The following is a 57,671-nucleotide window of genomic DNA, read 5'->3' as shown; positions in this document are numbered from 1 at the left end:
CCCACATTGGCGTCGTTATCCATCGCTGGGATACCTCCATTATATACGCAAACCCGACGTCATTACGTCTATTAAGGTTGAGCTATAAACAAATAATTGGTAAGTGTTCCATCGATCCTCAGTGGCGATTTTTAGATGAGTCAGGCAAAAAACTGCTGATAGAAGACTATCCTGTTAATAAAGTAAAACGAACCCGTGAACGCCTCAAAAACGAGGTGCTTGGTGTATTAGACAGCTCTGTTGATACTATTAGTTGGTTTTTCATTAACGCCTATTTTGAGGGGGAGCCTGGTAGCCCTGAAGCCTTCATTGTGGTGACCTTCACTGACATTTCAGATTCTAAACAATTATTTTCCTTTAAAGCCATTGTTGAAAACACCCAGGACATGGTCATCGTTACAGATGCGACAGATATTAACTACCCACTCAGTCCCAAAATTATTTACGTCAATAAAGCCTTCGAGAAAATAACCGGTTACAGTAAGGACAATGTAATTGGTGAAACACCGAGAATTTTACAAGGCCCTTTAACAGATAAACAAACTACTAATCGTATTCATCGTGCCCTGGAAAATTGTCAGGAGGTCAGTGAAACTTTATTAAACTATGATGCCAATGGCAGACCCTACTGGGTTGATATGAACATCATTCCCCTCAAAAACAAATATGATGAAGTAACGCATTTTGCTGCCATCGAGCGTGATATTTCAGAGCGTAAATTTTATCTCGAGCAATTAAAAAACAAAAATAATGAATTCAAAAAGTTGAAGACAGAGCTAGAAAATTTAATTGATGAAAGAACTAAAGAGCTACGACAAGCCAATGCTAAATTAGAAAAAATAGCCTACTACGATCCTTTAACCAATATCCCTAATCGACGTTTTTTTATTGATCATGCCCACCGATTAATTAAGTCGTGTAACAGGCGAGGGGCGTTGGTCGCTTTTGGTTTATTAGATATTGATGATTTTAAGGTGTTTAATGATACCTATGGTCATGATGCTGGTGATATTGTCTTAGTTGATATCGCGAAATTCTTAAATGGTTTCTTTCGAGTAGATGACGCTTTTTGTCGATACGGCGGAGAAGAGTTCGCCTTTGTCGCAGCAATTAAAGAGGCCGATGATGCAACTAGTTTGGCGGATCGCCTGTTGGACGGAATTCGTAATCTTAAAATAGATATTAACGCTACCACCCAGATATCGGTAACTGTGAGTATGGGGGTGCAAGTGTCTTTGCCCTCAGAAGAACTCGATTTAGAAAAAGGGTTAAAAGATGCCGACGTCACACTTTATCAATCAAAAGGAGAGGGCAAGAATCAAGTTAAAATTACCTTCGACCATAGATGATGCGTGAGATATTTTGCTCCCGATCCCTTTAAATAAACTACCTTTAAAAAGTAAAATGTTAACGCTAAAAATATTTACCTGTGAGTGTGAAGCCTGAATAGGCGTATTAGCTTAAAGTGGAATATAAAAATGTTAAACATCTGTTTATAATTCAGAGTTAAAAGATTACTATTAAATTATACGCTTAATGTGTTTTAGGAAGCCTGTGGAAGAGACTATTTTATTTGCTAGACAACCTATTTTTGATAGAAATTGTAAAATGGTCGCCAGTGAGATTCTTTATCGAGGAGATATATTCAACTCTGATAGTGATGACAAAAATCTTATCGCTACTCGAGATCTTTTGGTTAATGTGTGTACCTCAGTTTTCAACAGTAATGTAAACCTAGATCTTCCCATGTTAGTTAACGTTGATATGGATTTTTTAGACTCAGATTATTTTTTCCCTCTACCGCCTCATAATCTTATTTTTGAAATATTAGAAACCGTTGAACCTAGTGAAAAAGTGTTAAAAAGAATCGCTGAATTAAGGCGTCTTGGTTACGAATTTGCTTTAGATGACTACATTCTCGAACCCTCTAAATTTCCTTTCTTCAAACATATTAAAATATTGAAAATTGATATCCTTGATATTAATTTCAATAAATTAAAAGCAGTTTTTCCGAAATTAAAAAAAATTGGTTTTCAGTTACTGGCAGAAAAAGTTGAAGACCAAGCAAGCTTCGATGAATGCATGGAATTGGGTTTCGATTTATTCCAAGGCTATTTTTTAGAAAAACCATCGTTAATTAGCGGTCAAAAAATTGATGCTAATAAAAATTCCGCGTTGCAGTTGGTTTCTCAATTAAGTCGAAATGATATTGAAGCCAATGAAGTAGCTGAATTGATTTCTCGCGATCCTGTACTCACCGTTAAAATTTTAGCTTTGATTAATTGTCCGATTTATCAATTGGTTAGAGAAGTCACCTCGGTTAAAGATGCAGTGGTAAGGCTTGGCTTACAAGTGGTAAAACAGTGGGCAATGATCTTAACCTTAGCATCAAAGTCATCTCAACCGAGCGAACTATTTAGAACCTTATTAGTAAGAGCTAAAACCTTATCTTTATTTTCTGATAATCCATTAACGGGTGGGGTAAAAACGGACTCTTCTGAAAGTTTTTTGGTTGGTTTACTATCAGGAATAGATGCCGTTTTTCAAGTTGAAATCAAAGTTCTACTAGATAGCTTAACCCTTAGTGATTCGATTAAATCAGCCTTGCTTTTTCATGACAATGACTTGGGTAAATTACTGCAAAACACCATTGGTATCGAACGCTTGGACGACAAAGTATTTGAACGCCTATCTAAACAAGAACTTGAACTGTTTAAAAAGTGCTACTCTGATGCATTAAAATGGACAGACGAAGTCATGAATTATATTGATTAAGCCTGTTTACTTGAATGGGCTTAAGGTCATTATTATTCGTTTTTCGCGACATGTCTTGAAGTTAAAATATAACAAATTTAGCAGTTGGGTTTTCTCTAACTCATAATTAAGTTCAGCTCCGAGTAGGCCTCAGATAGCGGTTTTTAAAGCTAAAAGCTTAGCTTAAAACCTTAAGGCCAATGCGTCACATAAAAACTTCTGAAAAGGTTGGGCTCTGCCATAGCGTCTAGCAACTTCTTCACATAAATCACCTCCAAACAAGAAGGCTTCAGGAAGTCGACATATGGCAATAAAATCTTTGCGTTTTATCTCTTCAATAAGTGGATGATCTGCACTGAAGCCTTTAGGCGGACGTTTTAACTTTTCCCCCGACAGTTCATATATTTCGTTAAACGGCGCGTGTTGAATTGCGTCTTCGTAACTGTCTGGTTTTAAAGTAATGTACTCGCGTATGGACTTTAAGGCTTCAGGTTCTGGCCGCCAAGTACCTACACCTAGAAATACATTCTCCGGCTCGATGTGTAAATAAAATCCCGGTGCATGGACATTTTTGCCTATTTCATGACGAAATTGAATGCCCACATTAGTTTTATAGGGAGATTTATCTTTGCTAAAACGAACATCTCGATAGGGCCGCATCATTGAACCACCTATCTTTTTGGGAATGGCTTCGTAATGGGGCGAAATCATTTTGATCCAGCTATCCATACCTTCAATAAATTTAAGGGTAGGGGTGCGAACTTTGTCTTCATATTCCTGTTTATGATCGGCAAACCAATTTTTATCATTATTACTAGCCAGTTGCCTCAGAAAAGTCATCAAGCTTGGATCAAAATGAGTAAACATACGATAACTTCCTAATATTTGCGTCTTTGTATACCGGTTTCCGCCAAAATTTTAGCTGACATTTCTTCTATGGAAAACTTAGTGCTGTTCAAAAATGGTATTTTTTCTTTGCGATAAAGGTTTTCTACTTCTCGTAATTCCATTCGACACTGCTTCATTGATGCATAACGGCTATTTGCACGCCTTTCTGAGCGGATGGAATGCAATCTTTCGGGTGCGATGGTTAAACCAAACAGCTTATCTTTGAAGCGCCGCAGTGCTGGCGGAAGTTTTAAAATATCGCCCATATCTTCTTCGGTGAAAGGGTAATTAGCTGCTTTTATACCAAACTGTAATGCCAAGTATAAACTGGTTGGGGTTTTGCCCGAACGGGACACACCACAAAGAATAATATCAGCTTCGTTGTAGTCTTTAACATTCGAACCATCATCATTTGCTAAAGCATAATTTACTGCATCAATTCTATTGTCATAGGTCTTTTCATGGATGCTATGGGTTCGATGTTTTTCCGGCATAGAGGGAACACCAAGCGCTTTTTCCAGGGGGGCGACAAATTGGTCTAGGAAGTTATAATTAATCCCCACAGACTTTGCTATCATTTTTCGAATATCAGTATTTACGATGGTGTAAAACACCAATGGACGTAAGCCTGTCTCTTTAAATTCGTCTGAAATCTTATTTAGTACTTTTTTAGCTTGTTGTTCAGTTTCTACGAATGGTTCGGTGTAATGTTTAAATTCTACGGTGAAAAGCGATAGCAAAGCATGGCCAAACACTTCTGCGGTAATGGCTGTGCCATCAGATATGTAAAAAGCTGATCTCACTACAATTCCTTAACAATGTTGTAATTTTATTACAGAAAGAAATTAAATTTTACTTTCATCTTTACACCATTCTAAAATCCCTGACGCAAAAAGCCAGAAGGTGAACAAAATAAATTCGTACGCACCAATCTGAACACTATTTTGCAACAAAACTTATTTCGTTTGCGCCTTAGCAATCGAGCCCAGGACAAAAAACTTTGAGGTGTTAGCAGTGCAAGAATATGTACTTTGGTATGAGCAGTTGGGAATGAATGATGTAAATCGCGTAGGCGGTAAAAATGCATCATTGGGTGAAATGATTTCAAACCTGTCTAATGCAGGTGTTCAGGTTCCGGGGGGCTTTGCTACAACCGCATATGCATTTAACGAATTTTTAGAACAAAGTGGACTCGAAGATCGTATCCATGAAGTGCTAAATAGTTTAGATGTTGATGATGTGGACGCGCTAGCCAAAGCCGGTGAAAATATTCGTAATTGGGTAATTGAAACCCCATTTTTACCGAAACTTGAAAGTGAAATTAAAACCGCATTTGAAAAGTTACAAGGGGATGCTGGTGAAGAGGCTTCGTTTGCAGTGCGTTCATCTGCAACCGCTGAAGATATGCCAGATGCTTCTTTTGCAGGTCAACAAGAAACCTTTCTAAATGTGAAAGGATATGAGTCAGTTCTTGTGGCGATTAAGCATGTTTTTGCTTCGCTGTTTAATGATCGTGCTATTTCTTATCGTGTTCACCAAGGTTATGACCATAAGGGTGTTGCTCTATCTGCTGGCATTCAGCGTATGGTTAGAAGTGACGTAAGCTCTTCTGGCGTTATGTTCACCATCGATACTGAGTCTGGCTTCGAAGACGTAGTATTTATTACCTCATCTTACGGCTTGGGCGAAATGGTTGTGCAAGGGGCGGTAAACCCTGATGAGTTTTATGTGCACAAACCAACCCTAGACAAAGGCTTACCTGCTATTGTTCGTCGTAACATGGGCAGTAAGTTAATTAAAATGATTTACTCACCAGATTTGTCCCATGGTAAACAAGTTGAAATTGTGGATGTCGACAAATCTCAAAGCTTAGAGTTTTCAATTAATGACCAAGAGGTTATGGAATTAGCTAAGCAAGCTCAAATCATTGAAAAACATTATAAACGTCCGATGGATATCGAATGGGCTAAAGACGGCACTGACGGTAAACTGTACATCGTACAAGCTCGCCCTGAAACAGTGCGTTCTCGTGAAGATATTCAGGTTATTGAAAACTTCCAATTGAAAGGCAAAGCAAAAGTTGTCACTGAAGGTCGTGCTATCGGCCATAAAATCGGTGCAGGCGAAGCCAAAGTATTAAGCTCAATTGATGAAATGGGTAAAATTCAGCCAGGTGATGTACTGGTGACGGATATGACGGATCCCGATTGGGAGCCTATCATGAAAAAGGCGTCAGCTATTGTAACCAATCGCGGTGGCAGAACCTGTCATGCGGCTATCATTGCCCGTGAACTTGGTATACCCGCTGTTGTTGGTTGTGGTAATGCAACTGACTCCATCGAAACGGGTGATAAAATCACAGTGTCGTGCGCCGAAGGTGATACAGGCTATGTTTATGATGCCGAACTTGAGTTCGATGTAGTGACATCGCGTATCGATGCTATGCCAGATATTCCGTTGAAAGTGATGATGAACGTAGGTAACCCAGACCGTGCCTTTGATTTCGCACGTTTACCTCATAAAGGGGTAGGTCTAGCCCGCTTAGAGTTCATTATTAACCGTATGATTGGTGTGCATCCTAAAGCTCTATTAGACTTTGAAAACCAACCTGAAGAGTTGAAAGAAGAAATTTCTGAAATGATGGCGGGTTATGAATCGCCAGTAGAGTTTTATATTCAAAAGCTTGTGGAAGGTGTTTCGACTATTGCGGCAGCATTCTCACCTGAGAAAGTTATCGTACGTATGTCAGATTTCAAATCAAACGAATATTTCAACTTGGTGGGTGGCTACCAGTACGAACCAGATGAAGAGAATCCAATGCTTGGATTCCGTGGTGCGAGTCGCTACATCTCTGAAGACTTCCGTGATTGTTTCGCATTAGAATGTGAAGCTATTAAACGTGTTCGTAACACTATGGGTCTAACCAATGTAGAAGTGATGATCCCCTTTGTACGCACCGTTGACGAAGGTAAAAAAGTGATTGAATTACTAGCCGAGCAAGGTTTAGTGCAAGGTGAAAATGGTTTACGAGTCATTATGATGTGTGAACTACCATCAAACGCATTACTTGCAGATCAATTCTTGGACATCTTTGATGGCTTCTCAATCGGTTCGAATGACTTAACCCAGTTAACGTTAGGATTGGATCGTGACTCAGGGGTAATTGCTCATTTATTTGATGAACGTGATGAAGCAGTTAAAGTCTTGTTGAGTATGGCAATTAAAGCGGCTAAAAAACGCGGTAAATACGTTGGCATATGTGGACAAGGACCTTCGGATCATGAAGATCTTGCTGCTTGGTTGGTGGAACAAGGAATCGATAGTGTTTCCTTAAATCCTGATACTGTAGTAGAAACTTGGTTGTACTTAGGCGAAAAACACGCTTAGTCCCTACAGCAAGAACGCAAATACAATAAAGGCAGGTTAACCCTGCCTTTATTTTTTTAAGATAGTTGCTGTTTGTTGTTAACGATATTTACGGTTGAGAAGGTACCTGTCTAAGCGTCGAGCATTAACAGCCAATGAGTTTTGGCACTTTTGCAAACATTTTCGTGCAAACGGGATATCATAACTTAATAATACTAGGCCGCTTATTAAAAATAGAATAGAGCCTGGTAAGATGGCAAACACAATTCCTACAGCTGATAACAATGCGCCAAGAGTAATTCGTATTGTCTTTTTCATATGCTTCCTTTTTTATTGGTTACCATTCACTAATTTGAATAATGACTTAGTTAGATACAACCTTGAAGTTGATAACACGCCTAGACTACTAAATTAGTGTAGCGTTTAATTCAGTTTAAATGTGTTTCTTCATGTAACAAGTTGTGTTGTGTGAGTTTTCACTAAGCTATTTTCTGTGTTTCCCAACGACAAACTATCAATGATTAACTCATATTGTTGACCGAAGAAGGGGCATGGTGAGTGAGATTTGATTTACCATGACGCTTAGAAATACACTTTTTTAGCACCTGCCAATAGTTGCTTTCGATACAATCAAAACCCTCGTACATTCCTCTTTGTTTAAATAATACATGAGCTTTTTTTAAATTTTGCGCCGGTATCTTTTGATGGATGTGATGTTCTAAGTGGTAGTTAACATTATTCGGGCAAATCAATAAGGAAACGAATGGATTGGTTAAGGTAGTGCGCGTATTTAAACACGGATCCAAAGCATTTATGTTGGTCACAGCGCCATGTTCGCCCATGATTCTAATTCTACTAAGGGCTGGATAGATGAAAATATAGCCTGCCCAAAATACGCTATAAATCCACAGAGCATTGAAAAATAATAAGCTGACGATAATAACGCTATGAACCAGTATGTTTGGTAGCCGTTTTTGCCAACTGGAGACGCTTATTTGGTAGGCAATTTCTTTAAATCCATTAATGCCACTGAAATCACGAGCAAATTTTCGCACCATACTACTTGGAGTTGCAGGGTAGCCAATCACAAATAGTTTATCTGGATCTTGTGTGCTACCAGCATAACGATGATGCAGTCCATGACCACTTTTAAAGGCGTGGTAATCAACTAATACCAATCCACCTAATAACCAACGACCTACAATATGGTTTAGGCGGTGACTACGGAATAAGGTACCGTGTCCAGCGTCATGGTTGAGTATGGCGATACCTAGTATCCTGCCCCCCACAATCCAACTGCAGCAAATAAATGTGTACCAATAAGGGAAAATTAGTAAAATTATGCCGGCAGCAGAAATCAATGCATAGTTAACTAAAACACGATACCATCCCACCAAATCAGAAGATTGACACAGGGCTCTTAATTCGTCAGAAGAAATATGATCTGAAAGTTTTAGCAAGGTCGTATATCCAAATAGAAACACCTAAGTATAGGTATAACAAAAAATAGGGAAGTTGCAAATAATTTGTTATGAAGTTAAATTATCAAATTGCTATTGATCGACTCGACGCGGACAGCGCCGATAAAAAAGTGCTTGAATTACTCAGTGCTATCAAAGGGTTTCAAATATCTGAATTGACAGGTCTTTCTGCAAAACAATTATTGGTGATTGCGGATAAATTGGGGATCAGTGAAGCGTCTATGCGGATGGCATTATCGCGTCAGACAAAACAAGGAAAATTAATTCGAGATAATGGAAAATATGCTTTGGCAAAGGGTAAGAATCCTTTTGTGCTGCCGCGTTTCTGGTTAGACATAAAACCACGTAGCATAAAGTGGAATGGGCAATGGTTGTTGGTGAATCAACTGCAGCACAAGTTTACTCCTACTATTATGCGAAGGTTACATAGTAAGGCAGAGTTACTTGGTTTTAAGTTTTTTCAGAATCTAGGTTGGGTAAGGCCTAATAACTTAAACGACTTAGCTGAAGAGACCATTTTTCATTTTCATTCGATTATCGATAAACCAAAAATTTTAATTGGCAATTTAACCGATATTGACCCTGAAACCGCTAAGTTGTTTAAGCATAGTTGGCCCACAGACGAATTAAACCAATTTTATGTTGATGCCAATGAGTTGATTGCCAATGAATGCAATTCAATGGAAAGTCAATCAGAACAAGATATTTTGGTACGCAGTTTCGCCCTTGGTCGTTTAGTAGTTGAATATTTGTCGAAAGATCCATGGTTACCTAGGGAGTTGATTGACTTACCGGCGCGCAATAGATTGTTCGATAAAACCGTTGAGTATTATCAGAAAATTACGCCTTTATGGCTAAATGTAATGAACCAACCCTAACGGCAATGTATTTTTAGTTTCATATAAATCAATTAGATAGTTGATCTTGTATGATGAAATCAACTTATAAATTATATCGAATGTATTTAGGTAAAGCACAAAGCAACAGGTTATAATATGCCTATCTTTTTTGGACGTTTAAAACAGTGACAATGTTACCGAGTATTGATCCACAATCTGCGTTAGAAAATCATTACCAAATGTATTTAGAAGCGTTATCTGCTTCTGGTTTCTCTGGTGATATTGAATACAGTTACGCAAGCCGTTTAGCGGTAGCCACGGATAATTCGATTTATCAAAAATTACCACAGGCAGTGATATTTCCTAAATCTACTGCTGATCTGACTTTAATTGGTCGCACTTCAAATCAATATGAGCAAGTCAAATTTAGTGCTAGGGGAGGCGGTACTGGTACCAACGGACAGTCTCTTACAAGTGGTATTATTGTTGACGTATCTCGTCATATGAATGCAATCCTTGAGATTAACGCAGAAGAGTCTTGGGTGAGAGTGCAAGCTGGCGTTGTAAAAGATCAATTAAACGATGCCTTACGTCCACTTGGATTTTTCTTTGCTCCGGATTTGTCCACAAGTAATCGCGCCACTATTGGCGGCATGATCAATACCGATGCATCAGGGCAGGGCTCTCTAGTTTACGGTAAAACTAGTGATCACGTTTTGGCACTAACCTCTGTTTTAGTGGATGGAACTATTTTAGAAACTGCTCCTATCGCCATTGAGCGCGCACAAAATGCAGAATCACAAAATCGCCGTTTAACTGATATTGCCGCACAGCTAATTGCAACCTGTGTGGATAAACGACAACAAATCTTAGCTAAATTTCCGCGCATGAATCGTTTTCTGACAGGCTACGATTTAGAGCACACTGTATCCGATGATTTAACCCAGCTGGATATTAGTCGAGTTATTACTGGCTCAGAAGGCTCACTGGTTTTTGTTTCTGAGGCAAAACTGAATATTACCCCAATTGCCAAATGCAAAGCCCTTGTGAATATCAAATATGATTCGTTTGAATCAGCCCTGCGACATGCCCCTCATATGGTTGCCGCTAATGCGACTTCTGTCGAAACTGTTGATAGCAAAGTCCTTAATTTGGCCAAACAAGATATTATTTGGCATTCAGTGAAAGACCTTATTCAAGACGTACCCGGTAAAGAGGTTCTCGGCTTGAATATGGTTGAATACAATAGTGAAGACAAAACAGAAATAGAAAGCAAAATAGCGCAGCTATGTGAAAGGTTAGAGGACGCTCAAAAGCAAGGCATAGATGGCATAATTGGTTATCAGCTAACCTATGATGTGGCTGATATTAATCGTATTTACGCAATGCGTAAAAAGTCTGTTGGCTTATTAGGTAAAGCAGATGGCTGGAAAAAACCCATTGCCTTTACTGAAGATACCGCTGTACCTCCTGAAAATCTAGCCGATTTCATCATGGAATTTCGCGCCCTTTTAGATAGCAAAGGCCTTTTTTATGGCATGTTTGGTCACGTTGATGCGGGTGTATTGCATGTTCGGCCAGCCTTAGATATGAGTGATCCAAATCAGCAAAAAATCATGCAAGAGGTTTCCGATCAAGTGGTTGCCCTCGTTTCCAAGTATGGTGGTTTGATGTGGGGGGAGCATGGTAAAGGTTTTCGCAGTGAGTATGGGCCAGAGTTTTTCGGTGAAGAATTATTCCTTGAATTGCGAAAAATTAAGAGTGTCTTTGATCCACTAAATAAAATGAATCCGGGAAAAATATGCACTCCCATTGAGTCAACAGAACAGTTGGTTAAAGTCTCCGATTTAAAACGTGGTGATCTTGATAGACAAATCCCCATTGCCGTTCGCGATTCGTTTGAGGCTGCAATGAGCTGTAATGGTAATGCACTTTGTTATAATTACGACACTACATCAACCATGTGTCCGTCTAGTAAAATTACCCGTGATCGTCGTCATACACCTAAAGGTCGGGCAGGGATGATCAGAGAATGGTTACGTCTACTTAGTCAAAATAAGGTGGATATAATTGAACTGGAAAAAGGCGAAGATCGCCCATCTTGGTTTGAACGTCTGCAAAACACTCGATATAAATCGAAAAAACCGGATTTCTCTCACGAAGTGCTAGAAGTTATGGAAGGGTGTTTAGCTTGTAAGGCCTGTGCAAGCCAATGTCCAGTGAACGTAGATGTACCGTCTTTCCGTTCGCGATTTTTAGCAATTTATTATCAACGTTACTTGCGTCCGGCTAAGGACGTATTAACTGCCAATATTGAGTCAATGGCGCCTTGGATGGCCAAAGCACCCGCGATGGTTAATTTCTTTCAACGCCAATCTTGGATCAAAAATGGAATAAAGCGCTATATAGGTTATGTAGATGCCCCGTTATTGTCTGAACCGTCACTGGATAAGCGGCTTCAACAAAAACAAATCATGCCTTTTAACTTGCAGACTTTATCTGGCTTAAGTGAAAGGGAAAAGGCTGCAACAGTGTTGATAGTGCAAGACCCTTTCACAAGCTTTTACGAAGCTGAGGTAGTGGAAGCGTTAGTTCAATTATTGCAAAAACTTAATTTTAATCCGGTGATTCTGCCATTTAAGCCCAACGGCAAACCTCAACATGTTAAAGGCTTTTTAGGGAAATTTGCTAAAACAGCGAAAAACACAGCTGATTTCTTAAATCAGATAGCAAGACTAAACTTACCTATGATAGGCATCGATGGTTCTTTAGTATTATGTTATCGAGATGAATATAGTCGTATTCTAGGTAGTCAGCGTGGTAATTTTAATGTTCAGTTGGTGAATGAGTGGCTTGCTAGTCAAACTCTTGAAAGAGAGCTGTTAGACAAAATGCAAGTTCATGGTACACCTGATGTCGATTTTAAACTCATTTCACATTGCACAGAAAAAACCAGCATTGCTGGAAATGATAACCATTGGAAAGCAATTTTTTCTTGGTTTGGTTTAAACTTGACACCTATCGCAACTGGATGTTGCGGCATGGCAGGCTCCTTTGGTCATGAGCTAATTCATCAACAAGAATCAAAAGGAATTTATGACTTAAGTTGGAAGCAAGTGGTGGACTCAACCCCTCAGCAAACACTTTTGGCAACAGGATATTCATGCCGTACTCAAGTGAACAGATACGAAGGTTTCAAACCTAAGCATCCAGTACAGGCACTGTTAGCAGTATTACAGAAATAGAAATCGATAAGGATAGTTATGACAGAACCTCAAAAAATGAGTCAGGAGCAAATGACTCAATGGGTACGTTCACAGTTTCAACGAGCAAATAAACATTTGGCAGAAAATGGCGTTATTTTCGATTCAGTGGTGACTGAAGAATGTCGATATTTAGCTCCTTATGTAGCCGTTTGGAAAATAAAAGCATTAGATAACAAGTATTATTGGGTGATAAGTGGCGACTTACCTTGCGATTTTATGCCCTATGAAAGTGAGAAAAGTGCTAGGGATGTACTTCGTCGATTTTCTTTCCAATGGCAGTTAAAGGCACAGGATATTGAAGAGAGTGGCAACATTGACGCCACGCAAAAACAGTTTGCTGAAATGTTAGTTATGCGAGCTGAAGGACTTTATGCACTTTATAATCAAGAAGAGCTGTGGAAAGAAATAAAGGGCGGTAAAGCCTAAAGTTAGAAATGAATGTGATGAAAAAATACAGCACCTAAGGTGCTGTATTAGTGAGTCAATTCCACTCGGTTGAGTGAAAATTCTGCGGTAGAACATGCCATTTTTTGTCTGGCTATTCCTGCATCCATATAAACTGGACCGACTGGGTTGAATCCTTGGTTTTTATAGTATTCTACCCCTTCCAAGTCACACTGGACGTATACTTGTTGCAAGCCTAATCGATTAGCGTTATCAACTAGTGCCGCGAACAGTGTGCGGTAGACTTCTGGCCCACGAAATTTTGGAACAACTGCAACACGACCAATTTCCCCGCGAGTGGTTAACCTGCCTGTTGCGATTTCTTGTTTTTCTTTGTCAAGTACGAGCACATGTACAGCATGCATGTCTTGTTGATCAAATTCACATTCTCTAGGAATGCGCCATTCGTAAACAAAAACCTTTTCTCTTAACCTACTTAATGTATGTTTTGCTTTTTCCCAGTCAACGTTTTGGACTGTTAACGTCACTGAAGCAGTCTCCTTAAAGTTCGTTAAATATCAGGGTACCAACCCCCTGAATTAACGAGTCTAGCCAATAATTGATTAAAAATTAAGCCGTTAGCGTAATTATTTTTCTCTTCGCTATCCAAAATAGTAGAATTTAGCATAGCCGACAGCATATCTTCATGTTCAGGCTCAACGTTTATTCGATGTTGGTTTACCCAGGTAACCATCTGATATTTATCGTTAAATCTCATTTTTTGCTGGATTATTCTGGTGTCGAGTTTGCGCTGAAACATCACCCCATCGTCGAGCATATTAATGATTTCATTAAGGGTATAATTTTCTGTTAAATCAGCCGAATACATATCTATGTCTTTGGTTTCTGTAAAATAAGTCGCGATAAAATCATCAAAATGAACAGAGTCGATCATATCCTTAAACATGTTTCTAATTTTTTCAATCTCAGACGATTTGATTTCAAAGCGCGAGTCTCGCGACGAGATATCAGGATCGCTATAACGGTGATTAAACAAATTTTTGGCTTGTGCATAGTCAACAAATCCATCTAGCAACTCTCTTTGAGTGGGGGCTCGGAACCCTACGGAATAGTTCAAACATGGTGTTAACGCAACGCCATTATGTGGAAAGCCAGGCGGAATATAAATTAAATCACCAGGCTCAAGGATTTCGTCAATGATGGGATCGAAGCCGGTAATTTGTTTTAGATTTTTAGCTGGCTGAATGGAGTCGTAGTGTTTATTTGCGCCAACTTGCCAGCGTCTTGAACCACGGCCTTGAATAATAAATACATCATATTGGTCAATATGAGGTCCAACGCCACCATTGGTTTCAGAGTAACTGACCATCAAATCATCGACTCGCCAATTAGGAATAAAATCGAAACTGTCTAACAACATTTTAGCTTCGGGAATATAGTGATCAACAGATTGTACCAACAGCGACCAATCGCCGATGCAATGGGGCGTAAAGTCTGAAAAAGGCCCCTGTGAATTTGCCCAAACACCTTTTTTCTTGGAGATGATCCGTGAGTCGATATCTTCTTCTTGAGCAAGACCCGCAAGTTCATGTTCGTCCAAAGGATCACTGAAGTTAGCAAAAGCTTGGCGGATAACTACCGGTTTTTTCTGCCAATAATCCTCTAGAAAACGCTGTTTATTGGGAAGGTTTAAAGTATACATTTAGATTAACAATTTCCTTAATTGTAGGTTATTGGATCTCACTCATAAAATAAGCTGTCAGTGTACCAAGTCCTTTGAGATTAAGCTTCTGTTCGCGCTCAAATTTAATCGCTGCTCGGCTATGTAAATACGTATTTTGACAGACTAAAATTTTACTTGCTTGCCCGTGGCTTTCTAAGCGGGAGGCTAGGTTGACGGTTTCTCCCCACACATCAAAAAGCATATTGTCCAATCCAACGCAGCCAGCGGTTAAAGGTCCGCTAGCAATACCAATTCTTATTTGTAGGTTTAAATTTAGCTGGTGACAAAGATTATTGAAGCTGTGCAGCATTGTTTTTGCGGCCTGACAAGTTTGTATGGCGGGATTAAGACGTTTTTCGTAAATACCGCATACAGCCATATATTGATCACCATTGGTCTTTATCTTTTGCAGTTGGTTTTGACGACTAATTAAATCAAATTCACAATAAAATGCATTTAGTAACTGCATTGTTTGTTGAGTGTTAGAACTACTGCAATGCTGGGTGTAGCCTTGAATATCTGCAAATAATACCGAGCAAGAATGTTGCTCTAATGGAATACTTGAATGACTGTTTGTAAAGTTTGTTAGGAGTCGTTTAATTAACGGTTTAGGTAAGGTTTTCTGTAATAGATGGGATATACGCGCTTTGTCTCGACTCATTCTCAAATGCGCTCTGCGAGTATTTTGGAAAACCAACAGGCTTGAGGTGATGGCCGCGCCAGATATCATCAGACATGTTCCCATAGTTAGCCAAAACTTCTCGACTTCATTGGGTTGCAATGTATGCCGAGGAAATTGCCAAAATGCTTCAATTCCACAAAAACACACAACATAAATAACCAAATTAGGAATGTACTGTCGCTTTTCCCAGTCTCGATACAGAAAGGGACTAACAAATAAGCCAATTAAAAAGAAAAAATGAAACTGTAAGTTTATGCTCCAAATAACACTGGAAATTCCAATGTAGGAAACGAATCCGTACATGAGTAGGGCTCTGGCAGAAACGAAATGATGACGCCAATTGAAACGAAGTATTTGGATAAAAATAACAATGTGTAGAACGCACAATACTAGTACTGGAAAACCACCATACTGCCAAAAGCCCACAATAAATGGCAGTTGTATAACTAAAAAAGTTAAAACCATTAACGAGATCGTATTAACTATTTTTATATGGCTAAAGTTGTCTAAATCGTTTTCATTGATACCGAGAAAGGCAATTTGCCGAAATAGATCTTTTATCATTTGGCAATCCTTGCCGAATTAATTCCTATATCTTTAAACCTAGCAACAAAGTTGCATTTTTCCCATATGAAGCAAGTCTAGTTTTATTCAAATATAATTCTTAACTAAATTGGCTCTGATACGTTCTCGGTTTCCTAACTCTTCATTTGTTATATCACTAGGCTGGTTAGTCGAGTTCAAATGCGAAGGGTAATAGGCCAGCTATATCAACCGATTGAATATTACCTTGGTTGTCAGACATCAATATTTCGGTATTTTTGTCTGCAAATTCTTTGATTTTTTGGCGACAACCACCGCATGGAGGACAGATTTTTTCGTTTGGACTGGCGACTAAAATTTTAACGATTTTTTTGCCACCATCCAGAATCATGGACGCTATTGCACCGGCCTCGGCACATTGCCCAAGGGGGTAAGCTGCATTCTCAACATTACATCCAGCATATACTTTGCCGTTATCCGCTAAAATTGCCGAGCCTACTCTAAAATTTGAATAAGGGGCGTAGGAGTTTAATTGTGCTTGTTTAGCCGCCTGGATTAGTTTTTGTGTGTTATTTTCCAAGTTTTTTATCTTACATTTTTAAAACGGCCACACAGTTTGCGATAAAACCTAAGGTGTTGACAAGTATTTATCAAAATAGAGTGTTAATTACTATAATAAAAAGCGCTAGTTTAGGTCTGATTAATACGTATTTGTGCAGTGCTAGGCTTTACTTTCAGGGCTAAATAGGCGAGTCTTATCTTGCTCTTTTGGGCGTTATTTTCTTAACCTTTAAATCTAGATAGATTTAATTTCTGTTACATTTGTCCAACTTTCAAGTGCCATTACAATTCAATATGAATAAACACCTTTTGTTATCTTTATTTCTTATTTCTTCAGGCCTTACTGGGTGCAGTATCAATTCGGGTTCAGCGCTGCATTCAAAAGTCGAAAGTATTCTTATTCCTGAGCCGCAACCTTTAAACTTTAGATCGCAGCTAGCCATTGCTAGATACAATCAAATACTGACGCAAACATCATTGAGTAATGAAGAAAAAGCCGAATTGTTATTTTTACGCGGTACCCATTACGATACTGTGGGATTAGCTGGGTTGGCACAATACGATTTTGGTCGCGCTAAACAATTAAAGCCAGATATGGCCGAAGCGTATAATTCTATTGGCATTCACTTCACCCAACAAATGGACTTTAACGAGGCCTATGAGTCGTTCGATTCTGCTTTAGAAATTAATCCAGAGTTAGATTTTGCGTTATTAAATAGAGGGATCGCACTTTATTACGGCAAGCGTAATGAACTAGCCATGGAAGATCTCTATCGGTTTTATAATAAAGACAAAGAAAATCCTTTTTCTGCTCTATGGCTTTATTTAGCGCATAAAGAAGTGAATGAAGAAGCTGCGTTGGTGGAATTAAAACAACACCGTGAAAACCTTTCCGATGATCATTGGGGCACAATAATTGTTGATTTTTACTTGGGCAAAGTTAGCCGCAATAGATTATTAAATGGGTTTGTCATCGGTCCTAAAAATACCGTTGAACTAAACCAGCGTATGTGCGAAGTGTATTTTTACATGGGCAAGTTTTACGAAAGTCGTGGTGAGCGGGGATTAGCTCTAAATTATTTTAAAATGGTGTTGAGCACTAACATTTATGATTACGTAGAGCATCGTTACGCAAGGCTGGAGATAGATAAGTTACGTAAACAGGCATCTGAAGACTTAAAAAGTTAAGTCAAATGCGTAAATAATGATACTTCGCTTCCTGCTATTTACCCTGATTTCCCTGTTGTTAAGGGCCGATAGCGTATTTTCGCCGAACTTTTTATATGATTTAGGTAGCCGAAAAGCCCAGCAATACAGTCCACTTTATATTGCCGCCGAACAAAAACATGCTGATGCTTTAACCTTATTAGCGAACATGGCCATTGAGCATGAACACCTTTATTGGATCCACAAAAGTGCCGAAATAGGCTCCCTAAACGCATTCTTGTACCTTGCAAATAACAGTTCTGACATACCTAGCAAAAAGCATTATCTGTCCCTAGCTGCAAAACTAGGCGATGCTGAAAGTCAATTCCAACTAGCTTTGTTATCATCTACTGGTTCTACAAAGGTCCGGTTGTTAGAAAATGCAGCGTCCTCTGGCCATAAAGAAGCCATTGTCTCTTTGTACTATTGGTTTAAGCAGTTAGGCACATCCGATTCAGAAAATAACTGGTTAAACAAAGCTGCGGAACTCAAACCTAACCTAAGTCGGGCTTATGCCGATCATCTTTGGTTAAATCAGAGTCCTGAGGACAGTATCAAATGGTTGCTTAAACAAGCTGACAATCAAGATGCTAGTGTGCAAAAACAAACCCAAGCATTGCTTGCAGATATTGAAAGCATGCGTTGGCACGCGTCAGATCAAAGGCAATCTATAAACAATGATTTGAGGCAACCCCAATGTGCCCTCAATATACAATTTATTGCCGGCTCTTTGCGAGCGATAGAGCAAGTAGATGAGTTAGCACTGCGTTTTCAATCTGATCCTCGTTTTAGCTCTTTCCCTATTTGCTTCAACCATCCTGTGTGGCTAGCGCCTGACGAATTAGGCTGTAGCAATAAAACACAATCAAGTTTAACTTGCTCATTGCAAGCCGTATCTGAATTGGCAAGTACCACTGATTTTACCCACGCAATTGTTATTTCCGACAAGGGCATTGCTAATGTGCATAACGGTGTAATGTTTTTGGATAAGGAAGACGATTATAAGGTGTTTTTACATGAACTGGCCCATTTTGCGGGGTTTATTGATGAGTATGAAATTGATCAAGTGATGGCAGAAAAGCTATGCACATCCGGTCAAGCGCCAAACTTGGTGTATGCTGACAACAAACCGCAAATAGTTGACACCGAGTTTGCCCAATATCATCGTAAATTCGAAAAAATCGAATTCACTAAAACGGCTACTTGTAACCAAACCCCGGGTAACGCCTATAAACCCGTTAAGCAAACTACCTTTATGGAGCATCATGATGTTGGTGTGATCCCCGATTTGTATTTGCAAATCTGGCGTGATTCGTTAAATGACAAGCTTAGCTTAATACCTATATATGTTAATTTTGCACAATGGTACGAATCAACAGGAGATCATAAACAGGCTGGGTATTGGTGGTATAAATATAATGATTATCGTTCATAATGATTATTGTCTAGTACGTCATGAAAAGTCGTCTACATTTTTTGAAATGCTTAACTACAATGACTGTGAACAATTAAAAATGAGATGTTTTAAAAATGCCAATTGATGTTACCACCCTAAGTAAAGCCTATGAATTTTTGCCTGATCCCACAGGATTGGTGGACGACTCCGGAAATTTGTTGTTCTCCAATACGGCGTTTTTACAGATCATTGGCGACAATCAAACAAGTCAATCAACTGGCTCGTTACAAGATATTTTCCTATTGCGGCAATCTAATACGAATAAGTGGCAAGGTGTTTTAAATGAAGCCCTTGCCGAGGCTTGCACCGTTGAAGTGATGATCGCAGGTAAGTCTAAACAGCTTGTGTGCTGCAGTCTGCACCTCTCTCCCATAGTCGATGATGGACGTTTTATTTGTTTTTTAGCGCGACTGACTGACAAATCCGTCGATTCACTGCCTGATGAAAGTTTAACAACCTTAGCCTATCGCGATAGTTTAACCGGGTTGGCAAATAGATATTTATTTAGCCAATTATTCGACCATGAAATTAGTCAATCACAACGGCTTTCAAAACGTTTTGCAGTTTTGTTTCTGGATTTAGATAAGTTTAAGTTGGTAAATGACAGCATGGGCCACGATGCGGGGGATGCGTTGTTGTGTGCTGTTGCGGAAAGGTTACAAAAGTCATTACGCAAAAGCGATTTAATCGCCCGTATGGGAGGTGATGAGTTTGCGGTGATCATGAGTAATATCAAAGACACTGAAACAGTATCAAAAGTCTGTGAAAAGCTCATTCGAGAGGTTAAAAAACCATTACGAAGTGGCACTAATGTCATGGAAGTGGGATGCAGCATTGGCGTGAGTATTTATCCGGATAACGCCGATACTGCGGAATCTTTGTTGCAACACGCCGATGCTGCAATGTATCGAGCCAAACATGATGGTGGTAATCGTTTTCAATTTTTCAGTGACGCGTTAAATCAAGAATTAAATGATATTCGTGTGGTTGAACAAGAATTACAACTAGGCCTGCAGGAAAACCAGTTTGTTCCGTATTTCCAACCTGTGTTTGATCTGCGCACTAATCGAGTGGTCGGCGTTGAATGTTTAGCGCGTTGGCAACACCCAACACGAGGCGTCTTAGCTGCCTCAGAATTCATAAGTGTTGCGGAAAAGAAAGATTTGATACGCGAGGTTTTTAACCAAGTCTTGACCAAAGCATTTGAGCAGATAGACCATTGGACTTTGTCATTAAATGAGCGGATCCCACTTTCCATCAATATATCGAACCGACAGTTTTATCAACATAACACTTTTGACTTAATTGATAGTTTAATCAAACAATATCAGGTGCCTGCCGATGCTATTCGCATTGAAGTCACTGAAAGCACCTTACAAGAAAGCGAAAACGATCTGTTGGAGCGTTTGACTCGAATTAAGACATCAGGGTTTAGTATTACCCTGGATGACTTTGGCACAGGTTATTCATCATTACGTTATTTACAACAATTACCTGTCGATACTCTCAAAGTTGACCGGTCATTTGTGCGTAACTTAGATAATAACCCCCATGATAAAATTATTGTGAAGGCTATTATTCAACTAGCTGAAACGCTTGGAATCGCTGTAGTTGCTGAGGGGGTTGAGTCCAAACTACAATCAGATTTTTTGGCGCAAAATAAGTGTTTTATTATGCAGGGTTATCTATTTAGCCAACCCTTGAGCAGCGACGATTTTGAAACTTTTATGAAGACAAAATCATCACCGACTGAATAATCTCATCAGGTTTGAATTTACACCGGTTAACACCAGTGAAAAGTATAGTAAAGTGACCAATCTAAGGACGATTAGTCACTTCCCAACCTCTTATTGATGATTAGGCACTTTATCTCGTAATTCATGAACCCACATAGACGTAGCGCCACAAATTGCCACTGGCATCACTAGAAAGTTAATGATGGGGATCATCGAAAACACACTCACTAATATGCCAAATGAAAAGCAATGGGTACGGCTTTCATTTAAGGTGCTGCGCATGGTTTTAAAACCAATTTTATGATTATCAAACGGGTAATCACAATATTGGATCGCCATCATCCAAGCAGAAAATAAAAACCACAAAACCTGACCAGCAACGGGCAATAGGAAAAACAGTATAAGAAATCCTATGGCTCGAGGAATGTAATAAGCAAGTTTGGCCATCTCGCGTCCCAGAGTGCGCGGAATATCTTTGAATACATCGAGCAAACCCGTGTCGCCTAAGCTTTTTCCGGTAAGATGTAATTCCACTTTTTCAGCCAATAAACCATTAAAAGGCGCAGCTATCCAGTTGGCTAAGGTTCCAAATAAAAGGGCAAACACCAATAGCACTGTGATCACGGCTAGGGGCCAAAGAATGTAGGCTAATCCTTGTTTTAACCAACTCAACCATTCCCAATCAGGAATAATGTTAACTATATAAATGATTGAAGACTCAATTTGGCCGACTAAAAAGTACAAGGCCACTGAAAAAAGAATTAAATTGACTGCCAAAGGAACAAACACAAAACGTTTTAATCCTTTTGTTTTAATTAATGAAAAGCCTTGCAGAAAATATCCTGCACCACTATTACTTTGCATATTTTTACTCATTCTCGCGGATTACGTTCAAAAATAGGCATTTAGTATAACTTTGTACTGAATCAATACAAATCCTCAATTGTTACACTTGATGACATTTGATACATTCACTACAAACTATAATAAAGATCCTCTATCCCTAATGCGCTTAAAAAAAATCCGGTTGGCTGGGTTCAAATCTTTTGTTGATCCTACCAATATTCCGTTTCCTGATGATATGACAGCAATTGTTGGTCCCAACGGTTGTGGAAAGTCTAATGTTATCGATGCGGTACGATGGGTGTTAGGGGAGAGCTCCGCCAAAAATTTACGTGGCGATGCCATGACCGATGTCATTTTTAATGGCTCGAATGCCCGCAAACCAGTGTCTCAATGCAGTGTTGAATTAGTTTTTGATAATTCTTCAGGGCGAATACAAGGCGAATTTGCCAACTATGCCGAACTATCGGTTAAACGAGTAGTTACCCGAGAAGCCCAATCAACCTATTACTTGAATGCCACAAAATGCCGACGCCGAGATGTTACTGACTTATTTCTTGGTACGGGCTTAGGCCCAAGAAGTTATGCAATCATTGAACAGGGCACCATTTCCCGTTTAATCGAATCTAAACCCCAAGAACTGCGTGTGTTCATCGAAGAAGCGGCCGGTATATCCAAATACAAAGAGCGCCGACGTGAAACAGAAAATCGTATTCGCCATACCAAAGAAAACTTAGAGCGTTTAGAAGACGTGCGCTCCGAGTTGGGGCAACAAATTGACAAACTACAACGGCAAGCAAGTGCTGCGCGAAAATACCAAGAATTAAAAGCTAAAGAACGTACCTTAAAAGGTGAACTCGCCGCATTACGATGGTTAAAACACAGTGAACATATAGCCTCCCTAGAAGGTGAAATAGAGCGGCAGCATAATGAGGTTGAAGCCTTTGTGGCTAAGCAGCGGGGGGATGAACGAGGAATTACCGTTTATCGGGAACAGCAGCAAAACTTTAAGCAACAATTAACCGACTTACAAAAACAGAATTTCCAATTAGGTACTGATATTACTAAATTGGAGCAAAATCGTTTGCATGCCAAACAACGGGCCAGCCAAATTGAAAACGAACTACAGCAAATTCTTCAATCAATTGAAGAGTCTGAATTAATTGCGGCTGAAGAAACGACTAAACTTGAAAACCTCGAAATCAAGATTGCAGAGTCTGATCCCGAGTCCGAAGCGGTACAAGCTCAATTAGAACATGCTCAAGAAACGTTAATTCAACATCAAGAAGAATTGAGATTGCTGAACAATGATTTTCATGATCATGAAAAGGCCTATCAACACTGTAAACAGCAAGTGCAAAGTTGCCATAGTCAAATTCAATCTACCATGAATATGCAAATGCGAACGCAACAACGCATTGGTGAGTTAAAACAAGAACAAAGTGAATTAGAACAGGATGTTGTGGCCGAACAAATCGACAATTTACAGTTGCAGTTTGGGCAAACCAAAGAAGATTTTGATAAAGCTAAATATCAGTTAGAACATAGCAAAGCCAGCTTGCTTAGTTCCCGTGAAAAAGAAAAAGCACAACAAAATGAGTTGTTTGAAATTAAAGGACAAGTGCAACAATTGGATGCGCAAATATCCGCGTTGAAAAGTTTGCAAAGCGCCGCGAGTGAACATCAAACTCTGGAACAACTATTAGAATCCAAACAACAAAATTACCAGCCTTTATGGAAAGTGTTAGAAGTTGAAGCTGGATGGGAAAAAGCCGTCGAGGCTGTGACTACTGAATGGCAACAAGGGTTTTGGTTAGAAGAAGGAACTCATATTGACGATTATGTGCAGTTGGAAAGTGGCAAGCTTATCTTTGCAGACCAATTGAGTCAGATAAAACCTGAAGGCACTCTGGCAAGCAAAATCAGCAACTCACAATTGCCCGATTGGTTTGCCCAAGTGTTAGCGGTAGATAGCAACGAACAGGCCTTGGCACTATTGGCTACCTTAAAACCGGGACAAAGTATTGTCACTAAAAAAGGTCTGCGTTTTGGTAAAGGCTGGTTAGATTTAGGGGATACGGATACTCAATCTGGATTGATTGAAAGAGCCGCAAAAATATCTGAATTAACCGCCAACCGCCAGCAACTAGTTGATGAAAAGTTGCGGCACATTGAAGAAGTAACTTTGCAGTTAGCGCAAACCACTGAACAGCTTGAATCACAGCTTGAACAACACCAAGCCGACTTTGTACAAGCCGAGCAAGGAATGATTCAAACCCAAAACCAACTCAACTTGCTAGAAATGCAGCAACAGCAAACATCACAAAGACAGAATAAATTGGATTTGGAACTTAACCGCCAATTGCAATTATTAGAAGATGAAAAAATGCAATCTGAGCAATTCTCTGAACAAGTCCAAGAGTTAGAGCTGCAACTTGAAGAGATGTCAGTTAAGCAACTCGACTTCGAGCAACAAAAATCTCAATTACACGAGCGGGAACAGCAAGCTCGGCATCAGGTTGAAACTCTAACCAATACTTCACATCAACTCGCCTTATCGCTGCAGCAACTAACTAGCCAAATGCAAGGTGTTAGGGATGCCAATCAACGGACTAAACAATTAGTTGCATCAATGCAGACCCGAAAACAGCAACTTTCTGACGAACTTGCACAATTAGCTAAGCCTGCTGATGAACAAGAACATACTCTGGCAATTCTATTAGAACAGCGTGTGGAGGTTGAGTTACAGCAAACTCAAATTAGCGATAACTTGGCCGAGGTTGAAAACTTATTGTCCGAAGCAGAAAAAGGACAGCAGGGAATTGTGGATAAAATTCAACAAATGCGCAGCCTTTTAGAAAATAAAAAACTCGAGTGTGAAGGTTATCGTGTGCGTGCTAACAGTACCTTAGAACATTTAGAAGAGCTCAACCAAAACTTGAAAAGTCTGCTAGAAAATATGCCAGAGGAAGCAGAAGAAAACCGTTGGCAGCAGCAATTGGAGAGCACTATAGCAGCTGTCTCTCGTCTTGGTGCGGTAAATTTAGCCGCAGTAGAAGAGTATGAAATTCAATTCGAGCGTAAAAAGCATCTTGATGATCAAAATGATGACTTAATGGCTGCCTTGGAAACCTTGGAAAGTGCCATACGTAAAATTGATCGGGAAACACGAACACGTTTTAAAGAGACCTTTGAAAATGTAAATAATGGTCTCAAAGAACTGTTTCCTAAGGTCTTTGGCGGCGGCTCCGCTTATTTGGAACTTACTGGTGAAGATTTACTCGAAACTGGGGTGACAATTATGGCAAGACCCCCAGGAAAGAAAAATAGTACAATTCACCTTCTTTCTGGTGGAGAAAAAGCGTTAACCGCTTTATCATTGGTGTTTGCGATTTTTAGATTAAATCCAGCACCGTTTTGTCTGCTTGATGAAGTTGATGCTCCCTTGGATGATGCCAACGTGGGGCGTTTTTGTAAGCTGGTGTCTGAAATGTCAAAAAGTGTACAATTTATTTATATCACCCACAATAAAATTGCGATGGAAATGGCTAAACATTTGACTGGTGTGACTATGGCGGAACCAGGCGTTTCTCGTATGGTAGCTGTGGATGTTGAAGAAGCTGTGGCAATTGCTCAAGCATAAAAATAGGGTATTAAGCTCATATGGAAGAATTACGACTAGCATTTTTAGTCATTGGTGGGGTAGCCATCATAGGCATTTTGGCGCATGGCATGTGGAGTGTGCGTAAAAACTCACAAGAAAAAGGGCATGCTAACCTTGAAACTCAAGATTGGGATGACGAATACGACGATGATATAGAAGACATCGATGTAGATTCCGATGTTATTGTTATGGACTCTGCTGAAAAATCCAACAATAAAGTTGAGCCGAGTTTAGGTGGCGATAATTTCGATGAACTCGGGATTGGCGCCGTTCGCGTGGTCAGCCAAGCGCCTAAAAAACAAACTGCAGATGATTCGCAAAGTACAGAAGATGGTGCAGACGGTAAAACCGGAGCAAAAGACGTTTCTGAAACTGACTTGTCTGAAGATGCCAGTGATGTCATCAAAGAAGACGCCGGTGCACAGGCAAATGATTCAGAGCAGGCTAAACCCAAAATTTATTCTTCTGTAGTGACCCAGCCAAAGCCTGAATATGCGGCTCAGCAAGTCCATGCTATGCGTTCTCGAATGAGTGCAATCGATAATGCTGAAACTGGTGATATTCCGGAGCCTCCGCCATTTTTGTTAAGAACTAACGAACTTGAGTCTGGTGAGCAGCCGAATGAACCTGAAACTACGACCAGCTCAACAATGGATTTTTCTGCCGTCGATGAAGTAACTGCGACAGCCGAGGTAACAGAAAAGCCAAAAGCACAGACTCCGCTAACGGAAAAAGCTGATGTAGAGACAGCTCCAGAGCCTAAAGTGGAAGCAGAAAGCAATGGTCAATCAAGCGCTGATAATAAGGTTAGCCTCGCGGACCAGGCTCGAAATTTTGTGAAGCGCAGTAAAGCTGAACCAAAATCACGAAAACGTAAAGAGCCAAAAATCCGTGAAGATCAGATGAAGATAGATTTTGATGAACCTGAATCAAAACTTGATGCCCAAGAGACTCAAGGTACGCAAGAAAAAGCGCCAACCAATACAGAAAGTGACAGCCAACCACCAGAACAGCAAGTTTTAGTGTTGAATGTACGAGCGAATGACGATAACCCTATCCAGGGAGCTGCGTTGTTGCCGATGCTGTTAACCCTAGGGTTTAAGTTTGGTGACCAAGATATTTTCCATCGTCATGTGAATAGCAACGGCAAAGGTCCAGTGTTATTTAGTTTGGCGAATATGTTCAAACCTGGCGTGTTTGATATTGATAACTTAGAAAACTTTACCACTTTAGGTGTGTCATTATTTATGATGTTGCCGATTGAAGGGGACCCTCATCAAGTATTCAATATGATGCACAATGCCGCGCGCAAAATAGCGGATGAATTTTCCGCCCAAGTACTCGACGGTAGACGCAGCGCTTTGACCAAACAAAGCTTGCAACAATACGTTGAAAAAATCAGAGAATTTGAAAGAAAACGCATGATCGCGCGCTAAACTTAAATTCTAAACAAAATTAAATAATTAATGGGACAGTGATTAAACTGTCCCTAAATTTTTCGCCTCCCATCTATTCCGTTTAGTAGGTAAATACATGAGCTCATCTGCCGATTTATTGCAGCAGTTAAACGATATTCGTACACAAATTAACGAATATAACTATCAATATTATGTACTCGATGACCCGTCAGTTCCCGACGCCGAATACGATCGTTTGATGCGAGAGCTCAACGCTATCGAAAAACAGCACCCTGAATTAATTAGAGCCGATTCGCCTAGTCAAAAGGTTGGGGGAGAGGCTCTATCTGCTTTTACTCAAGTTGAACATGAAGTGCCTATGCTGTCTTTGGACAATGCATTTAATGACGAGGAGTTGAGTGCATTTGATAAACGTATCGTCGATAGGCTTAAAACAGAGGTTACCTTAGAGTACAGTTGTGAGCCCAAATTAGATGGTCTGGCAGTGAGTATTTTGTATGAAAATGGCATCCTAGTTAGAGCAGCCACCCGAGGTGATGGGCGTGTTGGGGAAAACATAACCAGCAACGTCAAAACCATTAAAAATGTTCCGCTAATGTTACGTGGCGAAGATTTCCCTGCGCGATTAGAAGTACGCGGTGAGGTGTTCATGCCTAAAAAGGGCTTTGAGCAACTAAATGACAGGCAGCGCAGCGCCGATAAAAAAGTATTTGCCAATCCCCGCAATGCCGCAGCAGGAAGTCTGCGACAACTCGATCCTAAAATTACAGCCAGTCGTCCGTTATTGTTCTATGCCTATTCAATGGGGTTGGTAGAGGGCGAAGTGGAAGCAATGGCGAATAAACATAGTGAACGCTTGAGTCAATTAGTGACCTGGGGATTACCGGTATGTAATGAAATTAGTGTGGCCAAAGGCGCAGCAGAATGTCACGCTTATTTTGCAAAAATTGGGGAAATGCGTGAAGGCTTAAGTTATGAAATTGACGGTGTAGTCTTCAAGGTAAATGACATTGACCAGCAACAGCAGTTAGGTTTTGTGTCACGAGCGCCGCGCTGGGCCATTGCCCAAAAGTTTCCAGCCCAAGAGCAAATGACAAAACTCCTTGATGTTGAATTTCAGGTCGGTCGTACCGGGGCCATAACCCCTGTTGCTCGCTTAGAGCCGGTTTTTGTCGGTGGGGTAACGGTATCCAATGCCACCTTACACAACCAGGATGAAATTCAGCGCTTAGGGGTTAAAAAAGGCGATATGGTGATTATTCGCCGAGCTGGTGATGTGATCCCGCAAGTGGTGTCTGTTGTCAGCAAAATGCGTCCAGAAGATGCCTCAGAAATCGTGTTTCCAACCCAGTGTCCAATATGTTCATCAGCAGTTGAAAAAATAGAAGGCGAAGCTGTTGCCAGATGTAGTGGTGGTTTGTTTTGTCCTGCTCAGCGCAAAGAAGCCATGAAACACTTTGCATCGCGTAAAGCGCTAGATGTAGATGGCTTAGGTGATAAACTAATTGAACAATTGGTCGAGCAAGAGTTAGTAAAAAGCCCCGCAGACTTTTTTAAATTAGACCTGGCGCAACTATCCAATATGGAGCGTATGGGAGACAAGTCGGCAGCAAATCTGGTGAATGCATTATTAGATGCTAAACACACAACGTTTCCGAAATTTTTGTACTCCTTGGGTATTCGAGAAGTGGGTGAAGCCACTGCCGCTAATCTGGCTAATCACTATTGCAATTTAGACGCATTAAAAGCAGCGGATCAAGAATCTCTGCAAGAAGTCAGTGATGTGGGTGTCATTGTTGCCGCTCATGTGTATCACTTTTTGCGTGAACCTCACAACATTCAAGTTATCGATGATTTATTGGAAGTGGGGATCACTTGGCCAGAGATTATCCCTAAATCTGAAGACGAAATGCCTTTAAAGGATAAAACCTTCGTTTTGACTGGCACCATGGAGAGCATGGGACGAAGTGATGCTAAGGCTAGACTGCAAGCTTTGGGAGCGAAAGTGTCAGGTAGTGTTTCGGCTAAAACCGATTACCTTGTTGCCGGTGAAAAAGCGGGCTCTAAACTCACTAAAGCACAAGACTTAGGAATAGAGGTGTTGACGGAACAAGGCTTGATTGATTTGTTTGACAAACATTCAGGATAGTCCTGAGTGTTTGTCAATCAAACGGTTCTAACAGCCCTGAGTCTTTGAATTACTGTTAGAAATGAGTTTACGCCCATGCTAGGTAAGGGGAGGCAGTGCTAATTGAGACTGCCATCTGCGACTATATTCAATCCCTACACCGTTGGACCGAAAGTGCAAAGTTTGAACGCTGGTCGTTTATTAAATATAGGCTAGTATAGTGGAGAACCATTAACCTAAAAATAAAACAATCAGGCATTGATATTATGGCCAGTAAAAATAAAACCCAAGCAAATGATGCTGACGTGATCTCATTTATTAATAGTATTGAGAATACACGGCGTCGAGAGGATGGTTTAGCATTATTAGAGATTTATAAACAAGTGACCGGCCAGCAGCCCAAAATGTGGGGTAGTAGTATTATTGGTTTTGGTCGCTATACGTACACCTTGGCAAGTGGTAAACAAGAACAGTTTTTACGTAGCGGGTTTTCGCCTCGCAAACAAAACCTATCCATTTATGTCGCAGCATTCCTGTCAGAAAACAGCACCTTATTAGACTCCCTTGGCAAACATAAAACGAGTAAAGCCTGTTTGTATATCAATAGGTTAGCTGACGTAGATTTGGATATATTGAAACAGATTATTGACCAAGACTTGACCATTATGGATACGCGCTATCCCGCATAAATACGCAAATAGTTACGCAGATAAATACGCAGCTAGAAGCCCATTCCAAACTAATAAAATAAAGTGATATTTTACTGCTTATTATGCTTTCGTAACTTGCGTTTATTCCATGCTTTATTCACCGAATAACGCCAAATGGCATCAAGACCAAAATATCCAACAATGCCGCATACAATTGAGCAGATACCACAGCCGACCAAAAATGCTGGACCTATGGTTTCCATGCTTTGTACCACCCAATCCCAACTCAATTGAAATTTAAAATGCCGTTCTGGTGTGCCCAGTACTTTCGTACCCAATAGGTAGGCAAGGTAAAACATGGGCGGCATAGTGAATGGATTGGTAACCCAAACTGTTGCCATTGAAAGGGGGAGATTTACTCGCAAGGGAATAGCTGACGCTGCTGCTAACCACATTTGAAACGGCACCGGCCACCATGCGAAAAATAACCCAATACCGAAAGCTCCTGAAGCGGATTTTCTGTTCAAATGCCACAAATTGGGGTCATGAAGTACAGTTCCGAACATTTTTAACGCTTTTTGGTTCTTGATTGTCTGATGATCTGGTAAAAAGCGTTTAATAATCTTTTTAGGCATAGTTAACCGAATTTCATACCACTGTTGAGGCAAAGGATTTGCTAACTACTATACAACGTCATAAACAACTTTGGCTTGTCAGTTTTGTGACAATCTCAGTGTCCAGTATCTTATGGACCCATTTACCAAATGCTTACTGGTTGCCAGTGTTACTTCTCATTGCCTGGCTATTCACACGAAATCCCCTAGGTAACTATTTTTCGAGCGCAATATTTGTTTCAGGGGCGCTAATTGCAATTGTGTGGATGGCGAGTGTAGGCCATTGGCGGGTTAATTGGCAACTCCCAGAGCAAGATATTCGACAAATTAGGCAAGTAACAGGTTCAATCGAAACTATCATCAGTGCAAAAACTCCTACAAGATTCAATTTGATCGTCACTAGCATTAATGGGCAAGCTCATTATGGTAAGTCTCGTATACGGCTTAATTGGAAATCTCCGACCTGGTCTCTTAAGCAGGGACAAATCGTGGTACTGCCCATAAAAGTCAAGCCTATTCATGGTCTAGCCAATGAAGGCGGGTTCTCCTATCAAAAATGGTTGCTCTCACAAAACATAGTTGCCACAGGTTATGTTCTTAACCAAGGCGCATTATTAATTAATGATAGGGTAAGTTTTCGACAGCAGTTAATTGATAAATTTCACAGCCTTGATTTGCAACACAGTGGATGGATAGCAGCCATTACATTTGGTGACCGCTCCGGGCTGGATGTCAATGATTGGCAAATAATTCAGGCAACCGGCGTGGCTCATTTAGTGGCCATTTCTGGTTTGCATTTAGGTGTTGTGGCTTCCCTATGTTATCTGTTATTCAATTTGCTCATACGTCCAATAAGTTATTACATGGATTTACCCCAAGGCCGTAATTACCAACACTTAATCATGTTAGCGACATTAATTTTGACATTCGGTTATGGGTATTTAGCTGGATTTTCGTTACCCACTTTGCGTGCTTGGATAATGTTATGCGCTTGGGTAATACTGCTTATGTCTGCCCGTTTTATTACTTTTGGTTGGTTTCTGTTAAGCAATATTTTTATTTTTATACTGATTTCTCCCATGAGTTTGTTGAGTGCAAGCTTTTGGTTAAGTTTTGGGGCAATCCTATTTATCGGTATCGTCACTTGGCTATGGCCAGCTTCCCCGCAGGATCATAAATCCTTAAGTCTGCTTTCTCGTATTAAACACACTTGCATCGTAGTTCTGCGACTACAACTTTTACTTTGCTGCTTAATGATGCCCATTGTGGCGGTTTATTTTTCCATGGTGTCGGTTATCTCGCCGTTAGTTAATTTAATTGCGGTACCCTTGGTGACTCTTATTATCGTGCCATTGTGTTTAATCGGCTGCTTGTTGCTGATATGTAATGTATATTTGGCTGCATGGGTATTTTCCTGGGTCGACTGGATTTTAGACTTTAGCCTTGCGGGGTTGGAGAGGTTTGCACAGCTAAGTTGGTCACGCTTTGAGCTTCCCGGTATTCCAATTAGCGTATGGGCGTTGGTATTCTTGATGTTAATTTTGTTATGCATGCCAATTAGACGCAGCTTCAAATTGCTTAGTCTTATTGCTGTTTTTCCTTTGTTGAGTTACTTCTTTGCCGCTAATACACAAACTTGGAAGATACATATATTGGATGTGGGGCAGGGACTCTCAGTCTTGATTGAACAAGATGAGCATGGGCTTTTATATGATACTGGAGCCGCATATCCCAGTGGATTTAATATGGCGGATGCTGCGGTGTTACCTGTGTTAAAAAGTCACAATATTAATCAACTTGACTGGGTTATTGTAAGCCACTTTGATAATGATCACGGGGGCAGTCTAAAACAGTTGTTTGCAGGCGTAGAAGTTAACGGCTTTATGTCGAATCAAGATAGGTGTGACAGCAGCTTATCGTTCCAATGGCTGAATTTGACGGTTACAGGGCTTTGGCCAGAGGCCGAAACCAGTGGGGAAGGGAATGACCATTCCTGTGTTTTACTAATATCCGATGGTCGTCAGGCCGTTTTGCTACCGGGTGACATAAGTAAACATGTTGAGTACAAACTCATAGAAAAATATCAAAATCTGTTAAACGTGGACATTCTTGTTGCCGCTCATCATGGCAGCGATACTTCCTCAGCCATGTCTTTTATTCGAGCAACCTCGCCCCAATATGTTATTTTCAGCCAAGGTTATTTAAATCGTTGGGGATTTCCTAAGCAGCAGGTGGTAAATCGTTATGTAACACAAAACATAGATTTGTTATCTACCGCACAGTCAGGGCAAATTAGCTTTGAGTTATCTTTAAGTGGTAAACCCATTGAGGTCACTGGTTTTCGAGACGATCCACTGCAAAGCTGGTTTAATCGCTATTTATGGCATTAAAGACTGTTTTTTGTTCTAAAAGTAGTCAATTTGGCTAGGCATAACTCGATTTTAAATAAACAATAGATTAAACCTAATATCAATTTTTAATAGCTTGGAATTACAGCTATAATCAACAAGTTATCTAACGTAAAAGTAGCCCATAAATGAATTCAACGCTTCCTACACAATCTCTGTTCAAACGTTTTCTAGTCTATTTGAAGGAATTCAAATTGGCATTTTTGATGGCGATTATTGGCATGATCGGATATGCCGCTATCGACTCTTGGATATTCTCTCAGTTACAACCCATTATTGATAATAGTTTGGGGAATCAGAACTTTGAAACATTGCGTATTGCCGCTTATTTCGTCGTACCTATTTTTATCGCCCGTGGTTTATTTAATTTTATGGGGACTTATACACTGGCATGGATAGGTAGCAAAATCGTCATGAAAATGCGCCAACAATTGTTCGAAAAGTATATGTACTTGCCGGTGTCTTTCCATGACGACAATGCCTCTGGTGGCCTTATATCAAAAGTTATTTATGATACTGAACAAGTTTCAGGGGCCGGCAGTAAAGCCTTATTAACCTTAATTCGCGAAGGTGCTTTTGTCATCGGGTTGTTAGCGGTAATGTTTTATTATTCATGGCAATTATCGTTAGTTTTTATTCTGATAGGACCTGTGGTAGCGGTAATAGTCTCTGTGGTCAGCAAGCGCTTTCGCCAGGTCAGTAAAACCATTCAACAAACCATGGGTAATTTAACTTCGTCTGTAGAGCAAGTTATTAAAGGCCATAAAGTGGTATTGATGTTTGGTGGTCAAAAACAAGAAAAACAAAACTTCAATGAACGTAATAACCACAATCGCCAGCAAAATATGAAATTAGTGGTTGCCCGCGTGTTGAGTGTTTCATCGATTCAGATTCTGGCATCCATTGCTTTAGCTGTGGTGTTATATATTTCTAGTTTGCCGAGTATGGTGGAAGGTTTAACGCCCGGTATTTTTACAACAGTTGTGGTTTGTATGACCATGTTGCTAAAACCCTTAAAGCAATTAACTACGGTGAACAGTGAGTTCCAAAAGGGAATGGCGGCTTGCGCCAGTATCTTTGATGTGCTTGATCAGGAGATTGAAATTGACTCTGGGAAAAAGCACGTAAGTCGACTTAAAGGTAAAATCGAGTTTGATAACGTCACGTTCAGTTATCCAGGGACGCCCACGGCGGCTTTGAGTAATATTTCATTTAAGGTTGAAGTCGGGCAAACCTTTGCGTTAGTGGGACGTTCGGGTAGCGGTAAGTCGACTATTTCAAGTTTATTAACTCGATTTTATAATATTCAGAAAGGCCAAATCCGTTTAGATGATATTCCCATTGAAGAGATAAAATTAACGGATCTGCGTAAACAATTTGCGTTAGTTTCTCAACATGTCACCCTTTTTAATGACACTATTTTTAATAATATTGCCTACGCCACTGAGAACGTCGATAGCTCAAGAGTTCTAGAAGCGGCTAAAATTGCTCATGTTCAGGAATTTGTCGATCAATTACCAGAAGGTTACGACACTATGGTGGGTGAAAACGGCTTGAAGTTATCGGGTGGGCAACGTCAACGTATTGCCATTGCTCGGGCAATTTTGCTAGATGCACCTATTTTAATTTTAGATGAAGCGACCTCAGCTTTGGATACGGAATCAGAACGCTTAATTCAAGATGCCTTAGACAAATTACAACAGGATAGAACTAGCATAGTGGTAGCTCACCGTTTATCTACCATTGAAAATGCAGACCAAATTATGGTCATAGAACAAGGCAAAATTATTGAGCAAGGCGACCACAATACTTTGTTACAGCAACAAGGGGCGTATTCGCAACTTCACAAGTTGCAATTTAGTGATGGGAATAAACACTAAGTGACCTTTATTGAAAAAGTTTGGTTTAACCCTGCACCCCAGCATCAGTTAGTTAAGTGGCTACTTTTTCCTGTTACTTGCTTGTTTTGGTTGTTGTCAGGGTTGCGGCGACTAGGCTACAAGATTGGATGGCTCAAATCCCATAAAATTTCTGTGCCTGTGATTGTGGTGGGGAATATTTCAGTGGGCGGAAATGGTAAAACGCCTGTCGTCGTTTTTCTAGCAGAATGGCTAACCCAACAAGGATACAAACCTGGCATATTGAGCCGTGGCTATGGTGGTAAAACCTCGTTCTACCCCACTAGTGTGGATTTAAATAGTGATGTAAACCTTGTTGGTGATGAGCCCTTATTAATAAAACAACGGGCCAAGTGTCCGGTGGTTATTGACCCTAAACGCCCAAGAGGGGCTAAGTATTTAGTGGATAAACATCAATGTGATGTGGTGATTTGTGACGATGGTCTGCAACACTATGCCTTGCATCGTGATATTGAGATTGTGGTGATTGATGGAGCTAGAAAACACGGTAACGGTTGGTTGCTCCCCATGGGACCACTAAGGGAAAAACAAAAACGGTTACAAACTGTCGACTTCGTAATTAATAACAGTGGTACGCCTTCACCTCCTGAAATACCAATGGGCATAAAATCAGGGGACTTTATTAACCTAAAAGATGATAATCTAACAAAAACCGTAAGTGATTTTGACGAGCCGGTTACAGCCGTAGCGGCAATTGGTAATCCTCAGCGGTTTTATCATTTATTAGATGATTTACAGGTGCCGGTTAAACAACATCTTTCTTTTATCGATCATTACCAATTTAAACCTTTAGACTTTCCAGACGGAAGCATAGTCATGACCGAAAAAGATGCGGTAAAATGTCGCAACATTGCAAAAGAACAGTGGTGGTATTTACCGATTTTTGCAACATTACCGGAAAGTTTTACTTTACAATTAAAGCGTAAGCTCGACTCCATTAAAAAGGATACATAATACATATGGCATTTGATAAAAAACTTCTGGAAATACTGGCCTGTCCGGTGTGTAAAGGTAAGCTGCAATATCAGGCTAAAGACTCTGAGTTGATATGTCGTTTCGACCGTTTAGCTTTTCCAATTAAAGATAATATTCCGGTGATGTTAGAAAATGAAGCTAGGGAATTAACATCCACCGATATTGAAAATTTAGATAAAGGTTAACAATGAAATTCACTGTCATTATTCCCGCTCGTTATGCATCGACCCGTTTTCCTGGAAAGCCGTTGGTGGAAATTAATGGTAAACCCATGGTGCAACATGTTTATGAAAGAGCATTAGAAGCCGGTGCGACTCAAGTTATTGTTGCCACTGATGATGCGCGTATCGCGAAAACTGTGACGGATTTTGGTGGTAATTACTGTATGACAGCAGCCCATCACGAGTCAGGTACTGAAAGGTTGGCTGAAGTGGTGGATGTGGAAGGGTTATTAGCCCATGAAATAGTGGTTAATGTGCAAGGGGATGAGCCTTTTATTCCTGCTGCAAATATACGCCAAGTGGCAGAAAACCTATTTCAATATAAAGATGCCGAGATGGCCACCTTAGGTGTCAAAATCACCGATGTTGAAGATGTATTTAATCCCAATACTGTAAAGGTCGTTACTGATAAGATGGGATATGCTTTGTACTTTTCTCGCGCTGCCATACCTTATGACCGTTCGCGTTTTATGGATGCCGACAGTATTGATGAAATTGGTGACTTTTATTTACGCCACATTGGTATTTATGCTTACCGAGCGGGCTTTATAAAGCAGTATGTGAACATGGCACCGTCTGGTCTTGAGCAAATAGAATCGTTAGAGCAACTGCGGGTGTTGTGGCATGGTGAAAAGATCCATGTGGACCACGCGCAAAAAGCGCCGCCCACAGGCATAGATACCCCAGAAGACTTAGAAAAACTCATTCAAACCTTAAATAATGGAGAGGGATAATGCCAAATGCAGTTATAACGGGTGCAAATCGCGGTATTGGATTAGAACTTACAAAGCAGCTTTTAGCCCAAGGTTGGGACGTGTATGGATTATGTCGTAATAGCTCCGACGAATTAGACAAAAGTGGCGCTAAGGTTATGACAAAGGTAGATGTGGGAAATCCAGACTCCTTACCCAGTGCATTAAGCAAATTAAAAGACGTAAAAATAGACTTACTCATTAATAATGCAGGTGTTTTAGGTCGCGATTCCATCACAGAATGGGACCCCCATACTATCGAGCATCAGTTTAGGGTCAATGCATTAGGACCACTACTCGTCACGCAAACGTTACTCGAGCAGCTTAGAAAAGGTGCCAAAGTGGCACACATAACAAGTCGCATGGGTTCTTTGACAGACAACACCTCCGGCGGCTATTACGGATATCGTATGTCTAAAGCTGCTTTAAATGCTGTGGGTGTTTCTATGGCTAATGACTTAAAAGAGCGCGGCATTGCCGTAGCACTCCTGCACCCAGGTTATGTGCAAACTGAAATGGTGAGCTATGGCGGTGATATCTCAGCTCAAGATGCAGCAGCACGCTTATTGACTCGTATTGATGAGTTAAATCTAGATAATACCGGTAGCTTTTGGCATTCAAATGGTGAAATTTTACCTTGGTAAACGACGCCATATTGAAGAGATGAAAAAACCAAAACAAACGTTAATTACTAAATTGTTTGGGGTGCTGTGTGGACTCATAGCACTTTTTCATCTGGGCAGTGCTGGGGCTAACCAAGTGGTACATGTGGCTGTGGCCAGCAATTTTTTATCGACTTTAAAACAGTTAAAGTCAGAGTTTGAACAGACCTATAATCAGCAAATATTAGTCAGTTCTGGGTCCACCGGTAAGTTGTTTGCGCAGATCTCCCACGGTGCGCCTTACGATATATTTCTCTCCGCCGATGATGTCCGTCCACAACAGTTACAAAGCTTAGGTTTAACTCATCAAAACAAAGCCTTTACTTACGCCTACGGAAAGTTGGTGGTATTTCATCCGAATATGACATCGTCCCGATTTTCCTTAAGGGAGCTAACCAATAAAGATGTTGAACATATTGCAATTGCTAACCCTAAACTGGCGCCTTATGGATTAGCGGCCAAAAATTGGTTGTTTGATAAAGGTATATGGCCTGCAATTAGCCCAAAGATCGTAATGGGAGAAAATATTAATCAGGCGATGCAGTATGTGAAATCTGGGAATGCGCAAATTGCCATCGTTGCCTTGTCGATGGTGCAACAGGAGCCGGTTAGTGGCTTCACTGAATTAGACGCAAACGATTATCAGCCTATTCGCCAGCAAGGAGTTCTGCTAACTAATAAGCCAATTGCCGCGGAATTTGTGGATTTTTTATCCTCTAAAGCCGCGCAAACTATTATTGACCAGCACGGATATGGCTTACCATAATGTTAGGTTCAGCTGATTTAATTGCCTTCTGGTTGACCATAAAGTTAGCTGTAATTTCTACTTTGCTGTTATTAATCATTGGTTTTCCCTTAAGCTTTTGGTTAGCTAAATCGAAATGGCGATATAAATTTATATTTGAAGCTTTAGTTGCTCTTCCTCTTGTCCTGCCGCCTACGGTGCTTGGCTTTTACCTGTTGATTCTGATGAGTCCAAATGGGACTTTAGGGCAACTATCAAATGCCTTAGGGGCTGGTAATTTAGCCTTTAGTTTTACAGGGTTAGTTATCGGATCTTGTATTTATTCACTACCTTTTGTGATCCAGCCATTGCAAACTGCATTTGCGAATTTACAGCAACGGCCTTTAGAGGTTGCTGCCACTTTAGGTGCTTCTAAATCCGAGCGCTTTTTCCGGATTATTATTCCTCTGTTGAAACCTGGGGTGATCAGTGCAGCCGTGTTAGGTTTTGCCCACACCCTTGGTGAGTTTGGCGTGGTGCTTATGATTGGTGGCAATATTCCTGGCCAAACTCAAGTGGTCTCCATCGCCATTTATGAACATGTAGAATCATTAGAGTATCAACAGGCTCATTGGTTAGCTGCCGGGTTATTAATGTTTTCTTTTGTTTTACTGCTAATTGTTTACGGCACCAATAAAGGTTTCAAAATGGTGAACAAATGAGTTTGCAGTTAAGTTTTTCGAAACCGCTACACAGGGAAAAGGTTGAGGTTAAATTAAAGCTTAAATCTACTGGCGTAACCGCATTGTTTGGTCCGTCAGGCGCAGGAAAGACTACCGTGCTCAGAGTGATCGCAGGCTTGGAAAACGTTGACAATGCACAGGTCACCTTTAAATCACAAGTGTGGCAAGATCAGCACACATTTGTGCCACCCCAACATCGTCATATTGGTATGGTGTTTCAACAAGCAAGCCTGTTTGAGCATTTAACAGTAAAACAAAATATTTATTTCTATCAGGGGTTAAAGGCCCATAAAGATAGAGAAGAACGCTTTAATGTTGCCCAGTTGATTGAGCTGTTACAGTTAACACCTTTGTTAACGCGTTTGCCAAATTCACTATCCGGTGGGGAACAGCAACGAGTGGCAATTGTAAGGGCGCTAGCGACACAGCCAGATCTATTATTATTGGATGAACCCTTAAGTGCTTTGGATGATGAACTGAAGAGCCAGTTTCTGGATTATTTAGCACCTTTACTCGAACAAATATCCATACCTGTTATCTATGTTACCCATTCTAAATCGGAGTTGGCACGACTTGCTAACTATGTGGTGTTAATTGATAAAAGCGGCATTGTCGGGCAGGGTGACAGTGCTGATTTACTTACAGATCTGCATCAACCTTTGACCTTAGGGTCAGACCTGCAAAGTGTGCTTAGGGCTAAAGTTGAATCCATTGATGAACAACAACATGTCAGTGCATTAGATACACCTGCAGGTCAAATTTGGGTGAATACTTATGACAGAAGCAGCGCCAAATTTATTGGTCAAACAATGAAAGTGGTGATACATGCAAAAGATGTGAGTGTGTCTTTGTCTCGAGCAACAGATACCAGTATTCTCAATGTTCTGCCTGCACAAATAGTGGATTTTAAACATATCGAAAATGGCAGTGTAATTTTGAAGCTGCAGGTCCGGAGTGCGGTGATACTGAGTCAAATTACGCAACGATCTTTTTCGCAACTAAAGTTGGTTAAAGCTCTTAACGTGTTCGCGCAAATTAAAGGTGTGGTGTTGAAATAAACCCTTAAAAAGTTAGCGGGTTCTTGTGCTTGCTAGCATGGCCGGAAAATCCTAATACGGGGAGCTTCGCCATTCGAAGCTCCCCCATGATTTGAGTTTTTAAACGGTTCTCGTGGCAAGTGCTGGCGGGATCTTAGCGGCTTTTTTGGCTGGACCGAACACCGCAATTTGGCCTACCATCCACAGGACTATCATCCCCGCGGGTACGAAATACCAATCCAATGCATTTAAGCTAAACATTTCCACTAACAGCATATTTAACGCAACTGTTAGCACTGCACCTAAGATGACACCCACAGTGCTGATTAAAAAGTTTTCAATCATAAAGTAACGAACAATTGAACCTTGGCTTGCTCCTAGTGCGCGGCGGGTACCAATTTGTTTTTTACGACGATTCACGCTAAAACTGGCTAAACCAACAATACCCAAACCGGTTACTATGGTCAGTATAACCATGGTCGTCGATAGTATTTTTATCATGGCAGTGTCACCGCGATAACTGCGTTCTCGGGTTTCTTGTACAGTGCGCATACCGCGAATAATCCGTTGTTTATTTGATGAGGCTAAGGCCTCTTCGATAATCGGCATGATTCGATCGCGCTGCCCAGCTTGGGCGCGGATATAGTAGCGGTTAGATTCGAATCCGGTTATTTCAGGGGTTAATACTGTGTGTTCTAAATCATCCCAACCTACCCAAGGTGCTTGAATTTTATCTACGATCCCTTTAACGATCATGGGCTCTGTTTGACTAATATAAATGGTTTTTCCTACCACATTTTGATAAGGGATATCTGGAAACAACGACTCTGCCAGCACTTTGGTGATCAACACATTGTCTGGCCAATCTCTAAGTCCAGGTTGACGCCATCGAACGTCTATGGGGAGAAAGTTTTCTCCGGCAATTACTTCCAGATCTAAAGCCTCGGTAGCGTGTTCATCCACCATGTAAATAGCCGCTCCTTGAGTTTCTTTTTCTTCCCCAGGTTCAGTTTGAAAACTCATCGACCAGCCACCGCCACTAACGGGAATGGCATTAATCTGTATTGCATCTAACACCCCAGGGGTATTTCTTATTAGTTCTAAATCATTAAACGCCGTGCTTTTAGGATCGAAACCATCACCAAATCCCGTGGTAGTTAGGTAGAAACTATTGATCTCGTCGATACCACTATCTCGTTCGATACGCTGTGCCCGTTCAAGAATAATAAAAATTGAATTCACCACTATTGTCATAGTGACGGCTATTTGTATGGCAATTAAAATTGCCCCCACTTTATTACGCATCAAGGCACGAAATATTGGACCGATTTCCCATTGATTAGAGCTCATGGTCTTCTCCTTATTGACTTTTTAACTGGCTGGCAGGAGCAATATTGCACGCTCGCCATGTGGGATACATACCCGCTAAAATACTTGATATTAGTGCCAGTAAAATAGCGCTGACCATCATCGTTAAGTCCAATCCAACTAAGTTTTGTACAAATTCGCCATACAAGGATTTAATCCCTTCTAATCCAAGGTAGGCTAAACCTAAACCCAAGATCCCACCGGCGACGCCAATACAGGCAGTTTCCACTAAATGTTGAATAAATAAATCGGTTTTAGATGCGCCTACTGCTCTGCGTAAGCCTATTTCGGCGGCTTTTCCGGTAAATTTAGCCAGTAGTAAACCTATGGTGTTGAGCAAACAAACTAACAAAAACATAAAGGACACCCACATCATAATCTGTGCATCATCGGCAACGACCTGTTGATTTTCCATCCACTGCATCACGTTAGAAAGGCGGTTGTTTAGTGGCCTAGCAAATCGCCCCAGGGTTTTTTGCTCATTAACGTAGTTGTTTAAAAAGTCCATGTATTGGGCTTTTTCATTGTCGTTTCTCAGTTCAACCCACATTTGATAGTTAACACATTCGGATTGCAAAAATGCGGTAAAACCTTCGCCTTCAGGGGTTTTCCAACAATTGGTATTGCCACCGTTGGTTAACTCTAATTCCTGTTTCATGTAAAACGGCATAAAGACTTCTTCCGTTTCGTCAAAAGCCCCAGTGGTGACATCATAGAAACGCGGCACTAACAGCCAATCGTCGAGAACACCCACAACCCGAAAATTTTCACCGACAATACGAATAGTGCGGCCAACAGAATTTTCACCTCCAAATACCCGTTCATTGGTGGCTTTGCTGATCACAACCACATAATCTCTATTGTCATCGCTACTGTCTGGCCAGCCACTGCCATACAAAAAAGGCGCATCAAACATCGGGAAAAAATCTGCAAAAGCTAAACGAATACTGGCCATAAAGGGTTTTTCATCTTGACCCTTAGGCTCAATGACACCGCCAGTGGAAGCCATCGCCGATTGTCGATAAGCTTTTTTGGCTTGCATTAAGTTAGTGGCCTCTGTCCAAGTAATTTGATCTGGTGGCTCATTAGGTTCCCGAGCCGGTTCAAACTGAGACCAACTGTCTAATTGCACATAAAAAAGTTGTTCACTTTTGTGGGGAATAGGATTGGCTGACATTAGGTAATTGACGGTTACCGTAGTCATACTTGCACCAATTCCAAGGCCAATAGCGGTGATCATCAAGGCACTCAAAATAGGATTACGTTTGATACTTTTTAACGCCAAACGAAGATAATAAGTAAACATCATTTGTCCTTAACCAATGGCAGTTTGATTGATTGCAACAATGCTGGAGTCAGGCGTGTCGGTTAGTTCACTTACTTGACCATCGCGGACATATATATTGCGTTTAGCCTGGGAAGCTAAATGCTGATCATGGGTCACCATGACGATGGTGGTGCCTTGCTGATTAATTTCTTTCAGTAACTCCAAAACACTCAGTGCCATCTTGGTATCTAAATTACCTGTGGGTTCATCGGCAAGTAAAAACCGTGGGTTTCCGGCTAATGCACGGGCAATAGCCACACGTTGTTGTTGACCCCCTGAAAGCTGAGATGGGAGGTGTTTCATACGATTAGCTAACCCCACTAACTCGAGACTTTCTTCTATGCGTTTTTTACGTTGGTTACTCTTAAATCCGCGATAGCGTAGGGGCACATCGACGTTGTCGAACAAATTTAAATCTGGAATCAGGTTAAAACTTTGAAAGATAAAACCAATTTTTTCATTTCTAAGTTGGCTACGCTGTTTATCATTAAGATGACTTACGTTTTGACCGTCTAATTGATACGTACCTCCTTCAAAGGTTTCTAATAAACCGGCGATGTTTAAAAACGTGGTTTTTCCTGAGCCAGAAGGGCCTGTAACGGCGACGAATTCTCCCTCGTCTACTTGTAAATTAAAATCACGAAGTGCATGAGTTTCAACTAGATCGGTTCGAAATACTTTTTTTACATCTGTCATGGTTAACATGTGCTTTCCTTATTCTTGTTCTAATTTTCTTTTAAATTTTTAGAGTGTGTAGTTTGTGAGCTTGTTCTCGCTATTCACTACCGAACCAATTAATTGGTGATGAGTATTCGCTGGGCACCGTTAAATTGTTCTGTGCCTGATATTATGATGGTGTCTCCGGCATCGAGTCCTTGCATTATTTCGACGTTAGATAAGCTGCGAATCCCCGTGGTAATAGTGGTTTTTTCTGCCATACCATCTTTGACAAGGTAGGCAATTCGGCCACTACCACTGTCTAAAAATTGTCCCCGTTGCACCATCAATACATCGGCTTTGCTTTCCATTAATATACGCGTGGTTAAGCGCTGATTTTGGCGCAATCCTTGGGGCTGGGTTAGAGCTTCTCCGGCTGCATTATGGGCGGCGAAACGCACTCTCCCGTTCACTTGATTGTTCTCAATTTCAGGTGAGATAGTGACTAGGGTGGCTAAATGCGTCTCGCCATTGAAACTGACATGTGCTGGCATTCCTATTGCTAAGTCATCTGCGTAGCTTTCTGGAATATCAACCTCTAGTTCGAATTCTGATAAGTCCACAACGCTTAAAATAGGCTGATTTTGGGTTACTTGGTTTTTCTGTTGTACGGCCAAGTTACCAACGATGCCATTGACCGGGGAACGCATGGTTAATTCATCAACCTTGCGCGTTAATTCTTCTACCAGCAGGCTCTGTCTTGCCAATTGCAGTTGTTTAGTTTGAATTTCAAAGGCTAGGCTTTCCTGATTTAGTTGCGCATCTCGTACTGCATGTTGGTGAACGAGTTTTGCATTTTGTAAGTCATCTTGGGCTTTTTCGAAATCGATTTGACTAATCGAGTGGGTGGCATAGGCTTTATCTGCGCGACGTTTTTCCCGATCAGCGGCAGTCAGTGCAACTAGTGCCAGATCCACCGCCTTTTGATTTTCCAAGGCTTGTTTTTTGGCCTGTATTTTTTCCCTGTCTAACTCCATTTGCGAACGTTGCAAGCTGGATTCTTCTTGTTTTAGTTCATTGGTCAACGCTGGGCTGTCGATTAAGGCCAATACCTGATTAATTTCAACGGAATCTCCAGCATCGACTTTGAAGGTAATAGTTCCTTGAGCAGGGCTGTAAAGTCTAGGGCTAACCGAGGCTACAACTCGCCCTTGCACCGACAAATCTCTTACTAGGTCGCCTTTTTCAACTGTGCCAAGACGTAAGCGTTGAGCAGAAATGGAGTAGTCGGAGCTGGACCAATTGCTTAACGCCGGAGCTAGAGTGAAATAGCTAACAAGCAAGACAATGCTAATAACAATGATGATAACGAGGGGCTTTTTATTTTTCTTATTTGCCAGTACAACATCTTGTCCACTGGTATCTTCAATTTTCATGTTTTTTTCTCTGAAATTATTGGAACAATCAGAGAGTAAGTCGAGGGCTTAGATGAAAAGGTTTAAATGATCTTAAAAAATATTTTTAAACGGGCAGTGAAAGAATAGATAACTAAGGTAACTAGCGAAGGTAAATAGCATAAAAATCTATAGGCAATTTTTGACGGTCAGTTGAATAAATACGGGTTCGTGTTTCACGAGCCCGTATCTGAGTTTATTAATAACCTAATAAAATTTAACGATTTCGGCCCATTTTGTCATGGCTGCTAACCCAATGACCGGCAATGACCGCACAGGCTAATGAGATGTCGCCAGCTAACACAGTTGCAGCAACGATTTCGGCAAATTTATTGGCTTTGTCTTTGCCAACGCAATCCAATAATTGTAAACATTCATGTTGGGTGGGTAACCCGGTTCCACCACCAAAGGTTGCCACTATTAACGAGGGAAGGGTGACGGCTAAATAAAAATCACCGTTATCAAGTAGCTCATGGGATAGCATACCAGCATGAGACTCAACCACATTGGCTTCATCTTGACCGGTGGCAATATATAATGAAGCAATACCGTTGGCCGAGTGAGGGCCATTATAAGCCGCACCGGCTAATTGAGCGCCGTTATTGGCCAGTGTTGTTGCTCCAGCTAACACTTTTGTATCCACGTTCATTACCCGCGCTAATACCTCTTTTTTCAGTACAATTTCGGCAATGACCCGCTTTCCTCTGGAGTGCAGCATATTTAAGTGGGAGTGCTTTTTATCTGTATCCATGTTGCCAGAAAGCAGATACATACACGGGATTGGAGAGTTGGCTTTAATCCATTCGCAGGCAACAAGAGTGGCTTTACCCACCATGTTTTGACCCGCAGCATCACCTGTTGTGTAGTTAAACCGTAAATACTGGGTTTTTGCTACCGACCATTGTTGAATATGTTCTAATTTACCAACACTGGTTGTGGACTCGGACACCGCTTTTATGTGTTCGAAATTTTGCTCTACCCATTGACCAAAATCACGGGCTTGTCTGGCATCTTCAAAGATAAAGGCTGGAGCACGCTGCATCCAGCCCTCTACTACGGTGGTTTTTACCCCGCCACACTCATTAATTACTCGCATCCCACGACTGTAACTGGCTACTAAGGTACCCTCAGTGGTGGCAAGGGGAACATAAAATAACCCTTTGGCATTTTCACCATTAATTTGCACTGGACCGGCTATGCCCACTGGCATTTGCACGATACCAATAAAGTTTTCTACATTGCCCGGTAGAACCCCTGGGTCAATACTGAACTCACCTGTGTATTTCATATCGGCACCAGTTTTTTGTTTTAAAAACTGCCGACGAACTTTTGCCATTTCAACAGTGTGATCATTCTCTGGGTCACGGGGAATCCGAGTATCTTCAGACATAGTAGCGTTCCTTTTTTATCGATGTGATGTAAACAGCGTGAAACCATGCTGCAATTCAATTAATACATAAATATGTCTATTTAGAAAGCTACTATGTTATTTATTTGTTAATTTTTTAGTTCTGTCGATGCCTTAGCTGTTTTTTTATTAGCAGAATTTGTTTTTCGTTTAAGTTTGTTATTGGTATCTCGACTGTGACGAATAATTTCATCGGAATAAACTGTATCTTGCTGTTTAGCCATTCGGTCATATAAAAGCACGTTCACTGAGGCGGCTAAATTCATACAGCCTATGGTGGGCACATATACAATATCGTCACACTGGTTAAGGATTGGTTGGGGAATTGAGCCGTCTTCAGGCCCAAATACATAGATTGCCTTCTCTGGATGTTGGAAGTGGGGTAGTGGTGTCGCTCCCTCTACCAATTCAAAGGCAATTTTTTGATAACCATCAGGTAAGTCATCAAATATGTTTACTTTGGCCGTTAACGGAATGTGTGTCTGAGCATTTTTGGTATCTGTAGCAAACTGTTTAGCGCGCTCATAGCGCTTTCCAGTATAGACAATTGCTTCGCCAGCATAACAGCCTGAAGCGCGCAATACCGCCCCTACATTTGTTGGGCTTTTGGGATTGATGAGTCCGACAATGCAATGATTAGATTGATGTTGTTGTGCAGATTTGGCCATGTTTGATTAGCAGATTATGATAGTTTGGACTAGGATACTTTAGATTGGATTATAAAACACCATGGAGCAAGTTGATGAGGTTTACTATATTTATTCAAGCTTTAGACTTAGGTCAGTGTACAGATCAAATTCAACGTCAGGCGTTATTTGATATAGCACTTATGTTTGTGATGATTGATGGCGTCATAGATGAACAAGAAAGACGGTACATGCAAGACTGGTTAGCGAAACTGGAATGGTCCAGTGAAATCGATAAACTGGATTATTATGTGACTCTCGAGAAGAAAGTCATCGATGCGATTGCGGAGGATGAAATTGAAAACTTTTTAGCTCACCGCGCAAATCTATTGTCAGATACTGGAATGAAATTACAAGCTTTAAAATTGGCCGAGGATATTTCCCAAGCCGATGGTGAATTGGTTGCATCTGAAAAAGCCGCCATCGACTTTCTAATGGATAAATTAGCCGATAAACGCTAAACGCTAACCGCTATGGGGTAAGGGCTAAAGCCTTTAGCCGGTAAAAAGCCCTTAGCCCATAAACAGCCCTTAGCCCTTAAATAGCCCTTAACCCCGCGAGCAGTAATTAGCTCTTAGGGCATCGATTAACAGGCAGAGCTGTTAAGCACCAGTTACCTTAGCCACCAGTTGCTTACTATCCGCGATCATCTCTAAAGTATTGCGACGCAGTTTGAGTAACAATAAATAAGTTAAAGGGACTAAGAACAAACTGGTAACGGTGCTGAATATCAAACCACCGATTATGGCAATCGCCATAGGAGAATAAGACGGCCCGTCTCCACCAATGCTAACGTCACCTAGGGCTAAAGGAACAAGGCCCAGCACTGTGGTAGAAACGGTCATCAAGATTGGCCGAACGCGAGTCAGGCAACCTTCAATAATCGCTTGTTGCACAGCGATGCCTTGATTCACTAACTGATTAATTCGGTCAACCAGCACAATGCCATTGTTCACCACTATGCCCATTAAAATTAACATGCCGATCATGCCCATTACGGTCATGGGATTACCAGTAATCAAGAATGCCCAAAAGACTCCGGTAAACGAGAAAATCAACGACGTTAGTACCGAAGTCGGTAACAGTAAGGACTCAAAAAGAGCCGCCATGACAATATAAATCATACACACGGCTAAGATCATATTTGTGATCATCACTCCTTCGTCTTCATCTTGGCGCTGAAAACTGCCGTCTAACGCCCAAGAATAACCATTGGGGAGTTGTACATTCGCCATAATTGCTTCAATTCGCTCTTGTGCTTCTTCAATGGTGAGATCACTTTCTAGGTTTGCACCAATACTTAAAGCGGTTTGTCTGCCGTCGCGTTGAATATGGGACATTCTAGGCTTCACTGTTAAATCAGCCAACATATCCAAAGTTACATTTTGCTCAAGGTTTCTAAATACAATTAAGTTGCGCAAAGCGTCAATGGAGGTTTGCAAGCTTTCATCGTAGAGCAAACGTATATCGATTTCGCCATTACTGGCATTTCTAAACGTACGTAGATTTGAGCCTCGTAACGCCGTACTAATAGTGTTTGCCACATCCTGAGTGTTTAATCCAAACCGAAAGGCTTTGTCTCTATCTATTTTAATTTGTAACTCAAAATTTTGGCCATCTATGTCTGCTTTAACGTCGGTTAAGCCTTCAACGCTTGTTAATACAGGCACGATATCATTGGCGATTTCCATTAGAGTTTCAGATGACTGTCCAAATAGCGATATTTTGACTCCGCCACCACTGCCTTGGTCCCATTGAAAGGAGGGTTTTGCCCGTGCAAATGCAGGAAACTCATCCTTGATTAAGGTTTTAAGATCTGCAATTTTCATCGGGATATCATCTTCTAAGGTTAGGCCAGAAACGGCTTCTCCTGTGGTGAAATAGCTATACACCTGTTTAATATAAAATCGTTCTTTATTGGCATATAAATACTCCTCCATTTTAGCCACTGTCTTTTCCACTTCTTTGAGGTTGTAGTTTGCTTGCACATTATAATTCAACCAAATACGGCCATTGTTGCCATTGTTTTGTTCGTCGCTTTTTAACAGGGACATGGGGATCATAGTGCTTACTAGGATAAGTACTGCAATCAAAGCGGTTTTTCCTTGGTTTTTTAAGGTCCAGGTTAAGATTGACTCATACAAGTCTTTCATTTTTGACGGTTTTTGTTGTTTGGCTTTGGGTTTTATTTTTAACTTTGTAGTCAACAGCGGGATCAGGGTTTGTGCCAAAATGAGTGAGGCAAATAATGATATACAAATGGACACGGCAACATGCTCCAGAAATACCGTGATTTCTTCTTTGGCACCAACAATATTCGGTAAAAATACAATGGCAGTGGTGGCTGTACCTGCTATTACCGCCAAACTTACCAAGCCGACGCCTTTTTTGGTGGCTTCTACTGGATCAGGCTCGTCTTCACGGGCTAGAAAAATACTTTCTGTAACGACCACCGCATTATCTACCAACATGCCCACTGCTAACATCAAGCCCATTAACGACAATATGTTGAGGGTGTAACCTAAGAAATACATGCAGGCTAGAGTGATACAAATTGCAAAAGGTACAGACAATACCACCACAAGAGTGGTGGCGAGATTACGTAAGAACAAATACAACACAATAATCGATAGCGCCGCGCCAATTAGACCTGAATTCAGCAAGTCTTGTAAGGATGTGGTCACTGAGTCGGCCTCATCATCCATGATAAATAAGTTGATGCCATTAAAGGCAGTGCTGTTCCGTGCTTTTTCAATTTCTTGCATAACGGCATCGGATACTTCCACTAAATTGGCACCTGACTCACGAAAGATATTTAGACCAATAGCATGGGTGCGATCTAAATGGCGTCCTTCTTCGGCTCTAGGGGTTTCATATTTTACCGTAGCAATATCCATTAAGCGCACATTGGGTTGGATAATAAGATCCGCAATTTCCTGTTTACTACGGTATTCACCCACCGGATTAACGGTGATTTTTTGCTCGAGATCAAAAAACTGGCCAGCAGTCATGGAAAAGTTGGCGTCTCTCAGGGTTTTTGTTAGTTTGCCGGTATCAATGTGCAGCGCCGCAATACGTTGAGGATCCAATCGAATAGAAATTTGTTTTTTCTGAACGCCGTACAATTCGACTTTTGACACTCCCTTAATGCGCTCAATGGGCATCTTAAGGTTGCGTTCTAGTAAGTCATAGGAATTGGATATATCGCGGTCACTGGATAATCGCAGTTGAAAAACCGGCATATCGTTTAAATTAAATTTAAATACCAATACCCGTTCTACATCTTCTGGCAATAGGTGGCGAATGGCATCGATTTTCTCGCGAGCTTCAATGCTTTTAGCTTTGATATTGGCATCCCAATCAAAACGAATTTGAATCTCGGCATTATTTTCTGTCGAGCGGGAGCGTAAACGTTTGATCCCCGACATAGTCGCCAAAGCTTCTTCCACCGGCTGGGTGATCATTTTATCGATTTCCGCCGGAGTCGCATCTTTGTATGGCACTTGAATAAAAATTTCTGGAAAGTCGATGCCTGGAAATTTTTCCAAAGGCAACATTTTACTCGCTGCTAATCCCATTATTAACAACGAAAAGAATAACATGGAGATAGTGACTGGACGTCGTATGGCAAAACTTGCCAATGCAGCACCTGCGTGGGCAAACTTATCCATATACCACCTCACTTTTAACTTGTTGTGTTGAGGTTTTGTTGTGTTCTGGCACATATGACTTACGGTCAAAGAGGCTGTACAACACGGGGATCATAAACAAGGTTAAGAAGGTTGCAAACAACAAACCAAAAATCACCGTGATAGCCATGGGGGTACGAATCTCCGAACCTTCACCTAAACCAATCGCCATGGGAAGCAACCCCAAAATAGTGGTGAGTGTGGTCATAAGAATAGGTCGTAAACGACTATTGGCAGCTTGTTTGATGGCTGTCATTTTGTCTTCGCCTTTTGCACGAAGTTGATTAATGCGATCAATCAATACAATGGCATTATTAACGACTATACCTGCCAACATAATAAGACCAATAAATACCACTACACTGATATTCGTGCCGGTTAGATATAACCCGTAAATTGATCCTGCACAGGCCATGGGCACGGTAAATAAAATTAAGAATGGGTGAAGTAGGGACTCAAATTGTGAGGCCATAACTAAATACACCATAAAAATCGCCAACGCTAATGCCAAGTATAAAGAATTAAAGCTTGCTTCCATTTCTTCACTTTGACCGGTGACTCTCGCTTGTAAACTGACCGGTAAATTAACGGCTTCTATGGCTGAGCGCGCATCAATTACCGCCGCGCCTAAATCACCGTAATTCAGGTTAGCACTGACTAATACCACTCGTTGTTGACCTACTCGGGTGATTTCACTTGGGCCTACAGACATTTCAATAGAGGCTACCGCCGCCAACGGGATGGCATTGTCACTGTTTGGGTTAACTACGATTTGCGAAATATCTTGAATTGAATCTCGCTGGGTAATTTGGTTTCTAACTAATATATCGACTTTACGATCGTCAATACTAAATTGACTCGCCACTTCACCGCCAATCTTGCCCGCAATTAATTTGGAAACATCAGGTGCATTTAAGCCTAATTGCGCTAGCTTGGCATGGTCAAACAACACTTTTAATTCCGGATTACCGTTTTGCAATGAACTTTTGATATCGGCAAATCGACCATTATCAGATAATTCTTGGGCTAGCTTGTCACCGTAACGTTTTAACATTTGTAAATCGTATCCAGAAATTTCTACCACAAGAGGGGTGGAAAAACTAAATAGCTCAGGTGTACCAAACTTACTTTGCACACCGGCTTGCGTGCTTAAATATTTGCGCATAGCTGCAATTACTTGCTGTTCATCAGCAGGTGAAGCCTCACTTGCCATTACCACGTTTAATTTGCCCCAATGGTCACCACCTTGTGAGGGGGAGGCATTCATTAAACTGCCAGTGCCTGCTAATGAATAGGTACGTTCTACCTGCGGTTGCTGTTGAGTAAAGGTAGCTAGGGCTGCCAGCACGGCATCGGTATTGTCTAATTTAGAGCCTGTGGGTAAGGTAATTTCAACATCGAATTCCCCTTGGGCTAATGGAGGGATCAGTTCCAACCCGATTTTAGGCAAAAGTAGTAGGGATAAAGCCGAGCAGGTGAGTACAATACCAATGACGGCAAGGCGTGCCTGCATAGCCACATTGAGACTATGGTAATAAGCTGTAGCTATTGCTTTGTAGCATCTATCAAATACCCACAATACCGGTTTAAATATCAATGCTAGTATTTTGGATAGCCCCTTAAACAGGCTCAACGTAATGCTGGTTAGTAACACGGGGATCACATAAAAAATCAACTTTACTAAAAGCGTTAGTGGTAATAGCAAATAATAGCCCGTTAGGTTTAACCAACCTGTGGGTTTTTGTTTAACCGGTCGAGGGCCTAGGTCTAGTTCTTTACCTGAGTGTTGAGATTTTTCTCTTGCCGCTAACATTGGGATAAGGGTTAACGCGACCACTAGTGATGCAGCTAATGCAAAGGTTACCGTTAGTGCTTGGTCGCTAAATAGTTGACCAGCAATACCTTCAACAAAGACTAATGGGAAAAATACCGCCATGGTGGTGAGGGTAGAGGCGACTATGGCCATTGATACTTCTTTGGTGCCTTTCGCGGCAGCCTCTAAAGTATTGGCATTGTGTTTTTTGTGCCTATCGATGTTTTCCAATACCACAATACTGTTATCTACCAATAAACCAATAGCCAAAGCAATGCCGCCAAGGCTCATAATGTTTAAGCTAATATCGTAGCTATACATTAAGTTAAAGGTGGCAATGATGGATACGGGAATAGATATGGAGATGATTAAGGTTGGCCAGATATTTTTCAGGAAAAAATACAACACAAACATGGCTAATATGCCACCTATAATGGCCGCTGATTTGACTTCATCTAAAGCACTGGCGATAAATAAAGATTGATCGTAAACCATTTGGATTTGGTAGTTTGCTGGCAGTGATTGATTTAAGGTGTCGAGTCTAGCTTTAACGGCGTTTGCCACATTAACGGTATTGGCATCGCCCTCCTTATAAATGGCAATTTCAACTCCTTCGAATCCATCAAATCGAGTGACGGACGAACGCTCTTTATAGGCGCTGTTCACCTGTGCAACATCGCTTAAACGAATGTGTCTGCCATCACGGGTGGCAATATACAAATTGCGCATATCGTCTAACGATTGAAATTGATTCAAGGTTCTAACGATGTATTCTTGTGAACCATCTTCAACGCGGCCGCCAGATGCATTGACGTTTTCATCTTTTAAGCGTTTTATGATCTCTGCTAAGGGGATGTTTAATTGGCTGGTGCGGTGCTGATTAATGAGCACATGGATTTCATTTTCCAAACCACCGCCAACACGTACAGAAGCAACACCTTCAACGGACTCCAGTTTACGTTTAATATCTTCTTCAGCGTAAGTTCGGATCCGCTTCATGCTTGCTTCATCCATGCTCGTTTCGTTCAACGAAGCTAATTGGGATGGAGAAGAACTAGTAGGGGACGAGGTTTCTGAAGTGGTTTTGTTAGCGCCCAGTCCGAAGCGCATGACGGGATCTAAACTTGGATTAAAGCGCAGCAATAAAGGACGTTTGACATCTAAGGGCAATAACAACACATCGAGTTTTTCCCTAACCTCTAAACTGGCCATGTCCATTTCGGTACCCCAGTCAAATTCTAAAACCACATCTGACTGTCCTGCTTTTGAAGCCGAGGTTACTTTGCGAACCCCCTTAACCACGCCAACCGCTTCTTCAATGGGTTTGCTAACCAATTGTTCTATTTCACCAGGGGCGGCGCCAACATAATCTGTGCGGATTGTGAGGGTGGGATAAGATAATTCAGGTAACAGATTCAAGGATAAACGTGATAGAGAAACAAACCCGAATAAAAGTACCGCTAAGGTGAACATCCACACGGTAACCGGACGTCTCACCGCAATTTCAATTAGATTCATAATGTATTCCTCAATTAGCTGTTAACGATTTCAACAACGGCTTTGTCTTTGAGGTTTTGATGGCCGGTTACCACCACTTTTTCACCACCTGTGAGACCTTCGACTACTTCTATAAAGTTGCCTTCTTGGTAACCAACCTTAATGGCGATTTTGTTAGCAATGCCGTCTGCGTCAACTACAAACACATTGGTTTTATCGTCGATGGCGAGTAAAGCTTTGCGAGGCAATAGAGTTGCGTTTTGATGGGTGTCATAATTTAAACTAACTTGAGAGAACATTCCTGCTTTTAACTGGTTATCTTCATTTGGCACTCTAAGGGTTACTTTAAAGGTTCCGGTTTTGGCATCGATGACAGGACTGATTCGTTCTACAAAGGCGTTGATGGTTGTATTGTCCAGCGCCGATAGAAGCAGGCTCGCTTGTTGATCTTTGTGTACACGAGACAATTCTTTTTCTGGCAAATAAACAATGCCGTAAAGCTGTTTTTGTTGAACTATATGAAACATGCGCTCGCGCTGGAACGACTCGGTAAGATTACCCACTTTTGCATTGCGTTCGGCTATATATCCGCTGATAGGCGCGACTATGGTTGCTTCTTTCAAATCGAGTTTGGCTAGGGCTAAGGTTGCTTTTGCAGATTCATACTGGGCAGTTAGTTTGTCGTAGGTATCATCACTAATGAGTTTTTTGTGGTACACCTTGTTTACTTTGGCGAGCTCTTTTTCAATACCTTGTAAATCCGCAGCTGCACGTAACAAGTTTAACTCGTAACGTTCGGGATCTAATTTTGCGAGAACTTGACCTTTTTCAACGTAATCACCTTCTTCAACTAATATTTGGTCAATGATCCCCGATGCTCTGGCAACAACAAAGGCTTCTTCTTTCGCTTCCAGCACTGCCGTTGTTGCATAGTTGGAGGATATATCACCACGGGCTAAAGCCTTCACTTCAACCGGAATTGGAATAACCGCCACTTTTTCCGTTTCGGCTTGTTCATTCTTATTGGCCTCTGCCTGTCCACAGGCGGTTAATAAGAAACTGGAACAAAGCAAAGCCGCCAGTGATAACTGCTTGAGAGAAGAGCATGAAATTGCAACATGGTTGTGATAATTATTAGCGTCCATTGTATTTTCCAAAGTTAACCAAACATTTTAAATTTATTTGTAACGACAATCTGCATAACGTCGTTGTCAATGACTACTCGAAAGAGGGTCTTTATTCTTTTACTAAGCACTCACCGTGCCATAGAGAAAAACATATAAAAATCATATAGATATGCTTGGTGTTTAATTTTTTTGTGAATTTGATTAATTGTTTGTGGTGAAATTTACTAATACTTAGTTGATTTGCTAATAGCTGAGTGAAAAAGCAACAAGAGCTAATTTTGTTGAATACTGAAAAATAAATAACCCCTTTTTAATATTCATTCGTTGGTACAAATAACGACGTATAAAAGGAATAAAAATGAACACTATTAAATCAGTCAATTCAACAACAGAGTCATCTCTGGATACAGCAATTAAAAATAGATTTAGCCTTGGTAAACTCAGCCATTTATTTGTCGCCACTGGCCTGGCTTTTAGTCTTGCGGCTTGCTCAACTTACGAAAGTGATAAACAAAGCAATCAAGCTGAAAAAATGGCTGAAGCTGAGCGAATCGCTGTGGCTGCTCATCGAGCAGAAGCTCAAGTGAGAACCCAAGGTAAGTTACAAGCTCGCCATCGACTTGAGTCTCAGTTATTTACGATGGCTGATTTAGCAGAAACTTCACCTGGCTACTACCCACCACAAGAGCCCCAGAATCCGACGTTTACTGAAAACTATCAGCAACACGAAGAAAACCAGGTGTTTATGACCCGAGATGTGCCTGTTTCTACATTTTCAATTGATGTGGATACAGGTAGCTACAGCAACGCTAGACGAATGTTGAATCAAGGGTGGCTACCCCCTGCAGATGCCATACGAATTGAAGAGTTTGTGAATTACTTTGATTATCAGTATCCAGTGGCTAGTGAATCTAGTCATCCTTTTGTTATTGATACGCAGGTGGCAAACTCTCCTTGGAATGAAGGACGTTTGTTGATGCGAATTGGTTTAAAGGCGCATTCTGTAAATGAACAGCAAAGCAGTAAATCGGCTGAACTTGATCAACAGGCTCAATCGATGGATAAAAACTTGGTGTTTTTGTTGGATGTCTCTGGCTCTATGAACTCGGCCAATAAGCTCCCTTTGGTTAAACGAGCACTGACTATGCTGAGCAAACAATTAACGGCAAAGGATAGTGTTGCTATTGTGGTTTATGCTGGGGCCTCTGGTGTGGTTTTAGAGCCTACCGAGGCGAACCAGAGTGTAAAAATAGAGCAGGCTTTGAATCGTTTATCCGCTGGTGGATCTACCAATGGTGGAGAGGGAATTGAGCTTGCGTATAAGTTGGCAAAGCAGGCCTTCAAGGATAACGGCGTGAATCGGGTGATCCTTGCTACTGACGGCGATTTCAATGTTGGCAGGGTGAATCATCAACAATTAATCGAATTAGTGGAACAACAAAAAGAGCAGGGGATTGAACTAACCACATTAGGGTTTGGTCAAGGCAACTACAATGATCATTTGATGGAGCAATTGGCTGATAAAGGTAATGGCAATTACGCCTATATTGACACCTTGCAGGAAGCGCGAAAAGTGCTGGTGGAAGAATTAAATGCCACTTTGCAATCTGTTGCCCGTGACGTGAAAATTCAGGTGGAGTTTAACCCTAATACTGTAGCGGAATATCGTTTAATTGGTTATGAGAACCGTAAGTTGAATAACGAAGACTTTAATAACGATAAGGTGGATGCTGGAGAAATAGGTGATGGCCATACGGTAACTGCATTTTATGAAGTGGTATTGCAAGATGGTGCTAAGTTCAACGATGAGCTACGTTATCAACAACGTAATCAAAATAGCGATGCTAACTTGGGTAACGAGCTGGCGCATGTCAAACTACGTTATAAGCCTTTGGACGACGATAACAGTATTCTTATTGACCAAGTAATTGAAAAACAAACTATTACTGATTTTGATGCACAATCTGTTGATTTTAAATTTGCTACTTCGGTTGTGGGTTTTGCACAATTATTAAGAAATAGTAAATACACTGGTAATTTGGATTTAGAAAAGGTGATAGCGCTTGCCAATGACAACAAAGGTAAGGATGATTATGGCTACCGTGCTGAATTTGTTTCTTTAGTGAGAATGGCTAAAACTTTGCGCTCAGAAAATGCAGAGAACGTTAATAATGCAGAGCCAACAGATATTAAGGGCTAGATTAGCATTGAAAAACAAAAGCTAAATAAAGAAAATAAGACGCAAAGATTAAGTTTGGTGACCTCTTATTAATTTTAGGGAAGATAAACTCGTTTGAATCAAGTAGTAGATGAAGAATTGCTTAAACGATTTGCTGGTGGAGACGCAGCATCGTTTAAGCTTTTATATGAGCGACATAAGGGCGGTTTGTATCGCTATTTATTGCGACAATTGAAAGATCAGCCATTAGCTGAGGACTTATTTCAGGATACTTGGAGTAAGGTAATTGACAATGCTGAGTCATTTGAAGCAAACGCTAAATTTTCTACATGGTTATATACGATGGCGCGTAATCGAGTGGTTGATCAAGTTAGACATTTACGAGTTGTTGAAAAAGTGATTGATGATTCTGTTGATGATGTGGATGGTCAAGCTAGTGATGATGAAGCTCATCAAACGGTATTGGAGAAAACGTTGATAGCGGATAAGCAAAGGGACTTTTTAAACGATTGTATGCAAAGGTTACCGGTGAAGTTATTGGAAGTGTTTTTACTTAAAGAAGAATCGACGCTAACGGTAAAACAAATTTCTGAGGTTGTAGACTCGTCCCAAGAAGCAACCAAAAGCCGATTGCGTTATGCCTATGGTCAATTAAAAGACTGTTTATCTAAAAGAATGCCCGACTGGGGATCGGAGGCTGCCTCTCATGAATAATAATCAACACCCCTCAGATGACGATATAGTCGATAAAGATGTAAGTAATATATATCAATCTCAAGACAAACCCGCCCCCTCCAAATTA

The 57,671-nt window shown here is 40.9% G+C and carries 44 protein-coding genes (1 of these 44 running past the window's edge); 25 read left to right on the top strand and 19 right to left on the bottom strand.

Translation table 11 applies throughout. The features are described from left to right. Positions 1–1,349, top strand: the 3' portion of a protein-coding gene (locus tag ABJV04_RS18830) for a diguanylate cyclase (protein ID WP_348493150.1). It extends 46 nt beyond the left edge of the window; the window shows 1,349 of its 1,395 coding nt (coding positions 47–1,395); its start codon lies off the left edge, out of view; it ends in the stop codon at positions 1,347–1,349. A gap of 205 nt (positions 1,350–1,554) precedes the next feature. Beyond that, positions 1,555–2,775, top strand: coding sequence for an HDOD domain-containing protein (locus ABJV04_RS18825; protein WP_348493149.1), 1,221 nt, complete (start codon positions 1,555–1,557; stop codon positions 2,773–2,775). Between the two features lie 162 nt (positions 2,776–2,937). Here the strand turns inward: ABJV04_RS18825 and ABJV04_RS18820 are convergent, their stop codons facing one another. Together ABJV04_RS18820 and ABJV04_RS18815 are read right to left on the bottom strand one after the other, a co-directional pair. Further along, complete coding sequence (locus ABJV04_RS18820; RefSeq protein ID WP_348493148.1) at positions 2,938–3,621, bottom strand: DUF2461 domain-containing protein; 684 nt, start codon at positions 3,619–3,621, stop codon at positions 2,938–2,940. Positions 3,622–3,632: 11 nt separating this feature from the next. Continuing rightward, positions 3,633–4,445, bottom strand: a complete 813-nt coding sequence (locus tag ABJV04_RS18815) for a pyruvate, water dikinase regulatory protein (protein ID WP_348493147.1) — start codon at positions 4,443–4,445, stop codon at positions 3,633–3,635. A 211-nt stretch (positions 4,446–4,656) separates the two neighbouring features. Between ABJV04_RS18815 and ppsA the strand changes: the two genes are divergently transcribed. Beyond that, complete coding sequence (ppsA, locus tag ABJV04_RS18810; RefSeq protein WP_348493146.1) at positions 4,657–7,029, top strand: phosphoenolpyruvate synthase; 2,373 nt, start codon at positions 4,657–4,659, stop codon at positions 7,027–7,029. A 78-nt stretch (positions 7,030–7,107) separates the two neighbouring features. On the opposite strand, the gene ABJV04_RS18805 is transcribed toward ppsA, so the two are convergent. Both ABJV04_RS18805 and ABJV04_RS18800 read right to left on the bottom strand, forming a co-directional pair. Next, positions 7,108–7,326 carry a tellurium resistance protein TerC gene (locus ABJV04_RS18805; RefSeq protein WP_348493145.1) on the bottom strand — a complete coding sequence of 73 codons (219 nt, stop codon included), beginning with the start codon at positions 7,324–7,326 and terminating at the stop codon, positions 7,108–7,110. 203 nt (positions 7,327–7,529) lie between these two features. Continuing rightward, positions 7,530–8,468, bottom strand: a complete 939-nt coding sequence (locus ABJV04_RS18800) for a fatty acid desaturase (RefSeq protein ID WP_348493144.1) — start codon at positions 8,466–8,468, stop codon at positions 7,530–7,532. Positions 8,469–8,539: 71 nt separating this feature from the next. Here ABJV04_RS18800 and ABJV04_RS18795 point away from each other — a divergent pair, with 71 nt between their 5' ends. From ABJV04_RS18795 to ABJV04_RS18785, 3 genes are all read left to right on the top strand, one after another. Further along, the gene (locus tag ABJV04_RS18795; protein WP_348493143.1) at positions 8,540–9,367 is read left to right on the top strand and encodes a hypothetical protein; all 828 of its coding nucleotides are present in this window, start codon (positions 8,540–8,542) and stop codon (positions 9,365–9,367) included. A gap of 152 nt (positions 9,368–9,519) precedes the next feature. After that, a complete protein-coding gene (locus ABJV04_RS18790) occupies positions 9,520–12,573 on the top strand; it encodes an FAD-binding and (Fe-S)-binding domain-containing protein (RefSeq protein WP_348493237.1) in 3,054 nt (1,017 codons plus the stop codon). An 18-nt stretch (positions 12,574–12,591) separates the two neighbouring features. Further along, positions 12,592–13,020 (top strand): DUF4826 family protein, encoded by a 429-nt coding sequence (locus ABJV04_RS18785; protein ID WP_348493142.1) that lies wholly within the window; start codon positions 12,592–12,594, stop codon positions 13,018–13,020. A 47-nt stretch (positions 13,021–13,067) separates the two neighbouring features. Here the strand turns inward: ABJV04_RS18785 and ABJV04_RS18780 are convergent, their stop codons facing one another. The 4 genes from ABJV04_RS18780 to cdd form a co-directional block, all read right to left on the bottom strand. Continuing rightward, entirely contained in the window at positions 13,068–13,526 is a 459-nt protein-coding gene (locus tag ABJV04_RS18780; RefSeq protein WP_348493141.1) for a GNAT family N-acetyltransferase, read from the bottom strand. A gap of 23 nt (positions 13,527–13,549) precedes the next feature. Then, entirely contained in the window at positions 13,550–14,701 is a 1,152-nt protein-coding gene (locus ABJV04_RS18775) for a cupin domain-containing protein (RefSeq protein WP_348493140.1), read from the bottom strand. Between the two features lie 28 nt (positions 14,702–14,729). Beyond that, the gene (locus ABJV04_RS18770; RefSeq protein WP_348493139.1) at positions 14,730–15,968 is read right to left on the bottom strand and encodes an adenylate/guanylate cyclase domain-containing protein; all 1,239 of its coding nucleotides are present in this window, start codon (positions 15,966–15,968) and stop codon (positions 14,730–14,732) included. A 166-nt stretch (positions 15,969–16,134) separates the two neighbouring features. Further along, positions 16,135–16,527, bottom strand: coding sequence for a cytidine deaminase (gene cdd / locus ABJV04_RS18765; RefSeq protein ID WP_348493138.1), 393 nt, complete (start codon positions 16,525–16,527; stop codon positions 16,135–16,137). Positions 16,528–16,802: 275 nt separating this feature from the next. On the opposite strand from cdd, the gene nlpI reads away from it, so the two are divergent. The 3 genes from nlpI to ABJV04_RS18750 all read left to right on the top strand — a co-directional run bounded on the left by nlpI (position 16,803) and on the right by ABJV04_RS18750 (position 20,927). Next, positions 16,803–17,696, top strand: coding sequence for a lipoprotein NlpI (gene nlpI / locus ABJV04_RS18760; protein ID WP_348493137.1), 894 nt, complete (start codon positions 16,803–16,805; stop codon positions 17,694–17,696). A 16-nt stretch (positions 17,697–17,712) separates the two neighbouring features. Beyond that, positions 17,713–19,149 carry a hypothetical protein gene (locus ABJV04_RS18755; protein WP_348493136.1) on the top strand — a complete coding sequence of 479 codons (1,437 nt, stop codon included), beginning with the start codon at positions 17,713–17,715 and terminating at the stop codon, positions 19,147–19,149. A gap of 95 nt (positions 19,150–19,244) precedes the next feature. After that, entirely contained in the window at positions 19,245–20,927 is a 1,683-nt protein-coding gene (locus ABJV04_RS18750) for an EAL domain-containing protein (protein ID WP_348493135.1), read from the top strand. A 90-nt stretch (positions 20,928–21,017) separates the two neighbouring features. On the opposite strand, the gene cysZ is transcribed toward ABJV04_RS18750, so the two are convergent. Next, entirely contained in the window at positions 21,018–21,770 is a 753-nt protein-coding gene (cysZ, locus tag ABJV04_RS18745; protein ID WP_348493134.1) for a sulfate transporter CysZ, read from the bottom strand. Between the two features lie 142 nt (positions 21,771–21,912). Here cysZ and smc point away from each other — a divergent pair, with 142 nt between their 5' ends. From smc to ABJV04_RS18725, 4 genes are all read left to right on the top strand, one after another. Next, positions 21,913–25,392, top strand: a complete 3,480-nt coding sequence (gene smc / locus ABJV04_RS18740; protein WP_348493133.1) for a chromosome segregation protein SMC — start codon at positions 21,913–21,915, stop codon at positions 25,390–25,392. 20 nt (positions 25,393–25,412) lie between these two features. Further along, the gene (gene zipA, locus ABJV04_RS18735; RefSeq protein ID WP_348493132.1) at positions 25,413–26,849 is read left to right on the top strand and encodes a cell division protein ZipA; all 1,437 of its coding nucleotides are present in this window, start codon (positions 25,413–25,415) and stop codon (positions 26,847–26,849) included. Positions 26,850–26,946: 97 nt separating this feature from the next. Continuing rightward, entirely contained in the window at positions 26,947–28,980 is a 2,034-nt protein-coding gene (ligA, locus tag ABJV04_RS18730) for an NAD-dependent DNA ligase LigA (RefSeq protein WP_348493131.1), read from the top strand. A gap of 245 nt (positions 28,981–29,225) precedes the next feature. Beyond that, entirely contained in the window at positions 29,226–29,648 is a 423-nt protein-coding gene (locus ABJV04_RS18725; protein WP_348493130.1) for a DUF1801 domain-containing protein, read from the top strand. A 71-nt stretch (positions 29,649–29,719) separates the two neighbouring features. Here ABJV04_RS18725 and ABJV04_RS18720 read toward each other — a convergent pair whose 3' ends face one another. After that, positions 29,720–30,244: a DUF2062 domain-containing protein gene (locus ABJV04_RS18720; protein ID WP_348493129.1), complete on the bottom strand. Its 525-nt coding sequence runs from the start codon at positions 30,242–30,244 to the stop codon at positions 29,720–29,722. 38 nt (positions 30,245–30,282) lie between these two features. On the opposite strand from ABJV04_RS18720, the gene ABJV04_RS18715 reads away from it, so the two are divergent. The 9 genes from ABJV04_RS18715 to modC all read left to right on the top strand — a co-directional run bounded on the left by ABJV04_RS18715 (position 30,283) and on the right by modC (position 39,685). Further along, a complete protein-coding gene (locus tag ABJV04_RS18715) occupies positions 30,283–32,613 on the top strand; it encodes a DNA internalization-related competence protein ComEC/Rec2 (protein ID WP_348493128.1) in 2,331 nt (776 codons plus the stop codon). A 146-nt stretch (positions 32,614–32,759) separates the two neighbouring features. Continuing rightward, positions 32,760–34,511, top strand: a complete 1,752-nt coding sequence (msbA, locus tag ABJV04_RS18710) for a lipid A export permease/ATP-binding protein MsbA (RefSeq protein ID WP_348493127.1) — start codon at positions 32,760–32,762, stop codon at positions 34,509–34,511. Beyond that, entirely contained in the window at positions 34,512–35,504 is a 993-nt protein-coding gene (gene lpxK / locus ABJV04_RS18705; protein WP_348493126.1) for a tetraacyldisaccharide 4'-kinase, read from the top strand. 5 nt (positions 35,505–35,509) lie between these two features. Beyond that, positions 35,510–35,710 (top strand): Trm112 family protein, encoded by a 201-nt coding sequence (locus tag ABJV04_RS18700; RefSeq protein WP_348493125.1) that lies wholly within the window; start codon positions 35,510–35,512, stop codon positions 35,708–35,710. 2 nt (positions 35,711–35,712) lie between these two features. Further along, a complete protein-coding gene (kdsB, locus tag ABJV04_RS18695) occupies positions 35,713–36,480 on the top strand; it encodes a 3-deoxy-manno-octulosonate cytidylyltransferase (RefSeq protein WP_348493124.1) in 768 nt (255 codons plus the stop codon). After that, on the top strand, positions 36,480–37,142 hold the full coding sequence (locus ABJV04_RS18690) for an SDR family oxidoreductase (protein ID WP_348493123.1): 663 nt from the start codon (positions 36,480–36,482) through the stop codon (positions 37,140–37,142). Before kdsB ends, ABJV04_RS18690 begins: the two co-directional genes overlap by 1 nt. Further along, positions 37,120–37,926 carry a molybdate ABC transporter substrate-binding protein gene (modA, locus tag ABJV04_RS18685; protein ID WP_348493122.1) on the top strand — a complete coding sequence of 269 codons (807 nt, stop codon included), beginning with the start codon at positions 37,120–37,122 and terminating at the stop codon, positions 37,924–37,926. The genes ABJV04_RS18690 and modA overlap by 23 nt, the downstream gene beginning before the upstream one ends. Next, positions 37,926–38,606, top strand: a complete 681-nt coding sequence (gene modB / locus ABJV04_RS18680; RefSeq protein WP_348493121.1) for a molybdate ABC transporter permease subunit — start codon at positions 37,926–37,928, stop codon at positions 38,604–38,606. Before modA ends, modB begins: the two co-directional genes overlap by 1 nt. Continuing rightward, the gene (gene modC / locus ABJV04_RS18675; protein ID WP_348493120.1) at positions 38,603–39,685 is read left to right on the top strand and encodes a molybdenum ABC transporter ATP-binding protein; all 1,083 of its coding nucleotides are present in this window, start codon (positions 38,603–38,605) and stop codon (positions 39,683–39,685) included. Before modB ends, modC begins: the two co-directional genes overlap by 4 nt. A 99-nt stretch (positions 39,686–39,784) precedes the next feature. Here the strand turns inward: modC and ABJV04_RS18670 are convergent, their stop codons facing one another. The 6 genes from ABJV04_RS18670 to ABJV04_RS18645 all read right to left on the bottom strand — a co-directional run bounded on the left by ABJV04_RS18670 (position 39,785) and on the right by ABJV04_RS18645 (position 46,546). Further along, positions 39,785–41,014, bottom strand: a complete 1,230-nt coding sequence (locus ABJV04_RS18670; protein ID WP_348493119.1) for an FtsX-like permease family protein — start codon at positions 41,012–41,014, stop codon at positions 39,785–39,787. A 10-nt stretch (positions 41,015–41,024) separates the two neighbouring features. Beyond that, a complete protein-coding gene (locus tag ABJV04_RS18665) occupies positions 41,025–42,338 on the bottom strand; it encodes an ABC transporter permease (RefSeq protein WP_348493118.1) in 1,314 nt (437 codons plus the stop codon). Between the two features lie 9 nt (positions 42,339–42,347). After that, positions 42,348–43,064, bottom strand: a complete 717-nt coding sequence (locus tag ABJV04_RS18660; RefSeq protein WP_348493117.1) for an ABC transporter ATP-binding protein — start codon at positions 43,062–43,064, stop codon at positions 42,348–42,350. An 89-nt stretch (positions 43,065–43,153) separates the two neighbouring features. After that, positions 43,154–44,452 carry an efflux RND transporter periplasmic adaptor subunit gene (locus tag ABJV04_RS18655; protein WP_348493116.1) on the bottom strand — a complete coding sequence of 433 codons (1,299 nt, stop codon included), beginning with the start codon at positions 44,450–44,452 and terminating at the stop codon, positions 43,154–43,156. A 235-nt stretch (positions 44,453–44,687) separates the two neighbouring features. Next, positions 44,688–45,860: a hydroxymethylglutaryl-CoA reductase gene (locus ABJV04_RS18650; protein WP_348493115.1), complete on the bottom strand. Its 1,173-nt coding sequence runs from the start codon at positions 45,858–45,860 to the stop codon at positions 44,688–44,690. Positions 45,861–45,967: 107 nt separating this feature from the next. Next, positions 45,968–46,546, bottom strand: a complete 579-nt coding sequence (locus tag ABJV04_RS18645) for an RNA methyltransferase (RefSeq protein WP_348493114.1) — start codon at positions 46,544–46,546, stop codon at positions 45,968–45,970. A gap of 74 nt (positions 46,547–46,620) precedes the next feature. Between ABJV04_RS18645 and ABJV04_RS18640 the strand changes: the two genes are divergently transcribed. Continuing rightward, entirely contained in the window at positions 46,621–47,025 is a 405-nt protein-coding gene (locus tag ABJV04_RS18640; RefSeq protein ID WP_348493113.1) for a TerB family tellurite resistance protein, read from the top strand. Between the two features lie 141 nt (positions 47,026–47,166). On the opposite strand, the gene ABJV04_RS18635 is transcribed toward ABJV04_RS18640, so the two are convergent. From ABJV04_RS18635 to ABJV04_RS18625, 3 genes are read right to left on the bottom strand one after another with little or no spacing between them, the layout of a single operon-like run. Further along, positions 47,167–50,235 (bottom strand): efflux RND transporter permease subunit, encoded by a 3,069-nt coding sequence (locus tag ABJV04_RS18635; RefSeq protein ID WP_348493112.1) that lies wholly within the window; start codon positions 50,233–50,235, stop codon positions 47,167–47,169. Beyond that, positions 50,228–53,584, bottom strand: a complete 3,357-nt coding sequence (locus tag ABJV04_RS18630) for an efflux RND transporter permease subunit (RefSeq protein WP_348493111.1) — start codon at positions 53,582–53,584, stop codon at positions 50,228–50,230. Before ABJV04_RS18630 ends, ABJV04_RS18635 begins: the two co-directional genes overlap by 8 nt. A gap of 14 nt (positions 53,585–53,598) precedes the next feature. Next, positions 53,599–54,708 carry an efflux RND transporter periplasmic adaptor subunit gene (locus ABJV04_RS18625; RefSeq protein WP_348493110.1) on the bottom strand — a complete coding sequence of 370 codons (1,110 nt, stop codon included), beginning with the start codon at positions 54,706–54,708 and terminating at the stop codon, positions 53,599–53,601. A 340-nt stretch (positions 54,709–55,048) separates the two neighbouring features. On the opposite strand from ABJV04_RS18625, the gene ABJV04_RS18620 reads away from it, so the two are divergent. Both ABJV04_RS18620 and ABJV04_RS18615 read left to right on the top strand, forming a co-directional pair. Beyond that, positions 55,049–56,890, top strand: a complete 1,842-nt coding sequence (locus ABJV04_RS18620; RefSeq protein WP_348493109.1) for a VWA domain-containing protein — start codon at positions 55,049–55,051, stop codon at positions 56,888–56,890. Positions 56,891–56,983: 93 nt separating this feature from the next. Continuing rightward, positions 56,984–57,583 (top strand): sigma-70 family RNA polymerase sigma factor, encoded by a 600-nt coding sequence (locus tag ABJV04_RS18615; protein ID WP_348493108.1) that lies wholly within the window; start codon positions 56,984–56,986, stop codon positions 57,581–57,583. The last annotated feature ends 88 nt before the right edge of the window (positions 57,584–57,671 follow it).

It is taken from the genome of Aliiglaciecola sp. (assembly GCF_039982535.1).
Taxonomy (GTDB): domain Bacteria; phylum Pseudomonadota; class Gammaproteobacteria; order Enterobacterales; family Alteromonadaceae; genus Aliiglaciecola.
The sequence above is the reverse complement of the archived record's forward strand: the minus strand, read 5'-3'. Positions and strand labels throughout refer to the sequence as shown.

Bases quoted from the DNA above. Each gene is read 5' to 3' on its own strand.
- ABJV04_RS18820 (WP_348493148.1), bottom strand. From the start codon at position 3,621: ATGTTTACTCATTTTGATCCAAGCTTGATGACTTTTCTGAGGCAACTG.
- ABJV04_RS18805 (WP_348493145.1), bottom strand. From the start codon at position 7,326: ATGAAAAAGACAATACGAATTACTCTTGGCGCATTGTTATCAGCTGTA.
- ABJV04_RS18795 (WP_348493143.1), top strand. From the start codon at position 8,540: ATGAAGTTAAATTATCAAATTGCTATTGATCGACTCGACGCGGACAGC.
- ABJV04_RS18790 (WP_348493237.1), top strand. From the start codon at position 9,520: ATGTTACCGAGTATTGATCCACAATCTGCGTTAGAAAATCATTACCAA.
- ABJV04_RS18785 (WP_348493142.1), top strand. From the start codon at position 12,592: ATGACAGAACCTCAAAAAATGAGTCAGGAGCAAATGACTCAATGGGTA.
- ABJV04_RS18775 (WP_348493140.1), bottom strand. From the start codon at position 14,701: ATGTATACTTTAAACCTTCCCAATAAACAGCGTTTTCTAGAGGATTAT.
- ABJV04_RS18770 (WP_348493139.1), bottom strand. From the start codon at position 15,968: ATGATAAAAGATCTATTTCGGCAAATTGCCTTTCTCGGTATCAATGAA.
- nlpI (WP_348493137.1), top strand. From the start codon at position 16,803: ATGAATAAACACCTTTTGTTATCTTTATTTCTTATTTCTTCAGGCCTT.
- ABJV04_RS18755 (WP_348493136.1), top strand. From the start codon at position 17,713: ATGATACTTCGCTTCCTGCTATTTACCCTGATTTCCCTGTTGTTAAGG.
- ABJV04_RS18750 (WP_348493135.1), top strand. From the start codon at position 19,245: ATGCCAATTGATGTTACCACCCTAAGTAAAGCCTATGAATTTTTGCCT.
- cysZ (WP_348493134.1), bottom strand. From the start codon at position 21,770: ATGCAAAGTAATAGTGGTGCAGGATATTTTCTGCAAGGCTTTTCATTA.
- smc (WP_348493133.1), top strand. From the start codon at position 21,913: ATGCGCTTAAAAAAAATCCGGTTGGCTGGGTTCAAATCTTTTGTTGAT.
- zipA (WP_348493132.1), top strand. From the start codon at position 25,413: ATGGAAGAATTACGACTAGCATTTTTAGTCATTGGTGGGGTAGCCATC.
- ligA (WP_348493131.1), top strand. From the start codon at position 26,947: ATGAGCTCATCTGCCGATTTATTGCAGCAGTTAAACGATATTCGTACA.
- ABJV04_RS18725 (WP_348493130.1), top strand. From the start codon at position 29,226: ATGGCCAGTAAAAATAAAACCCAAGCAAATGATGCTGACGTGATCTCA.
- ABJV04_RS18720 (WP_348493129.1), bottom strand. From the start codon at position 30,244: ATGCCTAAAAAGATTATTAAACGCTTTTTACCAGATCATCAGACAATC.
- msbA (WP_348493127.1), top strand. From the start codon at position 32,760: ATGAATTCAACGCTTCCTACACAATCTCTGTTCAAACGTTTTCTAGTC.
- ABJV04_RS18700 (WP_348493125.1), top strand. From the start codon at position 35,510: ATGGCATTTGATAAAAAACTTCTGGAAATACTGGCCTGTCCGGTGTGT.
- kdsB (WP_348493124.1), top strand. From the start codon at position 35,713: ATGAAATTCACTGTCATTATTCCCGCTCGTTATGCATCGACCCGTTTT.
- ABJV04_RS18690 (WP_348493123.1), top strand. From the start codon at position 36,480: ATGCCAAATGCAGTTATAACGGGTGCAAATCGCGGTATTGGATTAGAA.
- modA (WP_348493122.1), top strand. From the start codon at position 37,120: ATGGTGAAATTTTACCTTGGTAAACGACGCCATATTGAAGAGATGAAA.
- modB (WP_348493121.1), top strand. From the start codon at position 37,926: ATGTTAGGTTCAGCTGATTTAATTGCCTTCTGGTTGACCATAAAGTTA.
- modC (WP_348493120.1), top strand. From the start codon at position 38,603: ATGAGTTTGCAGTTAAGTTTTTCGAAACCGCTACACAGGGAAAAGGTT.
- ABJV04_RS18670 (WP_348493119.1), bottom strand. From the start codon at position 41,014: ATGAGCTCTAATCAATGGGAAATCGGTCCAATATTTCGTGCCTTGATG.
- ABJV04_RS18665 (WP_348493118.1), bottom strand. From the start codon at position 42,338: ATGTTTACTTATTATCTTCGTTTGGCGTTAAAAAGTATCAAACGTAAT.
- ABJV04_RS18660 (WP_348493117.1), bottom strand. From the start codon at position 43,064: ATGTTAACCATGACAGATGTAAAAAAAGTATTTCGAACCGATCTAGTT.
- ABJV04_RS18655 (WP_348493116.1), bottom strand. From the start codon at position 44,452: ATGAAAATTGAAGATACCAGTGGACAAGATGTTGTACTGGCAAATAAG.
- ABJV04_RS18650 (WP_348493115.1), bottom strand. From the start codon at position 45,860: ATGTCTGAAGATACTCGGATTCCCCGTGACCCAGAGAATGATCACACT.
- ABJV04_RS18645 (WP_348493114.1), bottom strand. From the start codon at position 46,546: ATGGCCAAATCTGCACAACAACATCAATCTAATCATTGCATTGTCGGA.
- ABJV04_RS18640 (WP_348493113.1), top strand. From the start codon at position 46,621: ATGAGGTTTACTATATTTATTCAAGCTTTAGACTTAGGTCAGTGTACA.
- ABJV04_RS18635 (WP_348493112.1), bottom strand. From the start codon at position 50,235: ATGGATAAGTTTGCCCACGCAGGTGCTGCATTGGCAAGTTTTGCCATA.
- ABJV04_RS18630 (WP_348493111.1), bottom strand. From the start codon at position 53,584: ATGAATCTAATTGAAATTGCGGTGAGACGTCCGGTTACCGTGTGGATG.
- ABJV04_RS18625 (WP_348493110.1), bottom strand. From the start codon at position 54,708: ATGGACGCTAATAATTATCACAACCATGTTGCAATTTCATGCTCTTCT.
- ABJV04_RS18620 (WP_348493109.1), top strand. From the start codon at position 55,049: ATGAACACTATTAAATCAGTCAATTCAACAACAGAGTCATCTCTGGAT.